At 44.1% G+C, this 57,671-nt stretch carries 48 protein-coding genes and 1 other annotated feature (1 of these 49 running past the window's edge); of the genes, 29 read left to right on the top strand and 19 right to left on the bottom strand.

From position 1 onward, the window contains the following. Window positions 1–804 carry the 3' portion of a peptide chain release factor 3 gene (prfC, locus tag AACV12_RS17715; protein ID WP_170901117.1) on the top strand. 786 nt of this gene lie to the left of the window's left edge, so 804 of the gene's 1,590 nt are visible here — the last part of the coding sequence; its start codon lies beyond the left edge, outside the window; the stop codon is at window positions 802–804. 101 nt (window positions 805–905) lie between these two features. Here prfC and srmB read toward each other — a convergent pair whose 3' ends face one another. Together srmB and AACV12_RS17705 are read right to left on the bottom strand one after the other, a co-directional pair. Further along, the gene (srmB, locus tag AACV12_RS17710; protein ID WP_170901114.1) at window positions 906–2,141 is read right to left on the bottom strand and encodes an ATP-dependent RNA helicase SrmB; all 1,236 of its coding nucleotides are present in this window, start codon (window positions 2,139–2,141) and stop codon (window positions 906–908) included. Window positions 2,142–2,233: 92 nt separating this feature from the next. Further along, on the bottom strand, window positions 2,234–2,956 hold the full coding sequence (locus tag AACV12_RS17705; RefSeq protein ID WP_013857602.1) for a tRNA1(Val) (adenine(37)-N6)-methyltransferase: 723 nt from the start codon (window positions 2,954–2,956) through the stop codon (window positions 2,234–2,236). Between the two features lie 308 nt (window positions 2,957–3,264). On the opposite strand from AACV12_RS17705, the gene brnQ reads away from it, so the two are divergent. The 5 genes from brnQ to AACV12_RS17680 all read left to right on the top strand — a co-directional run bounded on the left by brnQ (window position 3,265) and on the right by AACV12_RS17680 (window position 9,762). Next, window positions 3,265–4,578, top strand: a complete 1,314-nt coding sequence (gene brnQ / locus AACV12_RS17700) for a branched-chain amino acid transport system II carrier protein (RefSeq protein WP_170901112.1) — start codon at window positions 3,265–3,267, stop codon at window positions 4,576–4,578. Between the two features lie 170 nt (window positions 4,579–4,748). Continuing rightward, a protein-coding gene (gene prfB, locus AACV12_RS17695) for a peptide chain release factor 2 (RefSeq protein ID WP_096036081.1) occupies window positions 4,749–5,847 on the top strand; the annotation gives its coding sequence in 2 pieces (ribosomal slippage) (window positions 4,749–4,823 and window positions 4,825–5,847; 1,098 coding nt in all). Window positions 5,848–5,880: 33 nt separating this feature from the next. Beyond that, on the top strand, window positions 5,881–7,413 hold the full coding sequence (gene lysS, locus AACV12_RS17690; RefSeq protein ID WP_013857598.1) for a lysine--tRNA ligase: 1,533 nt from the start codon (window positions 5,881–5,883) through the stop codon (window positions 7,411–7,413). A gap of 262 nt (window positions 7,414–7,675) precedes the next feature. Beyond that, the gene (gene vpsR, locus AACV12_RS17685) at window positions 7,676–9,010 is read left to right on the top strand and encodes a cyclic-di-GMP-binding transcriptional regulator VpsR (RefSeq protein ID WP_017043264.1); all 1,335 of its coding nucleotides are present in this window, start codon (window positions 7,676–7,678) and stop codon (window positions 9,008–9,010) included. Window positions 9,011–9,510: 500 nt separating this feature from the next. Then, window positions 9,511–9,762 (top strand): hypothetical protein, encoded by a 252-nt coding sequence (locus AACV12_RS17680; RefSeq protein WP_064624481.1) that lies wholly within the window; start codon window positions 9,511–9,513, stop codon window positions 9,760–9,762. A 37-nt stretch (window positions 9,763–9,799) separates the two neighbouring features. On the opposite strand, the gene AACV12_RS17675 is transcribed toward AACV12_RS17680, so the two are convergent. After that, the gene (locus AACV12_RS17675; RefSeq protein ID WP_013857595.1) at window positions 9,800–10,834 is read right to left on the bottom strand and encodes an NADP(H)-dependent aldo-keto reductase; all 1,035 of its coding nucleotides are present in this window, start codon (window positions 10,832–10,834) and stop codon (window positions 9,800–9,802) included. Between the two features lie 133 nt (window positions 10,835–10,967). Further along, on the bottom strand, window positions 10,968–11,633 hold the full coding sequence (mutH, locus tag AACV12_RS17670; protein WP_026028083.1) for a DNA mismatch repair endonuclease MutH: 666 nt from the start codon (window positions 11,631–11,633) through the stop codon (window positions 10,968–10,970). A gap of 605 nt (window positions 11,634–12,238) precedes the next feature. Here mutH and rppH point away from each other — a divergent pair. The 5 genes from rppH to AACV12_RS17645 are packed head-to-tail and all read left to right on the top strand — an operon-like array spanning window position 12,239 to window position 17,520. Further along, complete coding sequence (gene rppH, locus AACV12_RS17665) at window positions 12,239–12,757, top strand: RNA pyrophosphohydrolase (protein ID WP_010319133.1); 519 nt, start codon at window positions 12,239–12,241, stop codon at window positions 12,755–12,757. Between the two features lie 2 nt (window positions 12,758–12,759). Further along, a complete protein-coding gene (gene ptsP / locus AACV12_RS17660) occupies window positions 12,760–15,006 on the top strand; it encodes a phosphoenolpyruvate--protein phosphotransferase (protein ID WP_019281127.1) in 2,247 nt (748 codons plus the stop codon). Window positions 15,007–15,014: 8 nt separating this feature from the next. Further along, window positions 15,015–15,806 carry a TSUP family transporter gene (locus tag AACV12_RS17655; protein ID WP_170901111.1) on the top strand — a complete coding sequence of 264 codons (792 nt, stop codon included), beginning with the start codon at window positions 15,015–15,017 and terminating at the stop codon, window positions 15,804–15,806. Window positions 15,807–15,849: 43 nt separating this feature from the next. Then, complete coding sequence (gene lgt, locus AACV12_RS17650) at window positions 15,850–16,653, top strand: prolipoprotein diacylglyceryl transferase (protein ID WP_013857591.1); 804 nt, start codon at window positions 15,850–15,852, stop codon at window positions 16,651–16,653. 15 nt (window positions 16,654–16,668) lie between these two features. Next, window positions 16,669–17,520 (top strand): thymidylate synthase, encoded by an 852-nt coding sequence (locus AACV12_RS17645; protein ID WP_017043268.1) that lies wholly within the window; start codon window positions 16,669–16,671, stop codon window positions 17,518–17,520. 103 nt (window positions 17,521–17,623) lie between these two features. Here AACV12_RS17645 and AACV12_RS17640 read toward each other — a convergent pair whose 3' ends face one another. Next, the gene (locus AACV12_RS17640; RefSeq protein WP_170901109.1) at window positions 17,624–18,769 is read right to left on the bottom strand and encodes a Na/Pi symporter; all 1,146 of its coding nucleotides are present in this window, start codon (window positions 18,767–18,769) and stop codon (window positions 17,624–17,626) included. Window positions 18,770–19,140: 371 nt separating this feature from the next. On the opposite strand from AACV12_RS17640, the gene nhaR reads away from it, so the two are divergent. Both nhaR and AACV12_RS17630 read left to right on the top strand, forming a co-directional pair. Next, window positions 19,141–20,031, top strand: a complete 891-nt coding sequence (gene nhaR, locus AACV12_RS17635; protein ID WP_026027442.1) for a transcriptional activator NhaR — start codon at window positions 19,141–19,143, stop codon at window positions 20,029–20,031. A gap of 274 nt (window positions 20,032–20,305) precedes the next feature. Continuing rightward, on the top strand, window positions 20,306–20,599 hold the full coding sequence (locus AACV12_RS17630) for an ArsR/SmtB family transcription factor (protein ID WP_026028082.1): 294 nt from the start codon (window positions 20,306–20,308) through the stop codon (window positions 20,597–20,599). A gap of 152 nt (window positions 20,600–20,751) precedes the next feature. On the opposite strand, the gene rpsT is transcribed toward AACV12_RS17630, so the two are convergent. Continuing rightward, window positions 20,752–21,012 (bottom strand): 30S ribosomal protein S20, encoded by a 261-nt coding sequence (gene rpsT, locus AACV12_RS17625; protein ID WP_026027444.1) that lies wholly within the window; start codon window positions 21,010–21,012, stop codon window positions 20,752–20,754. Between the two features lie 257 nt (window positions 21,013–21,269). On the opposite strand from rpsT, the gene murJ reads away from it, so the two are divergent. The 6 genes from murJ (at window position 21,270) to ispH (ending at window position 28,877) form a co-directional block, all read left to right on the top strand. After that, on the top strand, window positions 21,270–22,832 hold the full coding sequence (murJ, locus tag AACV12_RS17620; RefSeq protein ID WP_026028080.1) for a murein biosynthesis integral membrane protein MurJ: 1,563 nt from the start codon (window positions 21,270–21,272) through the stop codon (window positions 22,830–22,832). 71 nt (window positions 22,833–22,903) lie between these two features. Continuing rightward, the gene (ribF, locus tag AACV12_RS17615; RefSeq protein WP_026028079.1) at window positions 22,904–23,839 is read left to right on the top strand and encodes a bifunctional riboflavin kinase/FAD synthetase; all 936 of its coding nucleotides are present in this window, start codon (window positions 22,904–22,906) and stop codon (window positions 23,837–23,839) included. A gap of 63 nt (window positions 23,840–23,902) precedes the next feature. Next, a complete protein-coding gene (ileS, locus tag AACV12_RS17610; protein WP_170901107.1) occupies window positions 23,903–26,761 on the top strand; it encodes an isoleucine--tRNA ligase in 2,859 nt (952 codons plus the stop codon). 17 nt (window positions 26,762–26,778) lie between these two features. Further along, the gene (gene lspA, locus AACV12_RS17605; RefSeq protein ID WP_026029102.1) at window positions 26,779–27,288 is read left to right on the top strand and encodes a signal peptidase II; all 510 of its coding nucleotides are present in this window, start codon (window positions 26,779–26,781) and stop codon (window positions 27,286–27,288) included. A gap of 168 nt (window positions 27,289–27,456) precedes the next feature. Next, window positions 27,457–27,888, top strand: coding sequence for an FKBP-type peptidyl-prolyl cis-trans isomerase (fkpB, locus tag AACV12_RS17600; RefSeq protein ID WP_013857554.1), 432 nt, complete (start codon window positions 27,457–27,459; stop codon window positions 27,886–27,888). Between the two features lie 26 nt (window positions 27,889–27,914). Next, on the top strand, window positions 27,915–28,877 hold the full coding sequence (gene ispH / locus AACV12_RS17595) for a 4-hydroxy-3-methylbut-2-enyl diphosphate reductase (protein ID WP_017047896.1): 963 nt from the start codon (window positions 27,915–27,917) through the stop codon (window positions 28,875–28,877). Between the two features lie 92 nt (window positions 28,878–28,969). Here the strand turns inward: ispH and AACV12_RS17590 are convergent, their stop codons facing one another. Next, window positions 28,970–30,454, bottom strand: a complete 1,485-nt coding sequence (locus tag AACV12_RS17590) for a carbon starvation CstA family protein (RefSeq protein ID WP_170901105.1) — start codon at window positions 30,452–30,454, stop codon at window positions 28,970–28,972. Between the two features lie 243 nt (window positions 30,455–30,697). Here AACV12_RS17590 and AACV12_RS17585 point away from each other — a divergent pair, with 243 nt between their 5' ends. Then, entirely contained in the window at window positions 30,698–31,039 is a 342-nt protein-coding gene (locus AACV12_RS17585) for a DUF2799 domain-containing protein (RefSeq protein ID WP_170901103.1), read from the top strand. A gap of 51 nt (window positions 31,040–31,090) precedes the next feature. Next, on the top strand, window positions 31,091–32,887 hold the full coding sequence (locus AACV12_RS17580; protein WP_094149661.1) for a cation:proton antiporter: 1,797 nt from the start codon (window positions 31,091–31,093) through the stop codon (window positions 32,885–32,887). Here the strand turns inward: AACV12_RS17580 and murQ are convergent. Together murQ and AACV12_RS17570 are read right to left on the bottom strand one after the other, a co-directional pair. Continuing rightward, entirely contained in the window at window positions 32,884–33,813 is a 930-nt protein-coding gene (murQ, locus tag AACV12_RS17575; RefSeq protein ID WP_013857549.1) for an N-acetylmuramic acid 6-phosphate etherase, read from the bottom strand. The two genes, AACV12_RS17580 and murQ, sit on opposite strands and share 4 nt — an antisense overlap. A gap of 15 nt (window positions 33,814–33,828) precedes the next feature. Further along, window positions 33,829–34,941, bottom strand: coding sequence for an anhydro-N-acetylmuramic acid kinase (locus tag AACV12_RS17570; RefSeq protein WP_170901101.1), 1,113 nt, complete (start codon window positions 34,939–34,941; stop codon window positions 33,829–33,831). Between the two features lie 98 nt (window positions 34,942–35,039). On the opposite strand from AACV12_RS17570, the gene nagZ reads away from it, so the two are divergent. After that, on the top strand, window positions 35,040–36,026 hold the full coding sequence (gene nagZ, locus AACV12_RS17565) for a beta-N-acetylhexosaminidase (protein ID WP_038220500.1): 987 nt from the start codon (window positions 35,040–35,042) through the stop codon (window positions 36,024–36,026). Window positions 36,027–36,080: 54 nt separating this feature from the next. On the opposite strand, the gene btsR is transcribed toward nagZ, so the two are convergent. Together btsR and AACV12_RS17555 are read right to left on the bottom strand one after the other, a co-directional pair. Next, window positions 36,081–36,797, bottom strand: coding sequence for a two-component system response regulator BtsR (btsR, locus tag AACV12_RS17560; protein WP_017046291.1), 717 nt, complete (start codon window positions 36,795–36,797; stop codon window positions 36,081–36,083). Between the two features lie 9 nt (window positions 36,798–36,806). Further along, on the bottom strand, window positions 36,807–38,486 hold the full coding sequence (locus AACV12_RS17555; RefSeq protein ID WP_026027451.1) for a sensor histidine kinase: 1,680 nt from the start codon (window positions 38,484–38,486) through the stop codon (window positions 36,807–36,809). 375 nt (window positions 38,487–38,861) lie between these two features. Here AACV12_RS17555 and AACV12_RS17550 point away from each other — a divergent pair, with 375 nt between their 5' ends. Both AACV12_RS17550 and tyrA read left to right on the top strand, forming a co-directional pair. Further along, window positions 38,862–39,941, top strand: a complete 1,080-nt coding sequence (locus AACV12_RS17550; protein WP_047690207.1) for a 3-deoxy-7-phosphoheptulonate synthase — start codon at window positions 38,862–38,864, stop codon at window positions 39,939–39,941. Window positions 39,942–39,952: 11 nt separating this feature from the next. Beyond that, window positions 39,953–41,080, top strand: coding sequence for a bifunctional chorismate mutase/prephenate dehydrogenase (tyrA, locus tag AACV12_RS17545; protein WP_017043283.1), 1,128 nt, complete (start codon window positions 39,953–39,955; stop codon window positions 41,078–41,080). Window positions 41,081–41,125: 45 nt separating this feature from the next. Here the strand turns inward: tyrA and AACV12_RS17540 are convergent, their stop codons facing one another. Both AACV12_RS17540 and ettA read right to left on the bottom strand, forming a co-directional pair. Next, complete coding sequence (locus AACV12_RS17540; protein WP_013857542.1) at window positions 41,126–41,503, bottom strand: PilZ domain-containing protein; 378 nt, start codon at window positions 41,501–41,503, stop codon at window positions 41,126–41,128. Between the two features lie 190 nt (window positions 41,504–41,693). Beyond that, window positions 41,694–43,361, bottom strand: a complete 1,668-nt coding sequence (gene ettA / locus AACV12_RS17535) for an energy-dependent translational throttle protein EttA (protein WP_010319161.1) — start codon at window positions 43,359–43,361, stop codon at window positions 41,694–41,696. A 259-nt stretch (window positions 43,362–43,620) separates the two neighbouring features. Between ettA and AACV12_RS17530 the strand changes: the two genes are divergently transcribed. Together AACV12_RS17530 and trpR are read left to right on the top strand one after the other, a co-directional pair. Continuing rightward, complete coding sequence (locus tag AACV12_RS17530; protein ID WP_141138032.1) at window positions 43,621–45,570, top strand: transglycosylase SLT domain-containing protein; 1,950 nt, start codon at window positions 43,621–43,623, stop codon at window positions 45,568–45,570. Window positions 45,571–45,628: 58 nt separating this feature from the next. Continuing rightward, window positions 45,629–45,928, top strand: coding sequence for a trp operon repressor (gene trpR, locus AACV12_RS17525; RefSeq protein ID WP_013857539.1), 300 nt, complete (start codon window positions 45,629–45,631; stop codon window positions 45,926–45,928). A gap of 24 nt (window positions 45,929–45,952) precedes the next feature. Here trpR and yjjX read toward each other — a convergent pair whose 3' ends face one another. The 6 genes from yjjX to bamD all read right to left on the bottom strand — a co-directional run bounded on the left by yjjX (window position 45,953) and on the right by bamD (window position 52,968). Continuing rightward, window positions 45,953–46,480: an inosine/xanthosine triphosphatase gene (gene yjjX / locus AACV12_RS17520; protein WP_094124107.1), complete on the bottom strand. Its 528-nt coding sequence runs from the start codon at window positions 46,478–46,480 to the stop codon at window positions 45,953–45,955. Continuing rightward, the gene (locus AACV12_RS17515) at window positions 46,452–48,803 is read right to left on the bottom strand and encodes a putative bifunctional diguanylate cyclase/phosphodiesterase (protein WP_170901098.1); all 2,352 of its coding nucleotides are present in this window, start codon (window positions 48,801–48,803) and stop codon (window positions 46,452–46,454) included. Before AACV12_RS17515 ends, yjjX begins: the two co-directional genes overlap by 29 nt. Further along, window positions 48,787–49,833 carry a polyamine ABC transporter substrate-binding protein gene (locus tag AACV12_RS17510; RefSeq protein ID WP_017042910.1) on the bottom strand — a complete coding sequence of 349 codons (1,047 nt, stop codon included), beginning with the start codon at window positions 49,831–49,833 and terminating at the stop codon, window positions 48,787–48,789. The genes AACV12_RS17515 and AACV12_RS17510 overlap by 17 nt, the downstream gene beginning before the upstream one ends. A gap of 215 nt (window positions 49,834–50,048) precedes the next feature. Beyond that, window positions 50,049–51,227 (bottom strand): prephenate dehydratase, encoded by a 1,179-nt coding sequence (gene pheA, locus AACV12_RS17505; protein ID WP_026028348.1) that lies wholly within the window; start codon window positions 51,225–51,227, stop codon window positions 50,049–50,051. Between the two features lie 12 nt (window positions 51,228–51,239). Beyond that, window positions 51,240–51,358 (bottom strand) — a sequence feature (Phe leader region). A 109-nt stretch (window positions 51,359–51,467) separates the two neighbouring features. Further along, window positions 51,468–51,794: a ribosome hibernation-promoting factor, HPF/YfiA family gene (gene hpf / locus AACV12_RS17500; protein ID WP_026027341.1), complete on the bottom strand. Its 327-nt coding sequence runs from the start codon at window positions 51,792–51,794 to the stop codon at window positions 51,468–51,470. A gap of 448 nt (window positions 51,795–52,242) precedes the next feature. Then, window positions 52,243–52,968: an outer membrane protein assembly factor BamD gene (gene bamD / locus AACV12_RS17495; protein WP_013857531.1), complete on the bottom strand. Its 726-nt coding sequence runs from the start codon at window positions 52,966–52,968 to the stop codon at window positions 52,243–52,245. A gap of 155 nt (window positions 52,969–53,123) precedes the next feature. On the opposite strand from bamD, the gene rluD reads away from it, so the two are divergent. From rluD to clpB, 3 genes are all read left to right on the top strand, one after another. Next, window positions 53,124–54,098: a 23S rRNA pseudouridine(1911/1915/1917) synthase RluD gene (gene rluD / locus AACV12_RS17490; RefSeq protein WP_013857530.1), complete on the top strand. Its 975-nt coding sequence runs from the start codon at window positions 53,124–53,126 to the stop codon at window positions 54,096–54,098. Continuing rightward, window positions 54,098–54,823: a peptidoglycan editing factor PgeF gene (pgeF, locus tag AACV12_RS17485; protein WP_026028074.1), complete on the top strand. Its 726-nt coding sequence runs from the start codon at window positions 54,098–54,100 to the stop codon at window positions 54,821–54,823. Before rluD ends, pgeF begins: the two co-directional genes overlap by 1 nt. A 107-nt stretch (window positions 54,824–54,930) precedes the next feature. Further along, window positions 54,931–57,507: an ATP-dependent chaperone ClpB gene (gene clpB, locus AACV12_RS17480; protein WP_026027339.1), complete on the top strand. Its 2,577-nt coding sequence runs from the start codon at window positions 54,931–54,933 to the stop codon at window positions 57,505–57,507. Window positions 57,508–57,671: the final 164 nt, after the last annotated feature.

The following is a 57,671-nucleotide window of genomic DNA, read 5'->3' as shown; positions in this document are numbered from 1 at the left end:
TTTGGTGTGAACCATATGCTGCATGGTTTAACTGAGTGGGCTCCGGCGCCGATGCCACGTCAAGCTAATGAGCGTATTGTTGAAGCCACGGAAGAGAAATTCTCAGGCTTTGTGTTTAAAATCCAAGCGAACATGGATCCTAAACACCGCGATCGTATTGCGTTTATGCGTATTGTGTCGGGTACTTATACCCAAGGCATGAAAATGAACCACGTGCGTATTGGTAAGCAAGTGAGTATTTCTGATGCGGTTACCTTTATGGCGGGCGATCGCTCTCGTGCTGAAAATGCTTATGCTGGCGATATTATCGGTTTGCATAACCATGGAACAATTCAGATTGGTGATACCTTTACTCAAGGTGAATCGTTGAAATTCTCAGGTATTCCTAACTTTGCTCCTGAGCTGTTCCGTCGTATTCGCTTGCGCGATCCACTGAAGCAGAAGCAACTGCTTAAAGGTTTAGTGCAGTTGTCGGAAGAGGGAGCGGTTCAAGTCTTCCGCCCACTACAAAATAACGATTTGATTGTGGGTGCAGTGGGTGTGCTGCAGTTTGATGTGGTGGTGTCTCGTTTAAAATCTGAATACAACGTCGAGGCGATTTATGAAGGTGTTAACGTTGCAACAGCACGTTGGATTGAGTGCGCAGATGATAAAAAATTCGAAGAGTTTAAGCGCAAAAACCAAAGTAACATCGCACTGGATGGTGGGGATAACCTGACTTACATCGCGCCGACTATGGTCAATTTGAATCTGGCCAAAGAGCGTTTTCCTGAAGTGGAGTTCCGTGCGACACGCGAACATTAAACCTTGGTGAGTTTGAAGAGAGTGATACTCTCTTCAAACGTTAAAGATAAAAAATGCCGATATTTCAGTATCGGCATTTTTTTATAGGTGGTATTGGAACACTATTTTTTCTTTTTGTTCGCTTTCTTCTTCTTCGAAACCACTTTGACTTTTTTGTCATCGGTTTTCTTTTTCTTTTTGAATACCGGCTTTTTGTGCTGCGGGCGCATATCTTTAATGAAGCGCTCTTTTATCTCCTCGTCGACATAACGCGCGACGCGGTCCATCATCACTTGATCATGGGCTTCAACCAAAGAGATCGCATTGCCTTTTTTACCAGCACGAGCCGTACGACCTATGCGGTGTAAGTACACATCCGCTGAGCGTGGCATATCAAAGTTGATCACGTGACTTATGTCAGGTAAGTCAATACCGCGTGCGGCCACGTCGGTTGCCAGTAGTACGTTGACTGCGCCTTCACGGAATCGCGTAATGGCGTTATTGCGACGATCTTGTGGCATTTCGCCTTGAATCCAAGCACAAGGAATTTGCGCTTTTTCTAGCTCTGTACGCAAATCAGCTAAGCGCTCACGAGTTTTGATAAACACGATAGAACGTTCGGCTTGCTCGGTGAGGATTTTCTTCAATAGCTCAACTTTGTGCACCATGGTATCGGCGCGGTGATACCATTGAGTGATTTTTTTGCGTTCACGACGAGAAGGATCGGCATTGATTGTTGCTGGTTCTTTTAAGAGATCGGCAGTAAAACCTTCCACACCATGACCTTCCAGTGTTGCAGAGAAGAGCAAGGTCTGTTTACGCCAGCGACATTCCGCAGCGAGACGATCGACGATTGGGCCAAAGCCCATGTCCAGCATGCGGTCAGCTTCATCCAAAATAAGCCATTCAATCGCACGACAATCAAAACGCTCGCCTTCAATGTATTCCATCAAGCGACCAGGCGTTGCCACCACAATATCTTGCGTTTTGGCTAAGATGTCGGCGTGCTCTTGATATTGTACGCCGCCAGTGATGGTGACGATATTGAGGCGAGTATTCTTCGCCAGTTCACGAGCTTGATCCGCCACTTGCATCGCCAATTCACGAGTTGGGGTCAGAATCAAGACGCGTGCAGGGCCGGCTCGCTTGCGCGGAAAATCTAAAAGATATTGTAGCGCGGGTAAAACAAATGCAGCGGTTTTACCGGTTCCCGTTGGCGCAGAGGCAAGAATATCTCGACCATCTAGGGCTTGTGGGATCGCTTCAGCTTGAACTTGGGTGGGACGTTCAAAGCCCATATCTTCAATGGCCGCAATGATGCAAGGGTCAAGATCGAGGTCAGCAAAGGTTTTGATCACAGTGAGTACTCCACAAGCCGTTAGGCTTATTTGGCTATAAAATTAAGGTCGAACATTATAGGGGGATTGGTGATTAGGATCACATGTTATTTCTACATCTTGAGATAAAAATCTTGAGTTAGGGCAATAAAGGCTTCGCTATAACCACTTGATGAGTGAATGACCAACGATGAATCAATCACAGAAGCCGAGGCTAAACTTAGTTCAATCAATAGCCGATGAGCGGGTTTGTGTGCTACGGGTTGTACAGTGCAGCGCCGCTTAAGCTGCCAGCCGAGTGTGAGTGCTTGCTCGATAAATTGTTCCCCTTCATACACGGGCAAAATAAAACAAGCTTGCCCCTCATCGTTGAGAAGACTTTTTGCTCTGACTAATAAAGCGTGATGAGCAAGTTGATTGGTGTGCCTAGCAGTAGCTCGCTGGGGATCATGAGACAGTTCACCACTGTTGAAATAGGGTGGGTTACAAATAATTGCATCAAAGGACGGCGTAAAAGAGGTGTCTAAAATATCACCTTGTAAAACCTGTATGCGTTGCCCCCATGAAGAAGCATTACTGTTGTATTGGGCCGCTTCAAAGGCAAAGGCATCGATATCGACGGCCGTAATTTGTGCATCGCTAAAACGTTGCGCGCACATTAATGCTAATAACCCGGTACCAGTGCCAATATCGAGAATGGTTTTGGGATGGTGCGTGAAAGCCCACGCGCCTAATAGAACCCCATCGGTACTGACAGGCATTCCCGCTTGTCCACCGTCAATAGAAAATTGTTTAAATTTGAAACGCTTATTTTTGGGCGTGTGACTTTTCATCATTATTTCAAAATATAGCTCTAATTAAGTGATAACCACTATTGTTATCTATTTGTTCGGATTATTCTTCTATCTGTTATGAGAGTGTATGATAAAATGATCAACACATCATTCTTTCTATTTTTTAACATTTAGAGTTTTAAACTGGTTTTTCACCGATATTATAAATTAATGTAGCGTTTTTTGCTTTGCCCTTGCGAAGTCTTGAGTGTTTCGTCATTATTCGCCCTTAATTTTTAGATTTAGATGCGGTTTCAACCTCATCAACAATGCATACACAACATTTATCAAATAATAATTAAGGGTTATCTGTGAAGCAGACGTTAAAACTAACAGATATTATCGCGGTCGGCTTTATGCTTTTCGCGTTTTTCTTGGGTGCTGGTAACATCATCTTTCCGCCAATCGCTGGCCAACTTGCTGGAGAGCATTTACTGCCAGCCATGACAGGCTTCCTTATTACCGCTGTCGGTTTACCATTGATGACGATTATTGCGATTGCTGTCGCGGGTGGTTCTTGGGAGCATTTAACCAAAGATCTGCCTAAACAAGCTGCAACTATCATGGCAGTGATGATCTTTATCATCATTGGTCCTGCCTTTGCAGCACCGCGTACCGGCCTTGTGGCGTATGAAATGGCAGTGAAACCATTTTTCATTGATGCGCAACAATCGCATTTGACACTATTTTCGATTCTCTTTTTTGTCGTTGCGATGTTTTTTGCCTGGTCTCAAGGTCGGCTCATTGACATCATTGGTAAAGTGCTAACTCCTGCTCTATTTGTTGGATTAATTATTTTAGCCGTTGCGGTTTTTGTTGACCCGCAAGGTGAGATGGTGACTGCACAAGGCGAATACCTGACTCAGCCGTTGACGAAAGGTTTCCTTGAAGGCTACAACACCATGGATACGTTTGGCGCACTGATGTTTGGGATGTTAATTGTCGATGCACTGCGTAGCAAAGGCATTACTGAGCGCGCGGCAACCACAAAGTATTTAATCAGCGCGGCGTGCATTGCGGCGGTTGGTTTAGCTTTTGTCTATATTTCACTGTTTTATCTTGGTGCGACAAGCTCTGTGGTCGCTTTTGGTGCAGAAAATGGCGGTGCGGTGCTTAGCCAATATGTGCAAGCGCTGTTTGGCCCTTATGGGCAGATCGTGCTCTCTGTCATCGTGCTACTAGCCTGCCTAACCACGGCAATTGGTTTGATTTCAGCATGTTCAGATTACTTTTGCACATTGACTCTAATTGCGTATAAATCTTGGGTGATCATTATTGGTGTTGCTTGCGCTATCGTGGCAAACGTTGGTTTATCACAATTGATCACGCTTTCCATCCCCGCACTGTATGCGCTTTATCCAGTTGCGATTGCCTTGATTATGTTGACCTTCTTAAGAGGGAAACTACCAAACCCAGCAGTGGCATACCGTGTTGTGCTACTTGTCTCTTTTCTTTTTGCGTTGATCGACGCGGCAAAAGTCGCTGGCGTTGATGTGTCTGCGTTCAATATGCTGCCACTGTTTGAGGTCGGCATGGGGTGGTTACTTCCTACACTCGCTGCGATGATTTGCATGTTCTTTATTGCAACTACCGTTCAACAAAGTGTGGTTAAAGAAGCGGCATAATCGCGTTTTTACTCGTAAGCATTAAAGAGGCTGAACACGATTGTTCAGCCTCTTTTTTTAGGCGTGCGCCAGCTTTTATTCCAACAGATCAAACGAATTTTTCCTGTATCTTCGTCACATTTTTAAGTAGAATTCTTCGGTTAAATTCTACTCATAAATGTTGAGCAAACATGTTTGAAATCAATCCTATTAAAAACCGTCTTCAGGATGTGTCAGAGCGCACAAATATCCTGAGGGGGTATCTTTGACTACGACGCTAAGAAAGAGCGTTTAGAAGAAGTGAATGCAGAACTCGAGCAACCCAACGTCTGGAACGAACCTGAGCGTGCACAAGCGCTAGGTAAAGAACGCGCTTCGCTCGAAGCCATTGTCGATACCATTGATCAGTTAGATCAAGGTGTGGATGATGTGGAAGGACTACTGGAACTGGCTATTGAAGCAGAAGACCAAGAAACCTTCGATGAAATTGGCCCTGAACTGGATGAGCTGGAAGCTAAGCTTGAACAGCTTGAGTTTCGCCGTATGTTCTCTGGCGATCACGATTCTTCAGATTGCTATATTGATCTGCAGTCTGGTTCGGGCGGCACCGAGGCTCAAGACTGGACATCAATCCTGCTACGCATGTATTTACGTTGGGCAGAAGCGAAAGGCTTTAAGACTGAAGTGATTGAAGTGTCTGAAGGTGATGTTGCTGGCCTAAAAGGCGCAACCGTGCGCATTATCGGTGATTACGCTTATGGTTGGCTGCGCACCGAAACTGGCGTACACCGCTTGGTTCGTAAATCCCCATTTGATTCGAGTGGCCGCCGCCATACCTCTTTTGCCTCTGCGTTTATCTATCCTGAGATTGATGAAAATATTGCTATCGACATCAACCCAGCCGATCTTCGTATCGATGTTTATCGCGCTTCGGGAGCGGGTGGTCAGCACGTTAACACCACCGAATCGGCGGTGCGTATTACGCATATTCCAACCAATACCGTTGTTCAATGCCAAAACGATCGTTCGCAGCATAAAAACAAAGACCAAGCGATGAAACAATTGCGTGCAAAACTGTTTGAACTTGAGTTACAAAAGCAGAACGCAGAAAAGCAAGCCAATGAAGATGCGAAATCTGACATTGGCTGGGGAAGCCAAATCCGATCTTATGTATTGGATGACTCCCGAATCAAAGATTTACGCACTGGCGTTGAAAACCGTAATACCCAAGCTGTATTAGATGGTGATTTAGACAAATTTATTGAAGCAAGCCTGAAATCAGGCCTTTAATGCTTTTTTACCGACATATAAGGTACATGTAAAATGACTGATGCTGTTCAAAACGAAATGAATCAAGAGCAAATTGCGCAAGAAGAGAACAAACTCATCGCAGAGCGTCGCAGCAAGCTGGATCACATCCGTAAGAGCTGTAAAGCGAATGGCCACCCAAATGACTTTCGTCGTGACAGCCTTGCGGGCGATCTTCAACAGCAATTCGGTGAAAAGAGCAAAGAAGAGTTAGAAGCCTTAAACCATGTTGTGGCGATTGCAGGTCGTATCATGGCGAAACGTGGCCCTTTCCTTGTTATTCAAGAAACCTCTGGTCGTATTCAAGCTTATGCTTCAAAAGAGGTTCAAACTGAGCTGAAGGAAAAATACCAAGGTCTAGACATTGGTGACATCATCGGCGTGAAAGGTGCGTTGCACAAATCTGGCAAAGGCGATCTCTACGTTAATATGGAAGAGTACGAATTGCTGACAAAGGCACTTCGTCCATTACCAGAGAAGTTCCACGGTTTGACTGACCAAGAGATGCGCTACCGCCAACGTTATGTGGATTTGATTGTTAATGAAAGTTCACGTAATGCGTTCATTGTTCGCTCTAAAGTAATGACTGCAATTCGTAACTTCATGATCTCAAAACAGTTCATGGAAGTAGAAACGCCAATGATGCATGTGATCCCTGGCGGTGCTAGTGCGCGTCCATTCATCACTCACCACAATGCGCTCGACATGCCAATGTACTTGCGTATCGCACCTGAGCTTTACCTTAAGCGTTTAGTTGTGGGTGGCTTTGATCGCGTGTTTGAAATCAACCGTAACTTCCGTAACGAAGGTCTTTCTCCTCGCCATAACCCTGAATTTACTATGATGGAATTCTATATGGCGTACGCAGATTACAATGATCTGATGGACTTTACTGAGGAGTTATTAAGCACTGTGGCACAGGAAGTTTTAGGTTCGACTTCAATGCCTTATGGTGATGAAACGGTAGAATTTGGTGGTCAATATGCTCGCATGAGTATGTTTGAAGCCATCAAACACTACAACCCAGAGCACGCTCAAATCCAAGCGTTAACTGAACAGGATCTGCAAAACCGTGAGCTCATGGTATCTATCGCGAAATCGGTTCATGTAGACGTTGAACCTTTCTGGACTTGCGGCCAACTGCTTGAAGAGATCTTCGGTGAAACGGCCGAACCTAAGTTGATGCAACCGACCTTCATCACTGGATACCCTGCGGATATTTCACCATTGGCGCGTCGTAGCGATAACAACCCATTCTTCACCGACCGTTTTGAGTTCTTCATCGGTGGTCGTGAAGTCGCCAATGGCTTCTCTGAGCTTAATGATGCTCAAGATCAAGACGAGCGCTTCTTAGCGCAAGTGAATGCCAAAGATGCTGGCGACGATGAAGCCATGTTCTACGATGCTGATTATGTTGTTGCGTTAGAGCACGGTCTCCCACCAACGGCGGGTCAAGGCATTGGTATTGACCGTTTGGTGATGTTACTCACCAACACCCATACGATTCGTGACGTTATCCTCTTCCCTGCGATGCGCCCACAGCAGTAATTGCTACTTTCGTTCCGATAAACCGCCTAAATAGGCGGTTTTTTTTTGCATTAGTCTGAAAAGTTTTGTTCACTAGCGTGGGCTAACAGACAAAAATTTCGAAAGGATTATGAAATAGTTCCCTATATTAAATGGCAAAGCGCTTATTTGTTGTCTAGTCTTATGATTGAGACAGACTACAGCGCCAAGTCTCGTTAATGTAACAGCCGTTTAATGTGCCAAAAGTAGCACTGCATATAAATTTAAAGATAAGGAATAATAGATGGGCACTCAATTCCGAATGGATTCTGTCCCTGGTTCGCTTGTCGTCGTTGGTGGGACATACGAGCCTTGGTTATCTGTACTTGAACAGGTTGGTTGGCGTTGTACACAATGCGCAGATTTACGTAAAGCGGATGCCTTGTTTGCAGAAACAGGCCCATGCATTGGTATTGTTGATTTGAGCCATGATGAATTCAGCCTCAATGGCATTGCCAATTTGGTCAGCAACCATAAACAAGTACGTTGGTTGGCGTTCATTCGCGAATCACAGTTGAGCTCGGATACGATTTGCCAATTCATTGTTAACTTTTGTATCGACTTTTTTACGGCGCCGATTCCCGATGCGCAGCTACTGAGCACCATTGGACACCAACTTGGAATGCTTAAGTTAGAGAAAAAAGTATGGCCACATTATGGAGCAACAGGGGATATTGGTTTAATTGGTGAGTCCACTCCCATGAAGCGCTTGCGTGATCAGATCAAACGCATCGGCCCTACAGATGTCAGTATCCTCATTTATGGGGAAAATGGAACGGGCAAAGAGACGGTCGCGAGAGCGGTACACAAAACCTCGTCTCGCGCACAAAAACCTTTTATTTCAGTGAATTGCCGAGCTTTATCGGAGAGCCGCTTTGAATGTGAGCTGTTCGGTATTGGTTGTGAAGACTCATCTCAAACTTCATTATTGGAGCGGGCAGATGGTGGGACGATCCTACTCAAAGATATTCTCACGCTACCTAAAAGCCAACAAGCGAACCTCTTGCGCTTCCTGCAAGAAGGAACGATAGAAACTTCAATGGGTGTCAAAGAGGTGGATGTGCGTATTTTGGCCGCCAACTCTTCCGATATTGAAAAAGCGCTGATTGATGGCAATTTTAACGAAGAGCTGTACCACTATATCAACGTATTGCGTATTAATGTCCCGAGCTTAAAAGAGCGGGCGGGTGATATTGCTTTACTGGCACGCCACTTCTTGCAGGAGTATTCAAAAGAGTTTAACGCGCAGGCGCGCAGTTTTACTGAAGAAGCGGCGCGCTCATTGGCTCGTTATCACTGGCCGGGTAACGTTCGTGAGCTGATGAATCAGATCAAACGTGTGGTGCTGATGTCCGATTCAGTCATGTTGGATGAATTGCAACTCGACTTACCAAAACGCAGTGATGGTAAGCGCAGCCTAAAAAGCATTCGTGAGCGTTCAGAGCGAGATGCGCTATTACTGGTTCTAGAATCCAACTCAGGGCAAGTATCAATGGCCGCCAAAGAGCTAGGTGTATCTAGAGCTACTATGTATCGCTTGCTTAATAAGCATAACTTAATCACTGAAAATACCTATTAACTTGATGATTATTCAAGTAAAAATGGCCACATTTAATCCATGTGGTCATTTTTTATAATCATATCTTTTGCGAATAAGTTATTCTCTAGCTGAATGTGTCACTTATTTGCTGTCATCGGCTTTCATTTTAGGTTAATGCATTGTTTTTTAATTGTTTGAAAATTAAGAGTTGAATAATCACCTCAGTTGCATAGAATTTAACCGTGAGCCGTGCTCACACACTCATTTCACTTTGGATTAACTATTTGCTTGGAGGCGCAACATGAATCATTTCGTTTTTGTTCATACTGTTCGCGTTTCTATCGATCTTACTGCGCCTAAATCGTCTCTTACTACAGACGCCTGTCGTATGTTTGATGATAAAAAAGGCACCGATTTTTAGTTAATCCGTAACCTTGAGATAGGCTGCGGAAAAATGGCAGCTTATCAAAGTGTTGATCCACCTTGTTCGCCCCCATTTTTCCAGCCGTCAACGTTTAGTTTACTACTGGAGAATACTCATGCGTCATTCAATTTATTTACAACTTGCTACTTTACTGGTCCGTGCTGATTTACGCCGTGAAGAGCGTCAATGGCAACTAAATGTTCGCCGTCATGCTTTTGAGCTGCCTTTTAATAGCCAACACTTGCTTAAAGATATTGGCTTAGAAAGTGATGGACGCGCTATTGGCGTTTCAGTCCCTGACTCAATTAAAGCTGAACGTCATATTCGTCATCTTCGCCGTGTGTTAAGCATGCGAATAACAACGTAAAACGAGGGGCTAGTGGCTTCGCTAGCCCCGAAGATATCTACGGACAAGGGTTGGAGTAAGTCGTCCCAATCTCTTGAATTTTAAGAAGCAATTCATTACTGAGTACGACATCTAAACTATCGATATTTGTTTTCAACTGCTCTAGGTTTGTCGCGCCAATGATATTGGATGCGACAAACGGACGTTGATTGACAAACGCCAATGCCATCTGTGCTGGATCAAGGCCATACTGGTTAGCAAGCTCAACATAAGCGTGAGTGGCTTGTACACCTTGCGCCGTAAAATAGCGAGAAAAGCGTTCAAATAGGCTGCACCGAGCACCGTCAGGTCTTGCGCCATTTAAATATTTACCACTCAAGCAACCAAACGCCAGTGGCGAGTAAGCCAGCAGTTGGACACCTTCGAAGTGGCTAATCTCAGATAAGCCAATTTCAAAGCTGCGATTCAGTAAATTATAAGGGTTTTGGATAGAGACAATTCTTGCTAGATCGTGTTTTTCTGCCAATTTTAGCAACGTCATCACGCCCCACGGGGTATCATTTGACACACCGATGTAACGCACTTTTCCAGCCTTGACGAGATCATTAAGCGCTTCGAGCGTTTCGATTAAAGTGACTTCTTCTTGCTGATCAGGATAAGGGTAGTTAAGTTGGCCGAACATGTTCGTTTGGCGTTGAGGCCAATGTAATTGATACAAATCGACATAGTCTGTTTTTAAGCGTCTTAAACTATCATCAATCGCTAAATGAATGTTGCGTCTATCGAGTGACATCTTTTCGCGGATGTGAGGCACGTTACGCGGGCCTGCCACTTTAGTCGCTAACACCACTTTTTCACGTTTACCTGATTTTTCTAACCAGTTGCCAATATAGCTTTCGGTCAGACCTTGGGTTTTACCGTTGGGGGGAACTGGGTACATTTCCGCAGTATCGATGAAATTCACACCTTGGTCTAAGGCGTAATCGAGCTGCTCAAAGGCTTGTTGTTGGCTATTTTGTTCACCAAAAGTCATGGTACCTAAGCAGATCTTGCTCACTTCCAGTGTGGAATGAGGCAGTTTGGTGTATTGCATATTCCTTCCTTGATGCTCTCGCTGGTGTAGTGTGTGACGTTTTTACTATAAGCGAAGATGGCAGTGAAACGGAAACGAATTGTGCTGTGAAAGATCAAACGGTTACGTTTTTCATGAGCAATAACGAGCACTTTTAAATAAAGTGTTGCTCAAGAATGCTCGCGGTAAATTGAGTTCGAAGATAAAAGCCTCGTGGCAGGGTTTTGATAGGTTTGCCATTAGCACCGTAGGCTTCGGTTAATGCTCGCCCATTTGCCGCTTTTGGCCTGAGCTGTAATACTTCACCGTGCTTAGCGGTGATCTGCTCAACTTTGCCAAGAACGATGAACTCCATCAGTTCTTCCCAATCATTTTTTAGCTGCTGTTCTTGTGCAGGTGAAGGGCTCCATAGCAATGGCGATCCGACATGGCGCTGGGCTAGGGGGATCTCTCGCTCACCCTCTATTGGGATCCACAGTACTCGAGAGAGTTTATTTCGCACGTGGCTTTGCTCCCATGTTAAACCATGAACACCGGTGAGTGGGGCCACACACACAAACGTTGTTTCGAGCGGTTTTCCAGTGTAACTGATTGGAATACTTTTGAGCTCGATACCTAATTGCTCGAAATCTTGCTGAGGTTTGCTGCCTGCTGTTGCACCCAAATGCCACTCTAATAGCTGACCGACCCATCCTTTATCTTTTTTTAAGTCAGGGGGCACGGTCATCTTGGCTTCTTCGGCCAGTTGACTAAAGCTTAAGCCTGCAATGTCTTGGGCTCTAAGCATTAATTCATGTTCAGTTTTAGGTGCAGGTTTCATGATACTTTGAATGATAAAAACGCGATTGTAGCAAATTCTTATACACAATGTGCTGTCGTTTCTTTTGCTTAAAAGATCATCGCAATTCAAGTTATCCACAGGTTGATCGGAAAAATATTCCATTTTTTGTTTGTCTGTATGCATTTACAGGGTTTTGCTTGAGAGAGTGGGCCTCTTAATCAGTAAATCTTATTTCTACTAGAGTGGGGGTGTGGATAACGAGCTAATTGGTGGATCTTTGAGCATGTTGTGAAAGGATCAATTTTTTGTTAATCGCAACGTAATGTGAATAATGGAAAATCCAATTAATTCATTGTTTTTAATGTATTTAATTTATTATTATCTTTTTTATATTGGTCCGTATTCTTTTGCTTTTTGGGGAAGTAAGTCGCTATCTAGAGATTCTTCACATAGTTACTCACAGAAAAGGTGAATAAATGTGGCTGGTGTCGCATTATTTTGTTGATAACTTTAAATTTGATGAAAAGTTATCCAATTAATGATTAGGAATACATAAATCTCGTGTTAATCACACTAGTAAGTTTGCTCCTATTGGGGATATGTGGAAAAATCAAAGCAATTAAGATTTTACTAGAGGTTGGCCAGTGATCGATGGCGATGGTTACCGACTCAATGTTGGTATTGTGATTTGTAACAACCATGGTCAGGTATTCTGGGCGAAACGATACGGACAACACTCTTGGCAGTTTCCACAAGGTGGAATTGACGACGATGAAACTCCTGAACAAGCGATGTTTAGAGAGCTTTACGAAGAGGTTGGGCTTACAAAGAAAGATGTGAAAATCATAGCAACAAGCCGTCATTGGTTAAGATATAAATTACCAAAACGGCTCGTTCGTTGGGATTCTCAACCTGTCTGTATTGGGCAAAAACAGAAATGGTTTCTTCTGCGCTTAGAGTGTGATGAATCAAGAATCAACATGCAGCGCGGCAGTACCCCTGAATTTGATGGTTGGCGTTGGGTCAGTTATTGGTATCCAGTGAGGCAAGTAGTCTCTTTCAAGCGAGATGTTTATCGTCGTGCCATGAAAGAGTTTGCATCATTCGCGATGCCATTTAAAGAACGTAATAACAAAGGTAAGCGCAAAAATAAAAGAGGATAGACATGCTCTCTCAGCTAAGGGAAATAGTTGAACAAGTATCCAAGGTAGAAGATGTACACCAAGCCTTGGATATTTTGGTTAAGCAAACGTGCAATGCGATGAGTACCGAGTGTTGCACTGTCTATCTTGCTAACGAAGAAAAACATCGCCTAGAACTGATGGCAACGCAAGGCTTAAAGTTCAAAGGCGACAAAATCCACATCGGTTTTGACGAAGGTTTAGTGGGCTTAGTGAAACGTTCAGCTGAGCCAATCAACATTGCTGAAGCGTCGAAACATCCTAATTTTAAATACTTCAAACAGCTTGGCGAAGAGGTGTATCAAAGCTTTCTTGGTACGCCGATTATTCATCGCAAGCGAGTATTGGGTGTCTTGGTCGTGCAGCAAAAAACACCTCGCTTATTTAGTGAGATGGAAGAGTCTTTTATTGTCACTCTGGCGGCGCAAGTGGCCGTGATTATTGCTCATGCTCAAACACAAGGGCAGTGGCTGCTTTCGAAAAAGCAGTTATCCACCAGTGGCATTGCTGCGTCATCTGGCATCGCGATTGGTGAGTTTTGGTGGGATGACACCCAGCCTCAACTGTCTGATGTTTACCCCGCCTCAACGCTCGATATTGAACGAGAACAAGAGTGGCTAGTGCTGGCGGTAGAAAGCGCCTTGAACGATTTTCGTCGTTTAAGAAAAAAACTCGATAGTGATATTAATAAAGATGCGTTAGCCATCTTCGATCTCTTTACTCATCTACTCAATGATCCGATGCTACGCAACGATCTGAAAAGCCAGATCCAAAAAGGCGATCGTGCAGATTGGGCATTACGGCAAGTTGTGGAGAGTTATTCCAACCGTTTTGCGAAGATGTCAGATGTTTACTTACGTGAGCGTGCACAGGATATTCGTGAGCTAGGTCAGCGACTGCTATTCTTTTTGCACAACACTGAGCATGATCAGCAGCAACTTGATAAACCGATCATTTTGGTGGTACGCGAACTTACTGCTTCAATTCTCGCCGCTATTCCTAAAGATAAATTACTGGCGGTGGTCTCTTTAGAAGGGGCTGCCAATTCCCACGCAGCAATATTGTCACGGGCGCTGGGCATTCCCGCAGTGATGGGGATTTCACTTAATCTCAAGGAGATCAACGGTAAAAAGGGCATTGTCGATGGTTATAGCGGCAAGGTTTTTATCTCACCAAATAGACAAATTCTGGCGGAATATCGCGCTTTAGCTTATGAAGAAAGCGAACTTTCTCAAATGGTTAATGAAACCATTGCAGAAGCTCCTTTTACGCAAGATGGCACACGTATTGAAGTGATGCTCAATGCTGGATTAAGTGCGGATACCAACATCGCAATTAACCAAGGGGTTGATGGTGTCGGGCTGTATCGAACCGAAATTTCCTTTTTGCTGCAACATCGCTTTCCATCAGAAGAAGAACAAGTGCAGCAGTATCGCAGCGTTTTGAACGCTTATCCTGATAAACGGGTGGTGATGAGAACGTTAGACATTGGTGGCGATAAAGCACTGCCTTATCTACCTATTGAAGAAGACAATCCCTTTCTTGGTTGGCGAGGCATTCGTTTTACGCTCGATCATCCCGATATTTTTTTGATTCAACTGCGGGCGATGATGCGTGCCAGCGGCGATAACCAAAATCTCAGCATTTTATTGCCCATGATTTCAGGAACGAAAGAGTTGGACGACGCAATGCGGTTGATTGAGCAAGCGTATCGAGAAGTTTCTAGCGTTGATGATCGGATCATAATGCCCAAGATTGGCATTATGATTGAAGTACCATCGATGATTTATCTTCTACCATTGATTGCGAGCAAAGTGGACTTTGTTTCGGTTGGAACCAACGATTTAACCCAATATTTGTTGGCCGTTGATCGGAACAATGCACATGTTGCTGATGTCTATGACTCCATGCATCCAGCGGTGGTGATGGCGCTTAAACAGATTTTAGAGACTTGCCAGTCTCATCGTATACCTGTTTGTGTGTGTGGTGAGTTGGCCGGAGACCCTATCGGTTCACTGTTATTAATTGGTTTGGGTTATCGCATGCTAAGTATGAATACCTCCAACGTAGCCAAGGTCAAATATTTGGTGAGGCACTCTCAATTAGGACAGTTACAGCGACTTGCTGACAAAGCGTTGATGCAACCTTACGGCAACGACATTTATAATATGATGCACTCATACTTTGAAGATAAAGGCTTTGCTGGCTTTATCCGCGCAGGCAAAAAATAGGAAGCAATGTGAATTTTGAGTTGATGGTGTTGATGGTGTTATTGGGCTCAGTCGTTGGTTTTATGGCTGGTTTACTGGGCATTGGTGGTGGTTTAATTGTCGTTCCGGCGTTGCTTCTTTTGCTTCCCAAGGCGGGTATTTCCCCCGAACTTAGTATGCATTTAGCGTTAGCGACATCGCTAGCGACCATCATTGTTACTTCGGCTTCTTCGGCATTAAATCACCTTAAATTGGGCAATGTGGATATGTTTGTCGTCAAGTGGCTCATGCCCGGCGTTATCGTCGGTGGGTTTGTTGGCTCAATGATCGCAGATGTGATTCCGACTCAATATCTACCGAAAGTATTTGGCGTGATTGTTTTTTGCCTGGCGATTCAAATGTTTTTATCGATAAAAGCGCAAATGCAAAGATCGATGCCCGGTGCGTGGGTGACCATGCTATGTGGCAGTGGTATTGGTATTGTCTCTAGTTTAGCGGGAATTGGTGGCGGTTCGCTCTCCGTTCCTTTTTTGAATCGTCATGGCGTTGAAATGCGTAAAGCCGTCGGTTCTTCTTCTGTCTGTGGGTGTGTGATCGCAATCTCTGGCATGATTGGTTTTATTTTGCACGGTTATCAAGTGGAGAATTTACCACCTTACAGCATTGGCTATGTCTATTTACCTGCGTTAGTCGCCATTGCTTCGACCTCAATTCTCACTACTCGATTAGGAGCGCGTTACGCGACTCAGTTACCGACGGCGGTATTGAAAAAAATATTCTCCGTTTTTCTGATGGTTATAGCGGCAACTATGCTGTTTTAATCACTTATTATCTTCACCTCATTTTTAGTAAGAGAACACGTTTATGTCTCAGGGTTTTATACAGTTCCCAAATATTGATCCCGTGCTGATTGCGATTGGCCCTATATCCATTCGCTGGTACGGCTTAATGTATTTAGTTGGTTTTGTTTTTGCGATGTGGCTTGCCAATCGCAGAGCGGACAAACCAAATAGTGGCTGGACTCGTGAGCAAGTCTCGGATTTGCTGTTTGCTGGATTTTTAGGGGTGGTCATTGGTGGTCGTGTCGGTTACGTGTTGTTTTACAATTTTGATCTGTTTCTCCAAGACCCGCTCTATCTTTTTAAAGTGTGGACAGGCGGGATGTCTTTCCATGGTGGTCTACTTGGCGTGATCAGTGCAATGTTTTGGTATGCACGGAAAAATAACCGAACGTTTTTTGGTGTCGCCGATTTTGTGGCTCCTTTGGTTCCATTTGGTTTAGGCATGGGACGACTAGGCAACTTCATGAACAGTGAATTGTGGGGGCGAGTAACCGATGTTCCATGGGCGATCATTTTTCCAAACGGCGGGCCTTTGCCTCGCCATCCATCACAGCTTTATGAGTTTTTCTTAGAAGGGATTGTGCTGTTTATTATATTGAACCTGTTTATCCGCAAAAATCGGCCAATTGGTTCAGTCTCAGGGCTATTTTTGATAGGCTACGGAACATTCCGTTTCCTTGTCGAATATGTTCGTGAACCTGATGCACAATTAGGATTGTTCGCTGGATTTATCTCCATGGGGCAAATCCTGTCGCTACCGATGATCATTGTCGGTGCACTGATGATGGTATGGGCGTACAAGGTTAACCATAAAGTGACTCAATAGTGTTAAGGATAGTTTGTGAAACAGTATCTTGAACTTTGTCAGCGAATTGTTGATGAGGGCGTTTGGATCGAAAATGAACGTACCGCCAAACGCTGCCTAACGGTGGTTAACGCTGATCTCACCTACGATGTAGGTCAGAATCAATTCCCGTTAGTGACAACGCGTAAAAGCTTCTGGAAAGCCGCAGTTGCTGAGCTGCTTGGTTATATTCGTGGCTACGATAATGCAGCCGACTTTCGCGCTTTAGGAACCAAAACGTGGGATGCGAATGCGAATTTAAATGCAGCTTGGCTTAACAATCCATACCGCAAAGGTGAAGATGATATGGGCCGCGTGTATGGCGTTCAAGGACGTGCGTGGGCCAAGGCGGATGGTGGGCAGATTGATCAACTGCGTAAGATTGTTGATGATCTTTCACGTGGCGTTGATGATAGAGGTGAAATCCTAAACTTTTACAACCCAGGTGAGTTTCATATGGGTTGCTTGCGCCCCTGCATGTACAGTCATCACTTTTCGTTGTTGGGTGATACTTTGTATCTCAATAGTACGCAACGCTCGTGTGATGTCCCGCTTGGCTTGAATTTTAATATGGTTCAGGTCTACGTGTTCCTCGCAATTATGGCGCAAATTACCGGCAAAAAAGCGGGCGTGGCCTACCATAAGATCGTCAATGCGCATATCTATGAAGACCAACTGGCGTTGATGAAAGATGTACAACTTAAGCGTGAACCGCTCCCTATGGCGAAGTTTCATATCAACCCGAAAATTAAAACGCTAGAAGATCTTGAAACTTGGGTTACCTTGGATGATTTCTGGATTGAAGGCTACCAATGCCATGATGCAATCCAGTACCCGTTTTCGGTTTAGTTGCCCTCTCGCATTATTAAAAAGTACTGTTTTCTAGTTGTAAAAAATCCCCGAAGCGTTGCTCGGGGATTTTTTTTGATCTGTCGTGTGGTTTGTTCGTTACTTAAGCCGTTAGTGCCAGTATACCGCCAGGCATAATGATAAAGACCGATAGTAAATAACCCGCAACGACCGCTTTATTCTTTGTTGCCATCTCAGCAATCATTTCTGCGCCTTTAATTGGCAGTTCACGTAAAAACGGAACCCCATAGATTAGTAGCGTAGCGAGTAAATTAAACGTTAAGTGAACTAAGGCAATTTGCAAGGCAAAAACCGCAAACTCTCCAGAAACGGCCGTTGCCGCGAGTAGGGCGGTAATGCAAGTGCCAATATTAGCCCCTAAAGTGAATGGGTAAACATCGCGTACTTTCAATACACCAGTGCCGACCAGCGGAACCATTAAACTGGTGGTAGTTGAAGAAGATTGAACCAATACAGTGACGATTGAACCTGAAAGGATTCCGTGCAGCGGTCCGCGCCCAATGGCATCTTTGAGTATCTCTTTCGCACGACCCACCATCAAACTCTTCATGAGCTTACCCATGACAGTGATAGCCACAAAAATGGTCGCAATACCAAGAACAATCAACATCACGCCACCTACAACTTCACCAAAAGTGATCAGCTGGCCTTTTAGTGCCGTGATAATTGGGCTCGTGATAGGTTTGATAAAATCGAGTCCTTTCATGCTCATATCACCAGTAGAGAGCAAAGGTGACACAAGCCAATGAGAAATTTTCTCTAAAATACCAAACATCATCTCTAACGGTAGGAAAATTAGTACCGCCAAAAGATTAAAGAAGTCGTGAATTGTTGCACTTGCAAAAGCGCGTTTAAATTCGACTTGGCAACGAACGTGTCCAAGGCTAACAAGCGTGTTGGTTACTGTGGTGCCAATATTGGCACCCATAACCATTGGGATCGCCATTTCAACAGGTAATCCGCCAGCCACAAGACCGACAATGATAGAGGTTACGGTGCTTGAAGATTGAATCAATGCTGTGGCGACTAACCCTATCATCAACCCCGCTATTGGGTGTGAGGCAAACTCAAACAGTACCTTAGCTTGATCACCTGTCGCCCATTTAAATCCACTACCTACCATCGCCACTGCAAGTAGCAGTAGGTAGAGCATGAATGCCAAGTTCGCCCAACGCAGCCAACGAGTGGTACTCGCAATGGGTGCAGCAGTAGTTGTCGCTTGGTTCATTTTCTTTTCTCCATTGACCTTTTGAGTGTTGTTCGGTCTGTTGTTGAATCTGAGCGAGATAGTAGAGAATAATTATTTCATTTATATGACAGTGGGTTTCTCATTGATAACTCTGATAAAAACAAGTTTCACGGTGACTTTTAATTCTTTATTTATTGAATTTTCATGATGTTATGCGATTTTAACAACGTGGAGGAGGAGGGCGAGGGACGCTAGTTTTAGATATTTTATGACGAAGTTGTCATTTTTGAACTCTAACTGCTCGGTATTAAGATTAGCTAACGTTCTTAAGTTCGGTTTTTCCGAGTTAATTGCTCATTTGGCTTGGGTTTGTTATAAACAACGACCAGATAAAATTGAGTGTCCTTATCATGTTTCACCTCAACTATAATCATCTTTACTACTTCTGGATGGTATGCAAGCAGGGATCGGTCACTAAAGCTGCAGAAGCACTCTTCTTGACTCCACAAACCGTCACTGGGCAAATTAAGGCTTTTGAAGAGCGCATGGATGGTAAGCTTACTAAGCGTAATGGTCGTAGCATTGAACCGACAGAACTTGGGCAACTGGTTTTTAAATATGCTGACCGGATGTTCGGCTTAAGTTATGAGATGCTCGATATTGTCAATTATAGTCAGCGCTCTAATCTGCTGTTTGATGTAGGAGTGGCGGATGCCCTCTCTAAACGGCTTGTCAGTAAAATACTGATGACGACGGTCCCGGCCGATAGCAGTATCCACTTGCGTTGTTTTGAATCGACCCATGAAATGTTGTTAGAGCAACTTTCACAACACAAATTGGATATGATTCTCTCTGATTATCCCGTCGATTCCAGCCAAAGCCCGGGCCTGTTCAGCAAAAAACTGGGTGAGAGTCACATGAGTTTTTTTTGTTCAGGCAAGGTTGAAAATGTCTCTTTTCCCGCCATTTTAGAGCAGAGAAAGTTGTTGATACCGGGAAGCCGAACCGCGATGGGGCGTAATCTATTGCAATGGTTTGACCGTCAAGGCCTGAAGCCGAATATTCTGGGGGAGTTTGATGATGCGGCATTGATGAAAGCTTTTGCGCGTTATCATCATGATGCAATTTTTTTAGCACCCTCAATCTATGTGACTGAAGTTGGTGATGATCTTCCTTTGCAACTCATCGGTCAGATTGATGATTTAAAAGAAGAGTACTACGTCATTTTTGCTGAGAGGATGATCCAACATCCGGCAGTGAAAAATGTTTGCGATGCAGATTTTAATAATTTGTTTGTATGATGCTTTCACTACTAACGATAAATAGATTACTATCTCATTATCTAGCAATATTATTAATTATCGCTTGCCAAGTAATACTAATCTAAACTGGTTATACGCCTTCTGATGCCGTTATTGACGCTCTATTGAATGGTTGCCGTCATAAACGGTATAACAATTAAACTACGTAGAAAAAGGTACTAACCTTACTTATAAACTCATAACCTGTTGGGTTAAGGAAGATGCAAACTTGTGATGCGTTTGATGTAAGAAGTTGTTCCAAGGGAGCTTATTCATGAACCTACAAGAAATGGAAAAAAATTCCGCTAAAGCAGTGGTGTTGTTAAAGGCTATGGCTAACGAAAGACGCCTACAAATATTGTGTTTATTACACAATCAAGAACTGTCGGTTGGTGAGCTATGTGGGAAATTAGAATTGAGTCAATCGGCACTTTCGCAGCATCTTGCTTGGTTAAGAAGAGATGGGTTAGTGGATACAAGAAAAGAAGCTCAAACGGTTTACTACACACTCAGCAGCCATGAGATCAAGGCGATGATTGAGTTGTTACACGGTTTATACTGCCGCTAGTGTTTTGAAAAATACACAATCCGAAATTATGTTTCAGTAACATAGTTCGGATTTTTTTATATTAAAATTAGAGTAAATACTTTACTTGACATTGCAGATATAAAAAAACCGGCCTTAGCCGGTTTTTATTTTCGCGTGGAACCAAGTCTAAATTATAGAGCTTTGATTGCTGCAGCGAAACGAGACTTATGGCGAGCAGCTTTGTTCTTGTGAACAAGACCTTTAGTCGACATACGGTCAAGGATTGGTGTAACTGCAGCAAATGCAGCAGTTGCAGCTTCTTTATCGCCAGCTGCGATAGCTGCGATGGTTTTCTTCATGTAAGTGCGCATCATAGAACGACGGCTAGCATTATGCTGACGACGTTTCTCAGCTTGGATAGCGCGCTTCTTAGCAGATTTACTATTTGCCAAGGGTCTAACTCCCAAAAACTTAGTTCGGTGACAATTTAAGGGCGGGGAATATCCCTTATTTGCTCTCAATTGTCAAATGATTTGTGCAAAAACCGTTCTAGGCCAAACAAATTTTGGTATAGGAAGGTCATCGCGGTTAAGATGCGGGGATTCTAACAGTATTTTTTTTCCAATGCTAATACTTATCTGATCTCGCACTGACATTCCTTATGTGTTGTTGTGGATAATGACGTTTTGGCTTGTTTTTCGAGGTAATAGTGAGCAAACGCCTACTCAAATCTGGCTTGATTGTCAGTGCTATGACGTTGATTTCTCGTGTGTTGGGCCTAGTTCGTGACGTAGTTGTTGCGAATTTGATGGGGGCAGGTGCGAGTGCCGATGTTTTTTTCTTTGCTAATAAAATTCCTAACTTTTTACGTCGGCTATTTGCCGAAGGGGCTTTTTCTCAAGCGTTTGTTCCAGTACTGACCGAATACCATTCATCCGGAGATATCAATAAAACACGCGAGCTGATCGCTAAAGCATCTGGCACATTGGGGGTGATTGTCACTTTGGTGACTGTTGTGGGGATCTTATGCTCTGGTGCGGTCACGGCACTGTTTGGGGCTGGTTGGTTTTTAGATTGGCTTAATGATGGTCCTGATGCGCATAAGTTTGAGCTTGCGAGTTTATTATTAAAAATCACTTTTCCTTACTTATGGTTCATCACTTTTGTTGCTTTATCAGGAGCGATTCTCAATACCCTGGGCAAGTTTGCCGTCTCTTCTTTTACCCCTGTATTTTTGAATGTGATGATCATCGGTTGCGCTTGGTTTTTGTCGCCGCACTTACAGCAACCGGAAATTGGCTTGGCGATTGGCGTCCTTCTTGGGGGATTGGTCCAGTTTCTATTTCAAATTCCATTTTTGCTCAAAGCAGGTTTATTGGTTTGGCCTCAATGGGGTTGGAATGAACCGGGGGTTGTGAAAATTCGCACCTTGATGTTGCCCGCTCTTTTTGGGGTATCGGTCAGTCAAATTAACTTATTGCTGGACACCTTCATCGCCAGCTTCTTACAAACGGGCTCCATTAGCTGGCTTTACTATTCAGACCGTTTGCTAGAATTTCCGTTAGGCTTATTTGGTATTGCGATTGCTACCGTTATTTTGCCCGCATTATCCCGTAAACATGTCGATGCCCACAGCGAAGGATTTTCGCAAACCATGGATTGGGGTATTCGTATGGTTTGTCTGCTCGGTTTTCCTGCGATGTTAGGCCTGATTGTGTTGGCAAAACCGATGCTTATGGTGCTATTTATGCGAGGTGAGTTTACCCCGAATGATGTCAATCAAACGGCGTTGTCACTCTATGCATTTGGTTTGGGCTTGATCAGTTTTATGCTGATCAAAGTGCTCGCACCAGGGTACTACTCTCGGCAAGACACCAAAACGCCAGTTCGTTATGGCATTATCGCCATGATCTCTAATATGGTCTTCAATGCACTTTTAGCGTGGCATTTAAGTTATGTTGGTTTGGCGTTAGCTACGTCATTATCTGCTTTTATCAACATGGCACTGCTTTACAGAGGGTTACATGTGCAAGGGGTGTATCAGATCACCCGTAAAACTATTGGTTTTATTATTCGCTTAATGGTGGCCAGCAGTGCGATGGTTGTGGTCATTGTTTGGCAATTGGAAGAAATGTCAACGTGGCTAGAGTGGAGTCTGACACAGAGGGCTACATCATTGGTGATGCTGATCAGTATCGGTGCGGTCAGTTATTTGCTTTGCCTAGCCGTGCTTGGCGTGCGTTTAAAAGACTTAAAAGCGGCGACAGATTAATGGTGATTAGTATATAATCCGTCGGTTTCGCACCTTGCTAATTGAGAACTATAGGTTTTAAGCATTTTCTAATGGAATTGATTCGCGGCATTCACAATATCAAGCCACAGCATCATGGCTGTGTATTAACCATCGGAAACTTTGATGGTGTTCATTTAGGACATCAGCAAGTTTTGAAGCAAGTATCCAAGAAAGCGCAATTATTGGGTTTACCTTCGGTGGTCATGACGTTTGAACCGCAGCCATTAGAATTATTTGCCAAGCACAATGCACCAGCTCGATTAACTCGATTACGTGATAAATTTGTGCAATTGAACAAGCAGTCGGTTGACAGATTGTTATGTGTGAATTTTAACCAGCACTTTGCTAATTTAACGGCAGAAGCTTTTATTCGTGACTTGTTGGTCGCTCAGTTGGGTGTTAAGTTTCTGGTGATTGGTGATGATTTTTGTTTTGGTAAAAATCGCCAAGGTAATTTCAGTATGCTGCAGCAAGCTGGACAACAGTTTGGTTTTGAGGTGGTAAGTACCCACAGTTTTTGCTTGCAACAACAAAGAGTGAGTAGTACTGCTATTCGTAACGCTTTAGCAAGCGATGACTTAGTGTTAGCTAAGCAGATGCTCGGTCGTGATTACGGTATCAGTGGTCGAGTGTCGCATGGTCAAAAGTTAGGGCGAACCATTGGTTTTCCTACAGCGAACATTCCGCTTAAGCGCTGTGTTTCACCGGTCTCTGGTGTTTACGTCGTCAATGTCTATGGCCTTGATAACTCGCCTATCGGAGGAATTGCCAATATTGGTAATAGGCCAACAGTCAACGGGGTTCGCCAACAACTTGAAGTACACTTGTTTGACTTTCATGCCAATTTATATGGCAAACAGCTAGAAGTGGCACTTTTACATAAGCTTCGAGATGAAAAGAAATTTGAATCTTTTGGAGCGTTAAAGCAACAAATTGAATTGGATGCTGATGCGGCAAGGGTGTGGTTGCATCAGCTAAAGAATTAGTCGGATTATTCCACCGATTAATATCATGTCTAACGTCGCCCAATATAACGGAATTAAGAATCGATGAGTGATTATAAAGATACCCTGAACCTACCTGAAACAGGGTTTCCAATGCGTGGCGATCTGGCTAAACGTGAGCCAGAAATGTTAAAGCGTTGGTATCAAGAAGATCTTTACGGCGAAATCCGTAAAGCCAAAAAAGGCAAAAAATCTTTCGTATTGCACGATGGCCCTCCTTATGCCAACGGTGATATTCATATTGGTCACGCACTGAATAAGATTCTTAAAGACATTATTATCAAATCGAAAACCTTATCTGGTTTTGACGCGCCTTACATCCCAGGTTGGGACTGTCACGGGCTACCTATCGAATTGATGGTAGAGAAAAAAGTCGGCAAACCGGGCCAGAAAGTGACCGCGGCTGAGTTTCGTGAAAAATGCCGTGAATATGCAGCAGGTCAAGTGGAAGGCCAGAAAGAGAGCTTTAAGCGTTTGGGCATCATGGGTGAGTGGGATAAACCTTATCGCACCATGGATTTCGCCACCGAAGCGAACATTATTCGCGCATTGGGTAAAATTGCCGATAAAGGCCACCTGCTGAAAGGTTTCAAACCCGTTCACTGGTGTACTGATTGTGGTTCAGCACTGGCTGAAGCGGAAGTTGAATACAAAGATAAAGTGTCACCTTCGATTGACGTACGATTCAAAGCAGCCGATGAAGCGGCGCTGCTTGAAAAGTTCACGCTCGCGGCTGATCACGCCGGCCACGGTCAAGTGTCGATTGTCATTTGGACAACCACACCTTGGACCTTGCCAGCTAACCGCGCAGTCTGCTTACGTGATGATCTTGAATATGTTTTGTTGCAAATTGAAGCAGACGGTGAACGCCCTGCTGAACGCATTATCGTTGCGTCAGAACTTGCAAAAAGTGTCATGGATCGTGCTGGTATCAGTCATTACCACAACCTTGGTTTTTGCCAAGGTGCAGACCTTGAACTAATGCCTTTTAATCATCCATTTTACGCATTTACTGTGCCTGCGATTTTGGGTGAGCACGTAACTACTGAATCGGGTACTGGCGTCGTTCATACTGCACCTGGTCATGGTCAAGAAGACTTCGTGGTCGGTCAGCAATACGGCCTTGAAGTAGCCAACCCTGTCGGTTCAAACGGCGTATATCTAGCAGACACCGAGCTATTTGCTGGTCAACATGTGTTTAAAGCGAATGACTCTGTACTTGAAGTACTGAAAGAAAAAGGTGCTTTGTTGCACCACCATGCCTACGAGCATAGTTATCCTCATTGCTGGCGTCATAAAACCCCAATCATTTTCCGTGCAACACCACAATGGTTTGTCTCTATGGAGCAAGCCGGTCTGCGCGCCCAAGCTTTAGAATCGATCAAAGGCGTACAATGGATGCCGGAATGGGGTCAAAGCCGCATCGAAGCAATGATTGAAGGTCGTCCTGAATGGTGTATTTCTCGTCAGCGTACTTGGGGTGTACCGATTGCGCTATTTGTGCATAAAGAGACGGCAGAACTTCATCCTAATAGCCCTGTGCTGATTGAAACAGTGGCGCAATTGGTAGAACAAAAAGGGATTCAAGCGTGGTGGGATGTCGACACTGCTGAGATCTTGGGCGAAGAAGATGCCAAGCATTACGAAAAAGTACTCGATACACTGGATGTGTGGTTCGACTCTGGTGTGACTCACTACGCCGTTGTTGATAAGCGTGAAGAGTTCAATGGCCACGGTGCAGATCTGTACCTTGAAGGTTCAGATCAGCATCGTGGTTGGTTCCAATCTTCATTGATTTCATCGGTAGCAATGAAAGGTGCTGCGCCTTACAAACAAGTATTGACGCATGGCTTTGTGGTCGATGGTCATGGCCGCAAGATGTCAAAATCAATCGGCAACGTGGTTGCGCCAAAAGATGTCACCAATAAACTGGGTGCAGACATCCTGCGTCTATGGGTTGCATCGACTGATTACACTGGCGAAGTGGCGGTTTCTGACGAAATTCTAAAACGTTCGGCGGATGCTTATCGCCGTATCCGTAATACAGCACGTTTCTTCTTAGCCAACCTCAATGGGTTTAACCCAGCAACGGATATGGTTGCAGCAGACGAGATGGTGTCGCTGGATCGCTGGGCTGTAGGCCGTGCCTTTGCGGCGCAACAAGAAATTGTCAAAGCATATGAAGAGTATAATACGCATGGCGTGATCCAACGTTTGATGCACTTCTGCTCAATTGAAATGGGTTCGTTCTACCTTGATGTGATTAAAGATCGCCAATACACCGCTAAACAAGGTGCACATGCACAGCGTAGCTGTCAAACGGCGCTGTATTACATCGTTGAGGCTTTGGTTCGTTGGATGGCACCGATCATGTCATTTACGGCTGATGAAATTTGGAACGAAATGCCAGCGATGCAAGCTAACGGCGAGCCGCGTGAAAAATTTGTCTTCACGGGTGAGTGGTTTGAAGGTCTGTTTGGGTTAACTGAAGGCGAAGAGTTGAACAATGAATTTTGGGCAGAGATGCAAAAAGTTCGTAGCTCGGTGAACAAGTTGCTTGAAACTGCTCGTAGTGAAAAAATCATTGGTGGCTCATTACAAGCTGAAGTGGTGCTGTTTGCTGATGACGCTTTAGTGGCTAAGTTGAACAAGCTTGAAGATGAACTGCGTTTTGTACTGCTGACATCAAAAGCGATAGTGAAGCCTCTGGCTGAGAAAAGCGATGCGGCACAAGCAACGGAAACTGCAGGTTTGTTTGTGTTGGTGAGCGCAACCGAAGCAGAGAAGTGCGATCGCTGTTGGCATCATACTCCTGACGTTGGCACTATCACTGGTCATGAAACTATTTGTGGCCGTTGTGTGTCGAACGTGGATGGTGAAGGCGAAGTTCGTAAGTTCGCTTAATAATATTGGGATTCAATATGGCAGAGCAGACGCTTACTTGGAAACAATCAGGAGTTCGCTGGCTATGGCTAGCGCTTCTGGTCTTTACCTTTGATGTCGGTATAAAGCTGATGGTCATGGATAACATGGGGTATGGTTGGGCAAATCGCATCGAAGTAATGCCTTTTTTTAACCTACTTTATGTACATAACTATGGTGCGGCATTTAGCTTTTTAGGCGATCAAGCGGGTTGGCAACGTTGGTTGTTTACCGCTATTGCCTTTGCGGTGACGGGGCTCCTCACTTACTGGATGAGTAAGCTGCCTGCGCAAGAGAAGTGGCATAATATCGCTTATGCCATGATTATTGGTGGCGCAATCGGCAACGTGTTTGATCGTATCGTGCACGGTTTTGTGGTTGATTATCTTGATTTCTACTGGGGTAATTATCACTGGCCAGCGTTTAACTTGGCTGACAGTGCCATTTGCCTTGGTGCAGCAATGATTATCCTTGATGGCTTTCGTAAAAAAGACGATGCGCACTCATAATGGCTAAAATAGTTGAATAACCCTAAGCGCTGTCTGTTGATTCAGGTGGCGCTTTTTGTTTACTCTTCATCTCTAAAAATACGGTGGCGATAGGCGTACTAAAAACGGGCATTTTTATGTCGTTATGGATGCCTTGTCTCCACACTAAAATAAATAAAGAGAAATCACGTGACGACGATAAAAGCAAACAGTGCGGTAACCCTACACTTCACCATTAAATTAAAAGATGGCTCTATTGCGGATAGCACTCATAATATGGGCAAACCAGCTAAATTGGTTATTGGTGATGGCAGTCTAAGCGACAATTTTGAGTTGTGCTTAATCGGTCTGAGTGCCGGAGAATCCAAAACCATTGAGTTAAAAGCCGAAGACGCGTTTGGTTTGTCTAACCCAGATAACATCCACCATATGGATCGCGCCAAATTTGCCGGTAATACTGAGGTGGAAGTTGGCACGATTATGGCGTTTAGTGGCCGCGATGGCTTAGAAATTCCTGGCATTATCACCGCTATTGCGGGCGATTCGGTAACGGTTGATTTTAACCACCCACTTGCAGGACAAGATGTCATTTTTGATGTTGAAATTTTGTCTGTAGAATAATTGGCAACTTGCGATAACCCTATTCAATGAGCAATGAAATGAAAATATTGTTAGCCAACCCTCGTGGTTTTTGCGCCGGTGTTGATCGTGCGATCAGCATTGTTGAACGCGCACTTGAGCTGTATCAGCCTCCGATTTATGTACGACATGAAGTGGTGCATAACCGCTTTGTGGTGGAAGGGCTGAAGCAGCGCGGGGCCATTTTTGTTGAGGACTTACACGAAGTACCTGATGACAATATTGTAATCTTTTCTGCTCATGGCGTTTCGCAAGCAGTGAGACTTGAAGCGAAAGCGCGTGCATTAACCGTGTTTGATGCCACTTGCCCTTTGGTGACTAAAGTGCATATGGAAGTGGCTCGAGCCAGTCGCCGCAGTATGGAAGTGGTATTGATTGGCCATGCAGGTCATCCTGAAGTGGAAGGAACCATGGGCCAATACGCCAGTAAAAAAGGCGGCATGTACTTGGTTGAAAAACCGGAAGATGTTGAATCACTAAAAGCTATCGTTAAAGATCCGACTAATTTACATTATGTTAGCCAAACCACCTTGTCGGTGGATGAAACAGCCGATGTGATTGATAAATTGCGTGAAGTGTTTCCGGATATTCAGGGACCACGTAAAGATGATATCTGTTACGCGACACAAAACCGCCAAGATGCGGTGCGTCAACTTGCATTAGATGTTGATTTGGTGGTGGTGGTGGGCTCGAAAAACTCATCAAACTCTACGCGTTTAAAAGAATTGGCGGAAAAGATCGGAACGCCGGGTTACTTGATTGATTGCCCTGAAGATATTGATCCAACGTGGTTTGATGGTAAGAAAACCGTTGGCGTCACGGCCGGCGCATCGGCACCCGAAGCATTAGTGAATCAGATCCTAGATCGAATTAAAGAGCTTGGTGCTCAATCGGTTGAAGAAGTGCTTGGACGAGAAGAGAACATGTTTTTTGAAGTGCCCAAAGAGCTGCAAATCAAGCAAATCGACTAGTCAATAAAAAGTATTTGTAGACGTACCAATAAAAGAAGAAGGGCTTCCAAATGGAAGCCCTTTTCTATAACGCAAGCGAAGCGTCATTCACACTATGCAGTTTCTGTGACTGCTTTCGGTTTTTCTTCATCGGTAAGTTCGATGTCGCCTTTACCTTTGGAGATTCTAATTACATATATGGTTACGGACAGTGAGAACAAAATACCGGCAATGGTTGATGCTTGCATCGGTAAGCCAAAGCCTAATGCACTGTTATTAAGAATGAAGGTGGCACAAACCGTGGTCATAAACATCGCGGGGATAGTCGCAATCCAATGCAGTTTGTTATGGCGTAGTAAATAGGCGGAAGCGGTCCAAAGCATCATTACTGCTGTGGTTTGGTTGGCAAAACCGAAGTAGCGCCAAATAATACCGAAATCCACTTGAGTGAGAATGGCACCCAAAACAAACAGCGGCAGTGCCATGAACAAGCGATTACGCAGCGTTTTTTGTTCCATATTGAAATATTCAGCCAAGATCAAACGGCTAGAGCGAAATGCAGTGTCGCCTGAGGTGATGGGTAGGATAACCACACCCAAGAAGGCGATGATGCCGCCAAACACACCTAATAAGCCAAAGGATGCGCTGTACACAACGTTACCTGGGCCGCCGTTTTTCACTGCTTCTGATAATCCTTCCAATGAGCCAAAGAAAGAGAGTGCAATCGCACACCAGATAAGTGCGATAATGCCTTCACCAATCATGGCACCGTAAAACACGAAGCGGCCATTTTTTTCATTTTCCATACAGCGAGCCATCAATGGCGACTGAGTTGCATGGAAACCAGAGATAGCACCGCAAGCAATCGTGATAAAGAGCGCTGGCCAAAGTGGTAGATCGTTCGGGTTCATGTTGCTGAACATGTCGCTCATTTCAAAACTGCCCATCACAGTGTGTTCACTGGAAAGTGCAATCGCGGTCATTAAGCCAACCGACATAAAGATCAACAATGCGCCGAACAGTGGGTAGAAACGGCCGATGATTTTATCGACAGGAACGATGGTGGCGAGAATGTAGTAAGCGAAAATGATCACCACCATTGAGGTCATGCTCACCGTTAGACTCGTTTGCTCGTTAATCAGATTGGTGATCATCCCTGCAGGCGCAGAAACGAAAACAACCCCCACGAGCAGTAACAGTACAATGGCAAAAATGTTCATAAAATGTTTGGCGCCATTGCCTAGGTAACGGCCGGTAATGGTAGGCACTGAAGCGCCGCCATTGCGTACCGACAACATGCCTGAAAAGTAGTCATGCACCGCACCTGCAAAAATACAGCCGACGACAATCCACAACATTGCCGCAGGACCATAGAGTGCGCCCATGATTGGGCCGAAAATTGGGCCTACGCCAGCAATATTAAGCAATTGTACCAAGTAGACTTTTTTGGTCGACATAGGAACATAGTCCACGCCATCACTCATGGTGTGGGCCGGTGTTTTACGGTTCTCGTTAATACCAAATACTTTTTCTACAAAAGCGCCGTAGATAAAGTATCCGGCTAGTAGGGCTGCGACACAGATAAGAAACCACATCATAGCAATTGTCCTTTATGAATGAATTAAGCTCACTGTGGATAATAAAGGGCTCTGTGACGAGAAACATCTGCTTTTCCAGTGAGCGGCACTATAGCCAGTTAAGTGGCTATTTCACACAATAAGTGGTTTAAGGCTCGTCTCATCATCTGGATCAATAATGCTTTGCTGCTGGGAGGCAATGAGTGGCATCTTACAAGCAATCTGCTAGGCTAATTGAATGAAAATAAGAACTTAAGGACAACAATGAAAAAATTAAGTGTATTGTGCGCTGCTATATTGATGGTTGGGTGTGCGGCCTCTGATGCTGAATTAGCACAAAACGGAGATTGGCAACAAATTGGTTATCAAGATGGAGTCACAGGTCATACTCAGCGCAGCTATAAAAAGCTTTCTGAGCTGGGTTTGGTGCAACAAGCCGATTACGAAGCGGGATACGTTAAAGGGCTAAGCGAGTATTGTAACCCCAATTTCGCCTATCAAATTGGATTGTCAGGACTATATTATGAAGGTGCGTGCGAAGGAACCGAGCAAGCACAGCGCTTTCGCATGGAATGGCAACGGGGTTGGAATGAGTTTTCTAATTAACCCACCTATTGATGGGTTATCCATTTAAGATATCGCTATTAGAGAAAATATATGCATGAAGAGTTTATTGCTTTAGCTATTGCAGCCATTGGCGTTCTTGGTTTGACGTGCCAGTGGTTAGCATGGAAGTTGCGTCTTCCTGCTATTTTATTTTTATTAATTGCGGGCATTGTCGTTGGTCCGTTGACTGGGTGGTTAGAACCTCAGCAGCTATTGGGAGAATTATTATTCCCTTTGATTTCTCTTGCGGTTGCGGTGATTTTGTTTGAGGGTAGCCTCACACTCAACTTCAAAGATATTCGCGGCGTCAACCACACTGTGTGGAGCATTGTGTCGCTTGGAGCCCTAGTTTCATGGGGAATAACCAGCGTTGCGTCGTATTATTTATTGGACTTTGATTGGTCACTTGCGCTGCTGTTTGGCAGTTTGACCGTAGTTACCGGGCCGACCGTCATAGTACCGCTGCTACGTACCGTGCGGCCAAATGCTCGACTTTCTAATATATTGCGCTGGGAAGGAATACTCATCGACCCGTTGGGTGCACTGTTTGTGGTGATGGTGTATGAGTTTATTATCTCTAGCAGTGAAGCGCATAGCTTATACGTTTTCTCTTTAATTATTGGTGTTGGTTTAAGTATAGGAGCGGCCGCTGGCCAAGCCGTCGCTGTCATATTGAGGCGAGGCATGTTGCCTGAATATTTACAGCCTTTTGCTGTATTGGCTGTGGTACTTGGCGTCTTTTCCGCTTCTAACGCCATCGAGTCAGAGTCTGGCTTACTGACGGTGACGGTGATGGGGATGTGGCTGGCAAATGCTAAAAACGTCAATATTCAGCATATTCTTCATTTCAAAGAAAACCTGACTATTTTGCTAATCACTGGCCTCTTTATCCTTTTGGCTGCACGCATCGAGCTGGCTGATTTCCAAGCATTAGGGTGGAGTGCATTGCTGTTGTTGGTGGTAATGCAGTTAGTTTCCCGTCCGATGTCCATTTTTATTGCAACCGTGCGCAGCTCATTATCTTTCAAAGAGAAAGCTTTTTTGGCTTGGGTGGCGCCTCGCGGTATTGTGGCTGCTTCTATTTCTTCTCTATTTGCTATCAAACTGACAGCGGCAGGTGTAGAGGGAGCGACACTATTAGTGCCTTTAACGTTTATGGTCATTATTGGAACGGTGATTTTACAAAGTGCGACGGCGCGTCCTATTGCAATGGCATTGAAGGTGGCAGAACCTGCTCCGCGTGGTTTTTTGATTATTGGTGCGAATGACGTCGCTCGAGCGCTTGGAAAGGCGTTTGCGAAATATGATTGTCGCGTTGTGCTCACCGATTCTAACTGGGACTACATTAGTCAGGCGCGAATGGCGGGGCTAGCCAATTATTATGGTAATCCGATATCAAGCCACGCCGATGAATATTTAGATTTGATTGGTATTGGTCATGTGGTTGCACTTAGCCCTGATAAGCATTTCAATATTATGGCTTGCATGCATTTTCTCAGTGATTTCGGTGAAAAACGCGTATTTTGTTTGAACGATCATGCCAATGACAATAGTAGCGATAAACACAAAGTGGCTCAGGAATATCACGGTTTATCACTTTTTAATGGTGAAGTGAGTTATAAAAAATTAGCCAGTTTGATCAACCAAGGTGCAGAAATTAAGCACACAAAACTGAGCGAAAGTTTCACCTACCAAGATTATCTCCAGCAGAACAAAGAACATTTTGTTTTGCCACTGTTTATGGTGAACGTCAAAGGCCGTATCCAGATGCACCATTCTATTCAGGAGTTTTTACCTACGGAAGGTGAAATAGTCGTCTCGTTGATCAAACAGAGCCAGAGCCACTAGTGGCTCTCGTGTTCACTTTCCATTGCCCGGCGAAGAAAACCATCAGACTCCGTCAATTTATCCATAGCTTCTGCATAACTTAACCCCGTCAAGTGCATCAATATCGCTACTTTTACATTGTTGTTGCTTTGGGCTAATAAGTATTCAGCCTCAGCGCGTTCACAGTCGGTTGCTTGCATCACAATTCGCACCGCTCTGGCGATGAGTTTTCGGTTAGTGGCCTTAACATCGACCATTAAATTTTGGTAACTCTTACCAAGACGGATCATGCTAGCGGTGGTGAGCATGTTGAGTACCAGCTTCTGCGCTGTACCGGATTTTAAGCGCGTTGAACCGGTCAGAGCTTCTGGCCCAACGACAGGGCTAATGGCTATTTGCGCCAATTCTGCAATCGGGGAATCCGGGTTACATGATAGGGCAATGGTTGTCGCGCCCAAATCATTAGCATACTCCAAGGCACCGATGACATAAGGTGTTCGCCCACTAGCGGCAATGCCAACAACCACATCTTGATCCGTAAAATGAATACTTTTGAGATCTTGAATGCCGAGTTCTGCGCAATCTTCCGCCCCTTCTTTAGCACTGAACATGGCCTCTTTCCCACCGGCAATCAAACCAATCACCATCTGATCGCTAACTCCAAATGTTGGAGGGCACTCTGATGCATCAAGAACGCCTAATCGACCACTGGTTCCTGCGCCAATGTAGATTAATCGACCACCATGTTTGAATGCATAGGTAATTCGATCCACGGCTAAGGCGATCTCCGGAATGACTTTTTCGACGGCCAGCGGAACGTGTTTATCTTGTTGATTGAGCCGTTCTACAATTTCTTGTGCTGATAGTAAGTCAATATCCATTGTGTCAGGGTTGCGACCTTCGGAAATAAGGTGAGAAAGCGCAGAGAGCAGCGCGTCATTAGTCATACCATTCCTTACTTATTAATGAGTAAAATAGACCACACCCAACGAAGCGAGAGCGCTTGCTCCGGTTACTTCTGGTAGATTGCTGGGTAAATTATGCAGACGACGTTGAGCAAGCCAAGCAAAAGCCATCGCTTCCATGTAGTCACTATCCACCCCTTTATCGCTGGTGGGCATGATGCGCCAGTGTGCTAAATGGGCCTGCAAACGTTCAACCAATAGCGGGTTACGGGCACCGCCCCCACACAGCAGCAATTCCGGCGCTGGCCCACATTGGTAGTGTGCGACTTGCGTGGCGATGGTGAGTGCTGTGTATTCACAGAGTGTACGTTGCACATCTTCTGCTGCTAACGAAAACTCAGCCAATATCTGCTGAAGCCAAGGGAGATTAAACAGCTCGCGACCTGTACTTTTCGGTGCATTCAACGCAAGGTACGGCTCTTGATTGAGACGTTCGAGTAGTGGTTGGTGTACCTTTCCCGATCTCGCCCACATGCCATTATCATCAAACTTATGGCCTGTCTGTTCAAAGCACCACGCATCCATCAACATATTGCCCGGGCCCGTATCGTAGCCTAATACTTTTTGCTGCGGCCGCAGTACCGAAATATTAGCGATGCCGCCAATATTGAGTACTACAACGCTCGAATCGGTTGATTTGAAAATGGTGTCGTGAAATGCAGGGACTAATGGAGCTCCTTGGCCGCCGAGCGCCATATCTTTGCGACGAAAATCAGCCACTGTGTCGATGCCAGTTTTGCTGCTGATGATATTGGCATCACCGAGTTGCATCGTAAAAGGCGTATTATCGTTGGGTTGATGAAAAACCGTTTGGCCATGGCAGCCAATCGCGCGAATATCGCACGCTTGATAGCCTGATTGAGCCAGTAAAGCGATGACTGCATCAGCAAACAGATGGCCGAGCAAGTGGTCTAACTCGCCAATCTCTTGCACATTGGTTGATTGCCCAATACAGACATTCAGCAAACGCTGTTTGAGATCTTCTGGCATTGGGAAATCAGCGTGAGCCAATAAACGAATTTGGTTGCCATCCATTTCGACCAGCGCTGTATCGACACCATCCATGCTGGTGCCAGACATCACACCAATGTAGCGTTCAATGCTCTTCATTCGCTTCTCCTTCAACTCAAAAACAAAATCATTGTAATAGAAATTCAAAGCGAATAACCTCGTTAAATTAACTGTTTAAGTAAATTTTTGGAGTGAGCATGGGACCGTTGTGGCTAGATGTGGCAGGCTGTGAATTGAGCGCTGAAGACAAAGAGATTCTTGAGCATCCCACTGTCGGCGGGGTCATTCTTTTTGCGCGTAATTATCACGATAACGCGCAGTTGCTTGCGCTTAATAAAGCGATTCGCCACGCAGCAAAACGTCCGATTTTGATTGGTGTCGATCAAGAAGGTGGGCGAGTACAACGTTTTCGTGATGGGTTTTCGCTGATCCCTGCCGCGCAGCAGTATGCCAAGCAGAATAATGGTGAAGCATTAGCTCGCCAAGGTGGCTGGCTGATGGCGGCGGAGTTGATTGCTCATGATATTGATCTCAGCTTTGCTCCTGTATTGGATAAAGGTCATGCGTGTAAAGCGATTGGTAATCGTGCTTTTGGTGATGATGTACAGAGCATCATTCGCCACAGTTCAGCCTATATGCAAGGTATGAAAGAGGCTGGCATGGCAACAACAGGTAAACACTTTCCCGGTCACGGCGGGGTAATCGCTGACTCGCATCTTGAGACGCCCTATGATGAGCGCAGCACGGTGATGGAAGAGGACATGGCAATATTCAAAGCGCAGATTGAAGCTGGAGTGCTCGATGCCATGATGCCTGCGCATGTGATTTATCCTCACTATGATGATCAACCTGCCAGCGGCTCTGCGTTTTGGTTGAAGCAAGTACTTCGCCAGCAGTTAGGGTTCAAAGGATTAGTCTTTTCTGATGATTTAACAATGGAAGGGGCATCTGTCATGGGCGGTCCTGCCGAGCGCGCGCATCAATCGCTAGCCGCTGGATGTGACATGATTTTAGTGTGCAATCAACGCGCAGCTCAAATTGAAGTATTGGATAATTTGCCGATTTTGGACGTGCCAGCGGCTGAGTCTCTACTCAAACGTCGTGCTTTTAATCTTCCTCAACTGCAAAGCACTGAACAGTGGAAACAAGCCTCAGAAGCGATGAAACGACTGCTTGGTGAGTAAAAAAATGGCGCTGTGCGTGAAAGCTTCAGCGCCGTTATTTTCTATTCGTTGCGGTTAGTGAAAACCCAGAACTTCTTTTAAATTTTTTAGATAACGTCGGCTGACGGGCACTTTGTGATCACTAAGGGTGATGATTTCCGCCAGCCCATTGTCCAATAATTTGATCTCTTTAATGGCCCTAGTATTGATTAAATACTGGCGGTGACAACGAACCAGTGGCGTTCTTTCTTCCAAAATTTTGAGCGTTAATTGGCTGGTGGCTCGTTGTAAATGGGTTTGCACATGAACACCACTGATGTCGCTCAAAGCAAACTCGACATCTTTGGTGGCAATGATCACAATTCTATTTAATCCAATGCAGGGAACTTGATCTAACCCTGCTGGTGATAAAATCGAAAAATCCTGCTTTTTGTGCCCTTGGCGAACTAAACGTTGCAGCGTTTTCTTTAAGCGCTCAGGGTCAACTGGCTTGAGTAGATAATCAAACGCATTTTCCTCAAACGCTTGCAGTGCATACTGATCATAAGCGGTGACAAACACCACATTGGGCATCGTATCTGGGTCAAGCATCCCTAGCAGCTCAATGCCAGTAACTTGTGGCATTTGGATGTCGAGAAACACCACGTCTGGCTTTAGCTGATTGATTTTTTTTAACCCTTCGATCGCATTACTGGCGTGACCAATCACATCAACATCGCCCGTCTCTTCTAGTAGCTCAGTCAGTTCTTCCCGAGCGAGCAGTTCGTCATCAATAACCAGTGCCGATAGCATGTTATTCCCTTAGTTAAATCCTTGATGAGGAATGAGAAAGCTCATTCGTGTGTATTGATTAGCCAATACTTCCGTTTTTAGTGCGGCTTGTTCGCCAAATTTATTAGTTAAGCGTTTATTGACAATTTGCATGCCTAAACCATCGTAATCTTCATTCGGAGCTTGGTAACTGCCCGCATTATCTTCCACTACAATTTTGTATCCTTCCGTTTGCGCTTGGCTGTAGATTCGTACCCGTCCGCCTTCTAACAAGTTAGAGGTGCCGTGCTTTATCGCATTTTCTACCAGTGGCTGTAGAGTAAAACTGGGTACATTGCGCTCAAGCAGTAATGCATCATCAATGGCGATATCCACTTCAAGGCGATCGGCAAAACGCGCTTGTTCTATGGTTAAGTAGGCTTTGACATGTGCTAATTCTTCTTTAAGAGTCACTGTCTCAATATTTTGTTTGAGGTTACTACGAAAGAAGTGCGAAAGATGCTGGATAAGTTCTCGCGCTTTGTCGGGATCACGGCGGGTGATGGCACTAATGGTATTGAGCGCATTAAACAGAAAGTGAGGGTTGACTTGAGCATGCAGCAGTTTGATCTCGGCGCGAGAAAGCAGCATCTGCTTTTGTTGGTATTCGCCGTACAGAATTTGGCTCGACAGTAATTGTGCAATCCCTTCCGCCATTGACATGTTAATGGTTGAAAAAAGCTTACGTTTCGGCTCGTACAGCTTTATGGTTCCAATTACGCGATCACCTGCTCTAAGTGGAATGATTAACGCTGAACCGAGTTTGCAGTTTTTAGAGAGTGAGCATTGATAGGGGGAATCTTTTCCGTCGAGATAAATAATGCGGTTTTTGGTGATCGCATCGAGTGTACTTTGTGAAGAGATGGGCGTATTGGGTTTGTGGTGATCGTCACCAATACCGATAAACGCGAGTATTTTTTCTCTATCGGTGATGGATACCGCGCCAACATTGGTCATTTCGTAAACAATTCGAGCGACTTTACCTGCATTGTGTGGATTAAAACCGTTGGCCAAAATGCCAACTGAACGCTCAGCAATATTCAGCGCGCGACGAGAAAAGGTGGCGGAGTACTCTTCAAAAATGGTTTTTCTGTCTTGTAAAATGCTCATGAATAGCGCTGCGCCGACTGAGTTAGCGATGATCATGGGCGCGGCGATGGTCGAGACTAAGGCGTATGCATCAACAAACGGTTTAGCGACTAACAAAATCACCAACATTTGCACTATTTCAGCAAACAGTGTTACGGCAAAAACAATGCTGGGGCTAAACAGGAGTCGCCCTTTGCCCTTTCTCAGTAAATAGGTGTGCAGCAATCCACCAATCAAACCTTCTGCAGTAGTTGAAATGGCGCATGCCACATCGGTAAAACCGCCTAAAGTGTAGCGATGCATACCGCCAGTAAATCCAACCGCAAACCCCACAATGGGGCCACCAAATAACCCACCCATGACAGCACCTATCGCCCGCGTATTGGCAATCGCATCGTTGATCTGCAAACCAAAATAGGTGCCCATGATGCAAAAGAGGGAAAACAAAACATAGGTACTGATTTTGTGGCTAATTCGACTGGAAATGTTAAGCAGCGGCAAGAAAATGGGTGTTTTACTCAACATATAAGCGAGAACGAGGTAAACACACATCTGTTGCAGTAAGGAAAGAATTAAATCCATGTCAAAAACCCGTTGGTTTGGTGATCCCCTTTTCACTTGAAGCTACAGTAGTATTGGCTTTGTTCATTTTCCTAAGCGTAGAGTTTTCTATATACATTAGGATTTATGTACGAATGGCCAGACTGTAACACCAATCTCTTTGGGTATGATTTACGATTCATCCTCACTATTTTAGGTGAGATAGAGAGAATAAAATACGCGTCAGCTTATATTTTTTGCTTTAATAGAAGATAAATACGTGTGTAATTTTATTTTTACACATTATGTTTTTTTAAATTTACACTTGAAATGTTTTTAAAGCCTGTTAATTTGTCTTTTATTGGTGTTTAGGTATGCAATAAGATTTTGTGTAAACAAATAATTACAGGTGATGAGATGCAAAAAAGTGAACTAAGTAATATTAATATCAGTGATGAGCAAGTGCTGATCACTCCGGAACAATTAAAAGCTAAGCTGCCGCTCAGTCATCAAGCTCGCCAGTTCATTCAACACTCTCGTCAGACAATTGCCAATATTATCCATAAAAAAGATCACCGTTTACTGGTGGTGTGCGGTCCTTGCTCTATTCATGATATTGATGCGGCAAAAGAGTACGCAAAGCGCTTGAAATCACTCTCAGAGCAGTTGAGTGATCAACTGTACATTGTCATGCGTGTTTACTTTGAAAAGCCGCGTACAACGGTTGGCTGGAAAGGGCTGATTAACGATCCTCATCTTGATGGCAGTTTTGATATCGAACATGGTTTACACGTTGGTCGTCAATTGTTAGTTGAGCTAGCGGAGATGGAGATCCCTCTGGCGACCGAAGCGCTTGATCCGATCAGCCCTCAATATTTAGCCGATACATTCAGCTGGGCGGCGATTGGTGCACGTACTACGGAATCCCAAACACACCGGGAAATGGCCAGTGGTTTGTCGATGCCGATTGGGTTTAAAAACGGCACCGATGGCAATTTAGCAACGGCAATCAATGCGATGCAGGCGGCATCATCCAGCCACCGCTTTATGGGCATTAATAGTGAAGGGCAAGTGGCCTTACTTACCACTCAAGGCAACCCAAATGGGCATGTCATTTTACGTGGCGGTAAGCAAACCAACTACGATTCAGTGTCGGTCACCGAGTGTGAGCAAGAGATGGCAAAACATAAATTGGATGCCTCGTTAATGGTGGATTGCAGCCATGCTAATTCACGTAAAGATTACCGTCGTCAGCCGTTAGTCGCTGAAGATGTGATTCATCAAATTCGTGAAGGAAATCAGTCTATTATTGGCTTGATGATTGAAAGTCACCTCAATGAAGGTAATCAATCTTCTGACCTTCCTCGCAACGAAATGGAATACGGTGTATCGATTACGGATGCCTGTATTAATTGGCCATCAACTGAGGCACTATTACGACATGCTCATCAAGAGCTCGTTCCGTTCTTAGAAAATCGCCTAAAAAAAGGTGAATAAAGGGAAGTGCCATGGCTGTTGAACTTAACGAATTACGTGATCAAATTGATGCTGTCGATAAACAAATGGTCGAGCTGCTTGCACGCCGATTAGCTTTGGTTGAAAAGGTGGGGGAAGTCAAGAGCCGACATGGTCTACCGATTTATGCTCCTGATCGAGAAGCGGCGATGCTAGCTTCTCGCCGCGCTGAAGCGGAAAGAAAAGGCGTCCCGCCACAACTGATTGAAGATATTTTGCGCCGTACTATGCGTGAATCTTATGCCAGTGAAAAGGATTCTGGCTTTAAGTGCTTAAACCCAGAGCTGCGCTCTGTGGTGATTATTGGCGGTCATGGTCAACTTGGTGGTTTATTTGGCCGTATGTTCAAACTGTCGGGCTATCAGGTGAAAGTATTAGGCAGTAAAGATTGGCATCAAGCCGATGAGATACTGCATGATGCCGGTTTGGTTGTAGTGACGGTTCCTATTCACTTAACCGTCGGTGTGATTGAAAAACTTGCTCATTTGCCTGCCGATTGTATTTTGTGCGACCTCACATCGATTAAGTCTAAGCCGCTACAGGCGATGCTTAAAACACACTCTGGCCCAGTGGTTGGATTACACCCAATGTTTGGTCCAGATGTCCCTAGTATGGCCAAGCAAGTGATCGTCTATTGCGATGGGCGAGGAGAAGAGAGTTATCAGTGGTTGCTAAAACAGTTTTCGATATGGGGAGCGAGTTTGTGCCAGATTGATGCCGCAGAACACGATCACGGCATGACCTTGATCCAAGCACTGCGTCACTTCACTTCGTTTGTATACGGTTTACATCTTTCTAAAGAAAATCCGAATATCCAAAAATTACTGCAGCTGAGTTCACCGATTTATCGTTTAGAACTGGCGATGGTTGGACGGCTTTTTGGTCAAGACCCTCACTTGTATGGCGATATCATTTTCTCATCGGAAGAGAACGTTGAGATGATAAAACGTTTTCATGCTTGTTTTGGTGAGGCGTTAACCTTACTTGACGGGCGTGAGAAGCAAGCTTTTGTGGAAAACTTTAGCAAAGTGAGTGATTGGTTTGGCAGTTATTCACAACAATTTATGCTTGAAAGTCAAAACCTGTTAAAACAAGCGAACGATGCCATTCATCGTGTTTAAGGCTGTCTGAACGGCGAGTGCGGTTGTTGTGAATACGGCCGCCGCTCATTCTTCCGGTTCATCCCCTAAATCAGACAAGTATTCCAGTTCGCGATGGAGCAAACTTTCATCACCCATGTTCAATTCAACTAAACGTTTCAAATGGCCAATACTTTCAATATCAATGTGATTGATGCTGACACGAATAATGTTGTTTTGAATGTGGATCAACTTGGCGACTAGATTAATAGTGACATCGCTGTCTGGTAGTGTGAAATGGACTTGTGCCATTTCATTGAGCACTAATTTGTCCGCGTCAGGGCATGAGAGCAATAACCCATGCAGCGACAAATCCTGAATCGTTGTGGTGACGGTATGTTTACCTTGCAATAAGGTGGCAGGCATCTGATAGATGATGCGTGAAAAGCGACGTCTTTCAATCATGGTACTCTCTCTTGTTGAGCGTTGACCTGTGCCAGCTTCGGCTCTGTATCGATCATTGAAAAATTATACCCATTAAGTTTAGACCTAATTGAAGGCAGTGTCGCGAATCCTGCATCTTGTTGTGTGATGCGTGATGTACAAGTAATAAAAAGGCCGCAATAGATTGCGGCCAGAGACTTCAAATACAGAGTTATTTGGTCATACGCTTGTATTTAATGCGGTGTGGTTCAGCCGCTTGAGCGCCCAATGTCTGTTTTAACCACTCAGTGTATTCGCTGTAGTTGCCTTCATAGAATTTCACTTCACCTTCATCACGGTAGTCCAGAATGTGGGTCGCAATACGGTCTAGGAACCAACGGTCGTGCGAGATAACCATGGCGCAACCAGGGAATTCCAGCAGCGCTTCTTCCAATGCGCGTAGCGTTTCAACATCCAGATCGTTGGTTGGTTCGTCGAGTAATAGGACGTTACCGCCAGCTTTAAGCAATTTGGCTAAGTGAACACGGTTGCGCTCACCACCCGATAGCTGACCGAGCACTTTTTGTTGATCGACACCTTTGAAGTTAAAGCGAGAGCAGTAAGCACGCGCAGGAATTTCAAAATTGTTGATCTTGATAATATCCGCCCCTTCAGAGATCTCTTGGAAGACGGTATTTTTGTCGTTCATGCTGTCACGGAACTGATCAACCGAGGCTAATTTCACGGTTGCGCCCAATTCAATTTCACCAGAATCTGGTTGCTCTACGCCACTTAGCATTTTAAACAGCGTTGATTTACCCGCACCGTTAGCACCGATGATGCCGACAATCGCTCCTTTCGGCATGCTAAATGACAAATTATCAATCAGTACACGATCACCAAACGATTTGGTTAAGTTACGAACTTCCAATACTTTGTCACCTAAACGTTCGCCCGGCGGGATGAAGAGTTCGTTGGTTTCATTACGTTTTTGATGTTCAGTATTATTAAGTTCTTCAAAGCGTGCCATACGTGCTTTGGATTTTGCTTGGCGGCCTTTCGGGTTTTTACGAACCCATTCCAGCTCTTTTTCAATCGTTTTTTGGCGAGCACTCTCTTGAGATGATTCTTGCTTTAAGCGTTCATCTTTCTGTTCGAGCCACGAGGTGTAGTTACCTTGCCAAGGAATGCCTTCACCGCGGTCAAGTTCTAAAATCCAACCAGCAGCATTATCAAGGAAGTAACGGTCGTGGGTGATGGCGACGACTGTGCCTGAATAGTCGACAAGGAAGTGCTCTAGCCAAGCAACAGATTCCGCGTCTAAGTGGTTGGTTGGTTCGTCAAGCAGCAGCATATCTGGCTTTTCAAGTAGCAAACGGCAGATCGCCACACGGCGGCGCTCACCACCAGACAAAACGGCGATTTTAGCATCCCATTCTGGTAGACGAAGTGCATTGGCCGCACGTTCTAAAGCGTTCTCTAAATTATGGCCATCTTTGGCTTGAATCAGAGCCTCGAGCTCACCTTGCTCTTTGGCTAACGCATCAAAATCGGCGTCGGGTTCTGCATATGCCGCATAAACAGCATCGAGGCGAGTTAGTGCGCCAGCCACATCAGAAACGGCCTCTTCCACCACTTCACGCACGGTTTTTGATTCATCCAGTACTGGTTCTTGAGGCAAGTAGCCGACTTTCAATCCTGCTTGCGGGCGTGCTTCTCCATCAATATCGGTATCGATGCCAGCCATGATACGTAACAGGGTGGATTTACCTGAACCATTGAGACCTAAAACACCGATTTTAGCTCCAGGGAAAAAGCTCAGAGAGATGTCTTTGAGAATTTGACGCTTAGGCGGGACAATTTTACTCACCCGCGACATGGTATATACGTATTCAGCCATTGCCGATTGTTCCTAATCTTAGTAACAGAAGAAAGTGGTCATTTTATACCAAAGCGATCGCATTTGTTACTAGGTACCTAATTTTTAGAGCTTAGATGGTGTTTTTCATCGATAAAAAAGTAACGAAAGATTAAGTTACTAAGTTCATATGTCGCACTTTTATGAATTTAATATTATTTACATCTATGGCCTTTACTTTTTTATCTAGAATCAGCGTAATGAAACGGAAATTCCCTTGCTTTGGATAGGACGAGAGCACATGGCGCTCATGCATTTTATAAGACCGCAGCGATTGTTATCATCAATATTAGCGTTGAGCTCCTTGGTGTGCGGCACCGCGTTTTCAGGCGCAATAGAGGATTTGGATAGTCAACGAGAGCTGTACGATCAAGCTCAGAGGTGGCTTGATGAAGATAAAGTTGATGAAGCTAAAAAAATTAGAAATAAGATCAAAAACTATCCATTGACGCCTTATCTGGATTATCGATCTCTGCTGGTCGATATTGGTAATAAACCGCCATTAGCGGTTCAGGTTTTTATCGATACACATCAAGATTTCCCGTTTTCAAACCGCATTCGAGCACCGTATCTAGATGCGTTGGCGGCGAAAGGAAAATGGGCTACCTTGCTTGATTTTCAAAAAGTGGAGCCGAATGATGAGCCTTATCGCTGTCATTACTATAATGCGCATTACCAAACAGGCCAGCGAGATATTGCGTTCAAAGGCGCACAAAAACTATGGCTCAGTGGCAGTAGCATTTCTGACGCCTGTGATCCACTCTTCACCGCATGGAGTGAGCAAGGCGGGTTAACCGATGACTGGTTGCTTAAACGAATGTTATTGGCGTTTGATGGGCGTAATTTAACGCTAATGAAATACTTACAGAAAAAATTAGTTAAGCCAAAATCACAGGCGACAGCGCAAGCGATGATGGATCTCTACCGCTCGCCAGAAAATGTGTTGACTTTTGCTAAACAATACACCGATGGCACGTTTAATCAGCAGTCGATTCAATTTGCGTTAGAAAAGCTAGCACGCCAAGATGCAAAGCTTGCGCAAAGTGTGTACCAAACTCTTCTCGATCAGAAAATACTGTCGGATGCTTATCAGCGTCCTATTGCAGAATATATAGCCAGAATATTGCTTGATACCGAGGAGCAAGCACTCGCAAACTGGCGAGATAGTGTGATAGCGCAAAGCTCAAACAGTCTTTTGCTCGAGCAGAGGATCCGCAAGGCACTGACCGTTGGTCGTTGGGATGAAGTGAAATTCTGGACAGAGCAGCTCCCCGCTGATGAAAAAGCCAGCTTACGTTGGCAATATTGGCTTGGGCGCGCTGATATTGCGTTGGGTGATGAAGCCAAAGGATTACAACGTTTAAATGCGATGATTGGGCAACGTAATTTCTACAGTGTCGCGGCCGCTAATATGGTGAAACAGTCAGTAAATTATCCCAGTACATCGATTAAGCTTAATCCCAATTTATTGACGCCGTATAAAAAAGCCTTAGTACGGATCCAAGAGTTGATTGAACGAGATAAAATCGCGGCTGCAAAAAGTGAATGGAAATGGTTACTCGATCGTGCAGATACAAAAGAAAAAGAGATGCTAGCAGCCTACGCCGACTCCCAACGTTGGTATAGTTTAACTGTGACAGCCTCTATTTCGGCGCGGATGTGGGACAACATGCAATTGCGTTTTCCATTAGCCCATCAATGGTGGTTTAACTTCTATGGCCAAAAACACGACATTGACCCAATTATGCTGATGTCACTTGCTCGTCAAGAAAGTGGAATGGATGTTGAGGCTCAATCGCCCGTTGGCGCTCGCGGTATCATGCAGATTATGCCGAGCACGGCTAAGTATACGGCTAAAAAATATCAGCTGACCTATAACGATGAGCAAGAGTTATATGAGGTGGGCAAAAATATCGAAATAGGCAGCCATTATTTAAATGGATTATTAGAGCAATACGGCGACAATCGAATTTTTGCATTTGCTGCCTATAACGCTGGGCCAAATCGCGTCAATCAATGGCGAGAGAAAACACAAGGCAAGTTAGATGCTTACGCTTTTATTGAAGCGATCCCTTTTCGGGAAACCCGCGGGTATGTGCAAAATATTTTGATGTTTGAGACTTACTATCGAGATTTGATGGGGATTGAAGGTGAATTTCTCAACCAAGATGAGCTCAATACAAAATATTAATTCCAATACGAAGTGAAAGTTCTACAATAGCGGAACGTATCACTTTGCGAGTACATTCATGCCACACCAACCTGAGTACACTGATTGGCAGCAGCTAATGGAATTGGTTAAATCAGCCACAGAGCAAGAGCAGCACGCAATGCTACTCACCATGATGATGACCCCAGATGAGCGAGATGCGCTCGTGGCGCGTGCGAACATCTTATGTGAGCTACTTAAAGGGGAGTTATCACAGCGGCAGATTAGCCAATTGCTCGGAGTAGGAATTGCGACCATTACGCGTGGCTCAAATGAGCTCAAAAGTAAATCAGAACAAGAAAAGTCGCAATTAGCCGCTCTGCTACTCAAGGTGTCTTAAGGGTTCCTTGAGTTTGCCAACCTTTTATAAATTAGCAGGGAAATGCTCTGGGTTGATAAAAGGGATTAACGCGAGGATCAATGCTTGATGGTAGACCGAGCTGCGAGTGAGTTGGTTATGAGTGAGCAGGCTGATCGCCCCACCTTTCTGTTTGATATTTTGGCAGTCAAACAGTTTATCCATCACATCGCCTAGCTCATTTTCATGGCTTAACAGCTTCAATACTTGAGGTGGTAGCATTAAGCTGGCTGAACGCGATTCTCCTCTATGAGTGGCGGATTCAATCACCATCCATGCAAAAGTCACTGTATTCTCAATGCCCGCTTCTAACCCGACGTAATAATCTGCCGTGGGATCTTGCTCTTTCGCATTTCGTACTCGGTTAAGTGCGCCTTGATGGGTTTCTTCATCTGTCATCGGTTGCTCCGCGACACCACTGGGCACACTCACCCCTTTAAATGAGAAAGTATCCTGCGGAAAGGTACTTTCAAATGCACTTTTGACTGCATTGATTTTGGCCGGGTTAAGAGAGGCAATGATCACATTTTTCATAAACAGCGTTTAACTCTTTTTGTTGTTGATACCATGAAACCAACGCATTTAATGGCATTGGTTTGGCAAAATAATAGCCTTGCATGAAATCACATTGGTAATCAGCAAGCCAATTATGCATCTCTTTACTTTCAATCCCTTCAGCTGTGACTTGCATTGATTGAGAGTGGCAAAGTTCGATCAAAGGCTTAATGATCTTGTGATTGTCAGTGGTGATGAGTGTATCTAAAAAAAGCCGATCGAACTTAATTTTTTGTACTGGATATTGCACCAATTGAGTAATGGAGGTGTAACCAGAACCGAAATCATCAATCGCCAATCCGTAGCCTAAATGCGATAGTTCGTGAAGCAGTGGAAAACCTTTTGAATTGGCAGAAAAAGTTTCTGTAATTTCAAAATCAATCAAATGGGGAGGAACTGCATTCTCCTGCGCATGTTTATGAATGTAATGAGCTAACTGTAAAGAGTTTAATTCTGCTGATGAAAGGTTAATCGATAACTGAACAGGGTGTTCAAACATCGCTTGCAGTGCATGGAACTCCTCGAAAGCTGAACGGACGACCCAGCGATCAATGTTGCCAAATAACCCGGTTTGTTCAGCTATCGGAATAAATTCTTTTGGTGAAATCGTACCGAGCAACTTGGATTCCCAACGAAGTAAAACTTCAAATCCTGAGACTGTATTGCCAGCACGATTTAAATAAGGTTGGTAGACCAAGCTAAATTCCTGATCAAAATCACCTCGGCGTAATGCTTGCTCAATATTGGCTCTGCGCTGAACACCCTTATTGAGCTCTGGCGAGTAGTAAGCTATTTGGTTCTTCCCGGCATTTTTTGCTTGATACATGGCCGTATCAGCATTAGATAATAATTTTTCTAAGGTATAGCCATCGGTTGGGTAGGTGGCTATGCCGATACTTGCTGTGATTGGGAAGTTCCCGAGTGGTGAATTGTGCTGATTTTGTAGTGGAGCCAGTAACTGGCTTGCAAATTCGCTTGCGGCTTGTTTAAAAGTACTAGGGGCAGAGATAAAAATTGAGAACTCATCCCCAGAGAGTCGAGCAGCTAAACTTTTAACTTGATACTTTTCAAAGGAAAAGTTGCGCAATGAGCCGATATGTTGTGCAAAATTGACTAACAATACATCACCAATCTGATGTCCATATTTATCATTGACGTATTTGAAATTATCTAAATCAATATACAAAACCCAGATGTTATCTGTGTGTCTTGCTTTTGCTAGCACTCTTTCTACCGATTGTTGAAAGTGGTGGCGATTGGCAAGTTTTGTTAAGTGGTCGTACTCGGCAAGTGCTTTTGTTTTCTTATATGTGGTATCAAGCTCCTGATACATATCGTAAAAACGAGAGGATAGCCGGCCAATTTCATCGTTACTCTTGAGAGTTTCGATATTGTCACGCTGCTTATTCTCTACTTCTTTCAATTGTTGATCTAATTGGGATATGGGCTTGATTACATGCCGGTATAATAAATACAAAAGCAGCAACACAGTCACTAGAGTCGATATTCCAAACGACAACGCTAACCGTTTTTTAATGGCATAAAGTTTGTCGTTAATTAGATACTGTGCAGGATCAAGCGTGGCATAAAGATCTGATTTTAATTCAACAGTTTGCGTTAATCCTACCTTTTTAATATCCGCTACGTCAGTGAAGAAAATGGTACTTCGGTTATCAAATTCTATTTTCTTCATCAGTCGATTAAAGGGTTCTAGTACGACGAAAACAACAACAAAGAAAATTTTATCGCGGTTATAGCTAAGCGGTGTCGTAAGTGTTTGAGTATCTAAAACATCATACCGAACTAGAATACCTTCACCGCTGGAATTTGTCGTATAGTCAACATAAGAGGTTTTCTGTGTGCTATCGAAAGTGTCTTGTATGTGGTTGAGAATTTTTGTATCGATTTTAGCGAAGGGGTCACCACTATTTTCGGCATAATAAAGAACATTTTTGCTGCCATCCAAAATCGATAACGCAATGAAATTATTCTCTTGTGATTGGAGAATGTCCAATGTTTGCTGAAAGTTATCAACCAGTTCTAACTCTCGATAAGGGTTGCGCTCATGTGCAACGTAGTGACGAATGATATCGCTTTTCGTGAGGGTGTAAGCGTAGCTATTCACCAGGTATTGGGTTTGACGAAAGTGACCCGCGAGTTTTTCCATACTCAGTTGAAGATAGCTTTCTTCTCTTTTCAGCAAAGCATCTTTCTGATTGGAGTAGATAATGTAACTAGATGCCACTGCACTGAGAAGAATAACCGGTGTTATCAGCAACAGAATTCTATTGTTGAGCTTCATGTTGTTCCAAAATACTGTTAATGATTTTTGCTCTCAAACTAATATCGGCAGGGAGCAATTCGCTATCAATAATGCCTTGCTCTAACAAAGCTGGGTTTGGAAATAATGATGCATCATTTCGGTAACTATCTGGCATTAAATTTAGGGCACTTAAGTTTGGTGTCGCAGCTTTAATATCTTTTGCATTTATTGCGGCAACTTCTGGGCTCAATAAGTGGTTTATAAACTCTTTTGCATGTTCTTTATTTTTTGAATTGCTGTTGATGGCTAAACAATCAACCCAAATATAGGGTCGGCCTTGCGGGGTGACAAAATCCCAATCATTGCTGCCAAAATACTTATTCAATGAAAATTGGTCACCGCTGTATGCGAGTGCCATATCTAAGCCATCACTGTCAGGATGGCTTCGGACGTAACTCAATATATATTCATAGGTTAAGATATTGCGATTCACGGATAGCATCTTTTGATAAGCCTGTTTCAGTGCATTATCGTTATTTGTAATTGGCGATTGTTGTTGGGCATACAATGCTGGCAACAGGGTTTCAACTGTATCGTGAAGCATCCCCACATGGCCTTGGAGTGCTGGTGGCATGTCGATGAGATCAGCCCAGTTTTTGGGTTTGGCTGGAAATTTACTTTTTTTGTAGACGATGCCTACGGTTCCCCAAAAGTAGGGAATGGCGTGGCTACCGCACGCTTGATTCCATTTCGTATCATTATGCTTTCTATTCGGTAGAGCACTCAGATCTTCAAAGGTGTTGAGCCGAGAGTAGATAAGAGCTGATACGTTATCTAACACTACAATATCAAAAGGTAGCTGGACACTTTTGACCATCAATAGACTGCGTTCATCGTCATTATCAAAATGATATAGATTAATATCGATGCCGCTACTTTGCCGCCATTGATCAACGATTTGCGGTGACATAGTGTCTTCCCACAAATAAATATTGAGCTCTGAGCTTCGAATGTGCGCTGAAATGCCTAGCAGAAATAGCATTAAAGCCAAAGGATGGATTTTCATCATGATATAAGTAGATGAACCTTATTTATTGGAAAAGGGCATCGTTCACAATGAAAGTGTCACAGATATCTTATGACGTGCGGAATATATTCCGTGAATTCAAAGTAGGCTGACAGCCCAAAACATAGTGATTAATTATGTGTGAAATGATTGGGCATTATATGAACTATGTTGATGGCTGTCAGCTGACTTCTGTCAAATATTTGACTTAAATGTGATTATTGAAGTTTTACTTGGGTCGGTTTAACATTTTCGCTTGGGTAGCAACCTAATACTTTTAAATGCTTAGTGATTTTTGTTAGCTCATTCAATGCTTGCTGCATTTCAATGGAATCAAGATGTGATTCAAGATCAACATAGAACATTTCTTCCCAAGGATTACCCATAATAGGTCTCGATTCCAATTTGGTCATATTGATGCCGTAGCGTTGCAGCACTAACAAGCTTTCAACAAGTGAACCAGCTTGTTGTGATGTCGACATGATTAATGTCGTCTTCGCTGGAATTTGAGTAGAGACTTCCACGGGTTTTCGCGCAACAACAATAAAGCGAGTCTGGTTTTCTGTTTGATTGGCGATATTAGATTTGATCGATTGTAAGCCATACAGTTTACCGCTAGAAGCATTGCCAATTGCGGCAACATCGTTGCGATTAAGCTGCTGTACTTTTTGCATCGCATCAGCGGTGCTCGCACAGGTTTCAAGTGTAACGCCTTTTAGGCGGCTTAAAAATTCGCTGCACTGCTGGTGGGGCTGTGGGTGTGAATAAAGGATTTTAAGCTCTTCCAAACGTAATTCAGAGGTGGCGACCAAGCAGTGCTCAATCGGTAAAGTGAGCTCACCGACAATGTACAAGGTAGTATGTTGCAGCAAATCATACACTTCGTTAATTGAACCTGAACTGGTATTTTCAATCGGCAATACCCCATAGTCAGCATGACCTGATTCAACTGTTTTAGTGACTTCTTTAAACTGATCGCAATTGAGTTCGATCAACTCTGTATTTTTACGACTGAAGTACTCACGGGTTGCAAGATGGGAGTAAGAACCTTTAGCACCTAAAAAAGCAACCCTTGCCAGCGGTTTGCGGCTTAGTTGCGGATTGGCTAGATTCTGCAAGTATGCTTGCTGTAGCAAGACGGAGTCTTCAATGATGGTATGAAATAGTTTAGTAATGTACTGAGCATCTAAATTGTATTTTTCTTTACCAGTATTAATCAATTTGACTAAAAGTTGCTGTTCACGTATTGCATCTCTCACTGGTTTTGCGGTTTCCACTTTGCTTTTAGCGACTTCAATGCTGAACTTTCGACGCTCTGCCAGTAGGTTTAGCAGTTGATCATCAAGCTCGTTCAGTCGCAAGCGGATCTCTTCAAGTGAATAGTGCTTTTCAGTCATAAAAATGTCCTTGTAAAAAAGCCTCCCAGTGGGAGGCTTCCTGTTCGTTTTTGACTTATCTTCTGTCAACGACCATGCCTCCAAGGTTATTGGAGAAAAAAGAAGTCAAAAAAGAACAGTGAGGTTAAGTGCATAAGAAGGTGATTTCTCTTTGAATGTAAAGACACAATAAGCAAGCAACCGTAGAGCGTCAAGCAAAAAAATAGCGCTTGAAAGCGCTATTTTTCATCATATTAAACTTTATTCAACTTCTTCTTCTACTTCCGGTTTGTCGGTACGACGAGCTTCCGGTTTATGGCGCAGTTTGTTGAGTTGGCGTTCTAATTTTTGTTCTACCTCATTGATAGCTGCGTAAAGATCTTCGTGGGTTGCAGAAGCGACTAATTGTCCTTTGGGTACCGTGATAATAGCTTCGAATCTTTTTTGTTTATTGGGCTCTTCACTAAAGCTAGCTTGGCATCCTATGATATCCACTTGCCATTTTTCTAGTTTTTTAAATTTGCTCTCAATGTGAGTGCGGATTGCAGAGGTGATGTCGATATTTTTACCAGTGATAGTTACTTTCATAGATGTTTTCCTCTGTTGCATCCCTCATGGGTTAACTTCAGATTACTGATTTAATACTAAAGTAATGTGATATAGATCACTTTATTGAATGTGATTTCAAAGGGCGAGTTTAAACGTGATCTCACGCAAAGAGTGCTGACAAAGAGTAAAGAAAAAGCTTGTGATTCCTATCAATCTGGATAGATTGGTTAAAAGATCAAGCTAAGAATTTCTCATTTTTAGGGTGTTTTTGCGGCCTAAAAAGAGCGCTGCTCATTTCTTATTCAAGTGTTTTTTGTGATCTTTATTCTAACGATGTTTTGAACACCTCCCTTTTTATTTCAGTTTTCCCTGCACCACTCATTTTCCAGCCGTCTTTTGCTGGCGTGTTATTATTCCCATCGACTCCAAATAAAAAAACCACTCAAAGCGTGAGTGGTTTTCATGGCGTACCTAAGCTTATTGCAAACTATTGTGGATTGAGTGCAATTAACTTTTGAGTTCTGGCAATGGCATCGTTCAGTTTGAGCTGTTTATACGCTTCCAACTGAATGTGTAATGATTTGCGAGCCGCTTCAGTGTCTGGATACGTTTTTTGTAGCTCCTGAGCACGGTTGATGGCCGCAATCCAAGATTCACGGCGTAAGTAAAAATCAGCTGTGGCAAGGTCATATTCAGCCAGCCTATTTTTTAACGCGAATAAGCGTTTATGAGCATCTTCTGCATAAGGGCTTGTTGGGTAGCGTTGCAGCAGTTTCTTAAAATCAGCAAACGCAGCTTTTACCGGTTCTGGATCACGATCCGCGCGATCGACATTAAATAGGTCATGCATGAAGTTGCGATCTTGCGCCATATGCGTCAAACCACGCATGTAGAGTACCCAATCCATTTTTTCATGGGTTGGATTCAAACGGGTAAAGCGTTCAATGGTCGCTAAACCTAACGCAAGATCATCGTTTTTGTAGTAAGCGTAAATAAGGTCAAGTTGAACTTGTTCTGAATACGCGCCGAAGGGATAACGTGAATCTAACGCCTCAAGTTTTTGAATGGCTGTTAACCAGTTACCACTTTGCAGTGAGGTTTGCGCTTCTGAGTATAATTCAGAAGGCGGCACATCAGGGACAATCTCTTCGCTGCTTGAACAGCCAAATAACAGTGATAATGCGAGTAAGCCTGATAAAGTGTGGTGTTTCATGACAGGAGTCGTTTCCTTGAATTAATGCTTCTTAATTGAGTGCGTAATCGCTTTACAAATCGTTTCGTTACTTTCTTAGCAGTAACAGATACAATGACGCCATATTTTATCCATACTAGACGCTATTAGTCTCACGGTTTTTAAAAAAGTTCGATATGGCTCAGCAGATTGAATTAACAAATACAGTAAAAGATAGCCAGTTAGGTCAACGTTTAGACCAAGCTGTCGCTGAATTATTCGCAGATTTCTCTCGTTCACGTCTAAAAGAGTGGCTTTTAGAAGGCAAAGTTCAGGTCAATGGTGAGGTGATCACTAAACCAAGAACGAAAGTCATGGGGGGAGAAATCATTACGGTCCAAGCCGAGCTTGAAGATGAAGAGCGTTGGGAAGCGCAAGATATACCTTTAAATATCGTGTATGAAGATGACGATATTATGGTCATCAACAAACCACGAGATTTTGTCGTTCATCCAGGCGCGGGTACTCCAGATGGCACAGTCTTAAATGCACTGTTGTTCCACTATCCAGCTATTGCAGAAGTACCTCGTGCGGGGATTGTGCATCGTTTGGATAAAGATACGACTGGTCTAATGGTGGTCGCTAAAACGGTTCCTGCACAAACACATTTAGTTCGAGCGTTGCAAAAGCGTAAGATTACGCGTGAATATGAAGCGATTGTGATCGGTACTATGACTGCTGGTGGGATGATCGATAAGCCGATTGGCCGCCACTCAACAAAACGTACATTGATGGCGGTAAGCCCGATGGGTAAACCAGCGGTAACTCACTATCGTGTGGCCGAGCATTTTCGTGAACATACGCGACTTCGTTTGCGTTTAGAAACGGGCCGTACTCACCAAATTCGTGTGCATATGTCATATTTACAGCATCCTTTGCTTGGGGATACCGCCTATGGTGGCCGCGCTCGCATTCCGAAAGGGGCAACGCAAGAGCTGACCGATATGATCCGTGGTTTTGATCGTCAGGCTTTGCATGCCGTTATGCTTCGACTTGAGCATCCTGTGACTGGTGAAATGCTAGAATTTCATGCGCCAGTACCTGACGATATGATCATTATGGCGGAAGCTTTACGCGTAGATACTAAGTTGAATAAAAAAGACGAGTTCTAATGCAGAAGATCATCCCTAACTGGAATGCACCTAAACATGTAAAAGCTTTCTCCTCGACTAGAGTCGGTGGCTTTTCGTTAGCTCCTTATCAAGGACTGAATTTAGGCATGCATGTTGGGGATGATCCTTTATCCGTTGAAAAAAATCGCCAATGGCTAACGCAGCAAGCGGCGATGCCCTCTGAACCTATTTGGCTTGAACAAACGCATTCAACACAAGTGCTAGAGGTTACTCAACCTACTCAGCAGATTCTGAGTGCCGATGGTGTTTTTACCCATCAGCATAATGTGGTTTGTTCTGTAATGACCGCTGATTGCTTACCTGTTCTACTCACTAATCACCAAGGCAGCGAAGTGGCTGCAGTTCATGCTGGTTGGCGCGGTTTAGCTAATGGGATACTCGAAAATGCGCTCGCCAAATTTTCTAGTGATATCCTAGCTTGGCTCGGTCCTGCTATCGGTCCTACGGCATTTGAAGTCGGTGATGATGTATACCATGCCTTTGTTGATCAAAATACCAAAGCAAAGGCTGCATTTTCTCTTCAAGAGAATGGAAAATGGCTAGCAAATATTGCACAGTTAGCCACGTTAAGGTTGCATCAATGCGGTGTTTCAGAAATATCAGATAGCGGCCTTTGTACCTTCCATAATCCTCATCAGTTTTATTCCTATCGACGCGACGGAATCACAGGTCGCCAAGCTTCATTTATTTGGATCGAAGAGTAACTTACGCAAGATCAATCTTCCCTAACTTGCCCCTTGAAAAAGCACTAGTGCGTAGCCATCTTTAGCTACGTAAGATTAGTTTCTCAATTAAGGTGAGGAAAGTTGGTATGCGTCTTGATCGATTTACAAGCAAATTTCAAATTGCCATTTCTGATGCTCAATCATTGGCATTAGGCCGTGATCATCAATATATCGAGCCTGTTCATTTGATGGTGGCATTGCTCGATCAAAATGGCAGTCCAATTCGTCCACTTCTTACTATGTTAAGTGTGGACGTTATGCAATTGCGCTCGAAGCTCAGTGAGATATTAGACCGTTTGCCAAAAGTTAGCGGTATCGGTGGTGATGTTCAGCTTTCTAGCGCAATGGGTACTATGTTCAATTTGTGCGATAAACTCGCGCAAAAACGGCAAGATTCCTACATTTCTTCGGAAGTATTTCTGCTAGCCGCACTAGAAGATAAGGGCGCGCTTGGTCAATTACTCAAAGAAATAGGGCTTACCGAGAAAAAAGTTTCTGAAGCAATAGAAAAAGTGCGTGGAGGTCAGAAAGTGAATGATCCAAATGCAGAAGAGCTAAGACAAGCGCTTGAGAAATTCACAATAGATCTAACTGAACGAGCGGAACAAGGCAAACTTGATCCTGTCATCGGGCGTGATGATGAAATTCGTCGCACCATTCAAGTATTGCAACGCCGGACCAAAAACAACCCCGTGATTATTGGTGAGCCCGGTGTAGGTAAAACGGCGATTGTGGAAGGGTTAGCGCAGCGCATTATTAATAATGAAGTACCAGAAGGTCTACGTGGTCGTCGAGTATTGTCATTAGACATGGGGTCTTTGGTCGCAGGGGCTAAGTATCGTGGTGAATTTGAAGAACGCTTAAAATCGGTGCTTAACGAGCTAGCGAAAGAAGAGGGTAATGTCATCCTCTTTATTGATGAGTTGCACACTATGGTCGGTGCAGGTCGAGGCGAAGGCGCAATGGATGCGGGGAATATGCTTAAGCCCGCTCTGGCTCGAGGAGATCTACACTGCGTCGGTGCGACGACTTTGGACGAATATCGTCAATATATAGAGAAAGATCCGGCACTTGAGCGACGTTTCCAAAAGGTACTGGTTGATGAGCCTAGCGTAGAAGACACAGTAGCTATTTTGCGTGGTTTGAAAGAGCGTTATGAGCTCCATCACCATGTGGAGATCACCGATCCCGCTATTGTTGCTGCTGCGAGCTTATCGCACCGTTATATTTCTGATCGCCAGTTGCCCGATAAAGCGATTGACTTGATCGATGAAGCCGCTTCAAGTATTCGAATGCAAATAGATTCAAAGCCAGAATCTTTAGATAAGCTTGAGCGCAAAATTATTCAGCTGAAAATTGAGCAACAAGCGCTAACGAATGAACACGATGAAGCGAGTGAAAAACGCTTACAGGTGTTAAACGAAGAGTTAAAAGTGAAAGAGCGCGAGTTTGCCGAGCTGGAAGAAGTTTGGAATGCGGAAAAAGCAGCTCTTTCGGGTACACAGCATATTAAGTCCGAATTAGAGCAAGCGCGTATGGATATGGATTTCGCACGTAGAGCGGGTGACTTGAACCGTATGTCAGAACTTCAATATGGCCGAATTCCTGAACTTGAAAAGCAGCTCGACCTTGCAACTCAAGCTGAAATGCAAGAGATGACTTTACTGCGCAACAAAGTAACTGATGTAGAAATAGCGGAAGTGCTTTCAAAGCAAACTGGTATTCCAGTTTCTAAAATGCTGGAAGCTGAGAAAGAAAAACTGCTGCAAATGGAGGATGCGCTGCATCAACGAGTTATCGGACAAGTTGAAGCCGTCGAAGTGGTATCAAATGCGATTCGCCGTAGCCGAGCTGGGTTATCTGATCCAAATAGACCGATTGGTTCCTTCTTATTCTTAGGGCCAACTGGTGTGGGTAAAACTGAATTGTGTAAAACACTCGCAAACTTTATGTTTGATAGTGAAGATGCCATGGTGCGAATCGACATGTCTGAGTTTATGGAAAAACACTCAGTAGCGCGATTAGTCGGCGCGCCTCCAGGTTATGTGGGCTACGAAGAGGGTGGCTACTTGACCGAGGCTATTCGTCGTAAACCGTACTCGGTTATCTTGTTGGATGAAGTTGAGAAAGCACACCCTGATGTCTTTAATATCCTACTACAGGTATTAGATGATGGGCGCTTAACTGATGGACAAGGACGCACAGTTGATTTTCGTAATACAGTGGTAATTATGACCTCAAACTTAGGGTCTTCGCAAATTCAAGAAAAATTCGCAAGCTTGGATTATGAAGGCATTAAAAAAGAGGTAATGGAGATTGTAGGTAAACATTTTAGACCAGAGTTCTTAAACCGAGTGGATGAAAGTGTAGTATTCCATCCGTTGGCGCAAGAACAAATTAAATCGATCGCTTCTATTCAATTAGCCCGTCTTGGTAAACGAATGGAAGAGAAAGGTTATCAGCTTGAGGTATCTGAAAAAGCGTTAGAGCTGATTTCTCAAGTTGGGTTTGATCCTGTTTACGGAGCAAGACCATTGAAACGCGCTATTCAACAAAGCGTTGAAAATCCATTAGCGAAAGAAATCTTGGCAGGAAGAATCCTACCGGATAAAAAAGTTAAGCTAGTTGTTAGCAATGACCAAATTATTGCTCATCAAGACTAAACATTCACATTCAAAAGGGCCAGAAATGGCCCTTTTTGTTGTCATCCCTAAACCACCGCCTTGGGCGGTGGTGATTGAACCTTGGGGCTATTGCCCGAAGGAGTGCCCATGCTAGAAGTAAACCTCTTATTCACCACAAGTAAGAGGAAACTAAAAACATGGGC

Source organism: Vibrio sp. 2-2(8) (genome assembly GCF_963888495.1).
In the GTDB taxonomy this organism is placed as follows: Bacteria; Pseudomonadota; Gammaproteobacteria; order Enterobacterales; family Vibrionaceae; genus Vibrio; species Vibrio anguillarum.
This window is presented reverse-complemented; position numbering and strand designations above follow the sequence as displayed.

Bases quoted from the DNA above. Each gene is read 5' to 3' on its own strand.
- AACV12_RS17705 (WP_013857602.1), bottom strand. From the start codon at position 2,956: ATGATGAAAAGTCACACGCCCAAAAATAAGCGTTTCAAATTTAAACAA.
- lysS (WP_013857598.1), top strand. From the start codon at position 5,881: ATGACTGATGCTGTTCAAAACGAAATGAATCAAGAGCAAATTGCGCAA.
- vpsR (WP_017043264.1), top strand. From the start codon at position 7,676: ATGGGCACTCAATTCCGAATGGATTCTGTCCCTGGTTCGCTTGTCGTC.
- AACV12_RS17680 (WP_064624481.1), top strand. From the start codon at position 9,511: ATGCGTCATTCAATTTATTTACAACTTGCTACTTTACTGGTCCGTGCT.
- AACV12_RS17675 (WP_013857595.1), bottom strand. From the start codon at position 10,834: ATGCAATACACCAAACTGCCTCATTCCACACTGGAAGTGAGCAAGATC.
- mutH (WP_026028083.1), bottom strand. From the start codon at position 11,633: ATGAAACCTGCACCTAAAACTGAACATGAATTAATGCTTAGAGCCCAA.
- ptsP (WP_019281127.1), top strand. From the start codon at position 12,760: ATGCTCTCTCAGCTAAGGGAAATAGTTGAACAAGTATCCAAGGTAGAA.
- lgt (WP_013857591.1), top strand. From the start codon at position 15,850: ATGTCTCAGGGTTTTATACAGTTCCCAAATATTGATCCCGTGCTGATT.
- AACV12_RS17640 (WP_170901109.1), bottom strand. From the start codon at position 18,769: ATGAACCAAGCGACAACTACTGCTGCACCCATTGCGAGTACCACTCGT.
- nhaR (WP_026027442.1), top strand. From the start codon at position 19,141: ATGTTTCACCTCAACTATAATCATCTTTACTACTTCTGGATGGTATGC.
- AACV12_RS17630 (WP_026028082.1), top strand. From the start codon at position 20,306: ATGAACCTACAAGAAATGGAAAAAAATTCCGCTAAAGCAGTGGTGTTG.
- ribF (WP_026028079.1), top strand. From the start codon at position 22,904: ATGGAATTGATTCGCGGCATTCACAATATCAAGCCACAGCATCATGGC.
- ileS (WP_170901107.1), top strand. From the start codon at position 23,903: ATGAGTGATTATAAAGATACCCTGAACCTACCTGAAACAGGGTTTCCA.
- lspA (WP_026029102.1), top strand. From the start codon at position 26,779: ATGGCAGAGCAGACGCTTACTTGGAAACAATCAGGAGTTCGCTGGCTA.
- ispH (WP_017047896.1), top strand. From the start codon at position 27,915: ATGAGCAATGAAATGAAAATATTGTTAGCCAACCCTCGTGGTTTTTGC.
- AACV12_RS17590 (WP_170901105.1), bottom strand. From the start codon at position 30,454: ATGATGTGGTTTCTTATCTGTGTCGCAGCCCTACTAGCCGGATACTTT.
- AACV12_RS17585 (WP_170901103.1), top strand. From the start codon at position 30,698: ATGAAAAAATTAAGTGTATTGTGCGCTGCTATATTGATGGTTGGGTGT.
- AACV12_RS17580 (WP_094149661.1), top strand. From the start codon at position 31,091: ATGCATGAAGAGTTTATTGCTTTAGCTATTGCAGCCATTGGCGTTCTT.
- murQ (WP_013857549.1), bottom strand. From the start codon at position 33,813: ATGACTAATGACGCGCTGCTCTCTGCGCTTTCTCACCTTATTTCCGAA.
- AACV12_RS17570 (WP_170901101.1), bottom strand. From the start codon at position 34,941: ATGAAGAGCATTGAACGCTACATTGGTGTGATGTCTGGCACCAGCATG.
- nagZ (WP_038220500.1), top strand. From the start codon at position 35,040: ATGGGACCGTTGTGGCTAGATGTGGCAGGCTGTGAATTGAGCGCTGAA.
- btsR (WP_017046291.1), bottom strand. From the start codon at position 36,797: ATGCTATCGGCACTGGTTATTGATGACGAACTGCTCGCTCGGGAAGAA.
- AACV12_RS17555 (WP_026027451.1), bottom strand. From the start codon at position 38,486: ATGGATTTAATTCTTTCCTTACTGCAACAGATGTGTGTTTACCTCGTT.
- AACV12_RS17550 (WP_047690207.1), top strand. From the start codon at position 38,862: ATGCAAAAAAGTGAACTAAGTAATATTAATATCAGTGATGAGCAAGTG.
- tyrA (WP_017043283.1), top strand. From the start codon at position 39,953: ATGGCTGTTGAACTTAACGAATTACGTGATCAAATTGATGCTGTCGAT.
- AACV12_RS17540 (WP_013857542.1), bottom strand. From the start codon at position 41,503: ATGATTGAAAGACGTCGCTTTTCACGCATCATCTATCAGATGCCTGCC.
- ettA (WP_010319161.1), bottom strand. From the start codon at position 43,361: ATGGCTGAATACGTATATACCATGTCGCGGGTGAGTAAAATTGTCCCG.
- AACV12_RS17530 (WP_141138032.1), top strand. From the start codon at position 43,621: ATGGCGCTCATGCATTTTATAAGACCGCAGCGATTGTTATCATCAATA.
- trpR (WP_013857539.1), top strand. From the start codon at position 45,629: ATGCCACACCAACCTGAGTACACTGATTGGCAGCAGCTAATGGAATTG.
- yjjX (WP_094124107.1), bottom strand. From the start codon at position 46,480: ATGAAAAATGTGATCATTGCCTCTCTTAACCCGGCCAAAATCAATGCA.
- AACV12_RS17515 (WP_170901098.1), bottom strand. From the start codon at position 48,803: ATGAAGCTCAACAATAGAATTCTGTTGCTGATAACACCGGTTATTCTT.
- AACV12_RS17510 (WP_017042910.1), bottom strand. From the start codon at position 49,833: ATGATGAAAATCCATCCTTTGGCTTTAATGCTATTTCTGCTAGGCATT.
- pheA (WP_026028348.1), bottom strand. From the start codon at position 51,227: ATGACTGAAAAGCACTATTCACTTGAAGAGATCCGCTTGCGACTGAAC.
- hpf (WP_026027341.1), bottom strand. From the start codon at position 51,794: ATGAAAGTAACTATCACTGGTAAAAATATCGACATCACCTCTGCAATC.
- bamD (WP_013857531.1), bottom strand. From the start codon at position 52,968: ATGAAACACCACACTTTATCAGGCTTACTCGCATTATCACTGTTATTT.
- rluD (WP_013857530.1), top strand. From the start codon at position 53,124: ATGGCTCAGCAGATTGAATTAACAAATACAGTAAAAGATAGCCAGTTA.
- pgeF (WP_026028074.1), top strand. From the start codon at position 54,098: ATGCAGAAGATCATCCCTAACTGGAATGCACCTAAACATGTAAAAGCT.
- clpB (WP_026027339.1), top strand. From the start codon at position 54,931: ATGCGTCTTGATCGATTTACAAGCAAATTTCAAATTGCCATTTCTGAT.